50 protein-coding genes and 1 tRNA gene are annotated in these 54,267 nt (G+C 64.1%); 28 read left to right on the top strand and 23 right to left on the bottom strand.

All coding sequences use genetic code 11. The annotated features are described in order from the left end of the window. The first annotated feature begins 188 nt into the window (after positions 1–188). Positions 189–1,118 (top strand): 2-dehydropantoate 2-reductase, encoded by a 930-nt coding sequence (gene panE / locus IVB27_RS15740; RefSeq protein ID WP_247444388.1) that lies wholly within the window; start codon positions 189–191, stop codon positions 1,116–1,118. Here the strand turns inward: panE and recG are convergent. After that, on the bottom strand, positions 1,115–3,223 hold the full coding sequence (gene recG, locus IVB27_RS15735) for an ATP-dependent DNA helicase RecG (protein WP_247444387.1): 2,109 nt from the start codon (positions 3,221–3,223) through the stop codon (positions 1,115–1,117). The two genes, panE and recG, sit on opposite strands and share 4 nt — an antisense overlap. A gap of 183 nt (positions 3,224–3,406) precedes the next feature. Here recG and IVB27_RS15730 point away from each other — a divergent pair, with 183 nt between their 5' ends. The 5 genes from IVB27_RS15730 to IVB27_RS15715 all read left to right on the top strand — a co-directional run bounded on the left by IVB27_RS15730 (position 3,407) and on the right by IVB27_RS15715 (position 8,328). Further along, complete coding sequence (locus tag IVB27_RS15730; protein WP_247346849.1) at positions 3,407–3,697, top strand: FAD assembly factor SdhE; 291 nt, start codon at positions 3,407–3,409, stop codon at positions 3,695–3,697. Beyond that, complete coding sequence (gene mfd / locus IVB27_RS15725; protein WP_247444386.1) at positions 3,694–7,212, top strand: transcription-repair coupling factor; 3,519 nt, start codon at positions 3,694–3,696, stop codon at positions 7,210–7,212. The genes IVB27_RS15730 and mfd overlap by 4 nt, the downstream gene beginning before the upstream one ends. Before the next feature lie 248 nt (positions 7,213–7,460). Next, entirely contained in the window at positions 7,461–7,670 is a 210-nt protein-coding gene (locus IVB27_RS15720) for a cold-shock protein (RefSeq protein WP_247346851.1), read from the top strand. Between the two features lie 216 nt (positions 7,671–7,886). Beyond that, a complete protein-coding gene (locus tag IVB27_RS42980) occupies positions 7,887–8,015 on the top strand; it encodes a hypothetical protein (RefSeq protein ID WP_256467602.1) in 129 nt (42 codons plus the stop codon). Positions 8,016–8,091: 76 nt separating this feature from the next. Next, positions 8,092–8,328 carry a hypothetical protein gene (locus tag IVB27_RS15715; protein WP_247346852.1) on the top strand — a complete coding sequence of 79 codons (237 nt, stop codon included), beginning with the start codon at positions 8,092–8,094 and terminating at the stop codon, positions 8,326–8,328. A gap of 67 nt (positions 8,329–8,395) precedes the next feature. Here IVB27_RS15715 and IVB27_RS15710 read toward each other — a convergent pair whose 3' ends face one another. The 3 genes from IVB27_RS15710 to IVB27_RS15700 all read right to left on the bottom strand — a co-directional run bounded on the left by IVB27_RS15710 (position 8,396) and on the right by IVB27_RS15700 (position 13,080). Then, positions 8,396–9,619, bottom strand: coding sequence for a GGDEF domain-containing protein (locus tag IVB27_RS15710; protein ID WP_247444385.1), 1,224 nt, complete (start codon positions 9,617–9,619; stop codon positions 8,396–8,398). Between the two features lie 85 nt (positions 9,620–9,704). Continuing rightward, complete coding sequence (locus IVB27_RS15705) at positions 9,705–11,207, bottom strand: AMP-binding protein (RefSeq protein WP_247444384.1); 1,503 nt, start codon at positions 11,205–11,207, stop codon at positions 9,705–9,707. A gap of 4 nt (positions 11,208–11,211) precedes the next feature. Next, positions 11,212–13,080 carry an extracellular solute-binding protein gene (locus IVB27_RS15700; RefSeq protein ID WP_247444391.1) on the bottom strand — a complete coding sequence of 623 codons (1,869 nt, stop codon included), beginning with the start codon at positions 13,078–13,080 and terminating at the stop codon, positions 11,212–11,214. A 262-nt stretch (positions 13,081–13,342) separates the two neighbouring features. Here IVB27_RS15700 and IVB27_RS15695 point away from each other — a divergent pair, with 262 nt between their 5' ends. Further along, positions 13,343–14,155 carry an invasion associated locus B family protein gene (locus tag IVB27_RS15695; protein WP_247346856.1) on the top strand — a complete coding sequence of 271 codons (813 nt, stop codon included), beginning with the start codon at positions 13,343–13,345 and terminating at the stop codon, positions 14,153–14,155. A gap of 93 nt (positions 14,156–14,248) precedes the next feature. On the opposite strand, the gene hspQ is transcribed toward IVB27_RS15695, so the two are convergent. After that, complete coding sequence (gene hspQ, locus IVB27_RS15690; protein ID WP_247346858.1) at positions 14,249–14,581, bottom strand: heat shock protein HspQ; 333 nt, start codon at positions 14,579–14,581, stop codon at positions 14,249–14,251. Between the two features lie 106 nt (positions 14,582–14,687). On the opposite strand from hspQ, the gene IVB27_RS15685 reads away from it, so the two are divergent. Then, positions 14,688–15,641: an AEC family transporter gene (locus tag IVB27_RS15685; RefSeq protein WP_247346931.1), complete on the top strand. Its 954-nt coding sequence runs from the start codon at positions 14,688–14,690 to the stop codon at positions 15,639–15,641. Between the two features lie 3 nt (positions 15,642–15,644). Here the strand turns inward: IVB27_RS15685 and IVB27_RS15680 are convergent, their stop codons facing one another. After that, on the bottom strand, positions 15,645–16,829 hold the full coding sequence (locus IVB27_RS15680) for a UbiH/UbiF family hydroxylase (RefSeq protein ID WP_247346859.1): 1,185 nt from the start codon (positions 16,827–16,829) through the stop codon (positions 15,645–15,647). 87 nt (positions 16,830–16,916) lie between these two features. Here IVB27_RS15680 and pcsA point away from each other — a divergent pair, with 87 nt between their 5' ends. From pcsA to IVB27_RS15665, 3 genes are all read left to right on the top strand, one after another. Continuing rightward, on the top strand, positions 16,917–17,684 hold the full coding sequence (gene pcsA, locus IVB27_RS15675; RefSeq protein WP_247444383.1) for a phosphatidylcholine synthase: 768 nt from the start codon (positions 16,917–16,919) through the stop codon (positions 17,682–17,684). Next, positions 17,681–18,415 (top strand): TerC family protein, encoded by a 735-nt coding sequence (locus tag IVB27_RS15670; protein ID WP_247444382.1) that lies wholly within the window; start codon positions 17,681–17,683, stop codon positions 18,413–18,415. Before pcsA ends, IVB27_RS15670 begins: the two co-directional genes overlap by 4 nt. 75 nt (positions 18,416–18,490) lie before the next feature. Next, positions 18,491–19,465: a quinone oxidoreductase family protein gene (locus IVB27_RS15665; protein ID WP_247346867.1), complete on the top strand. Its 975-nt coding sequence runs from the start codon at positions 18,491–18,493 to the stop codon at positions 19,463–19,465. Positions 19,466–19,553: 88 nt separating this feature from the next. On the opposite strand, the gene IVB27_RS15660 is transcribed toward IVB27_RS15665, so the two are convergent. Further along, positions 19,554–20,744, bottom strand: a complete 1,191-nt coding sequence (locus tag IVB27_RS15660; RefSeq protein ID WP_247444381.1) for an acetylornithine transaminase — start codon at positions 20,742–20,744, stop codon at positions 19,554–19,556. Positions 20,745–21,266: 522 nt separating this feature from the next. Here IVB27_RS15660 and IVB27_RS15655 point away from each other — a divergent pair. Further along, positions 21,267–22,208 (top strand): hypothetical protein, encoded by a 942-nt coding sequence (locus tag IVB27_RS15655; protein WP_247444380.1) that lies wholly within the window; start codon positions 21,267–21,269, stop codon positions 22,206–22,208. Between the two features lie 10 nt (positions 22,209–22,218). Here the strand turns inward: IVB27_RS15655 and rimO are convergent, their stop codons facing one another. Continuing rightward, a complete protein-coding gene (gene rimO, locus IVB27_RS15650) occupies positions 22,219–23,544 on the bottom strand; it encodes a 30S ribosomal protein S12 methylthiotransferase RimO (RefSeq protein WP_247444379.1) in 1,326 nt (441 codons plus the stop codon). 111 nt (positions 23,545–23,655) lie between these two features. On the opposite strand from rimO, the gene IVB27_RS15645 reads away from it, so the two are divergent. The 5 genes from IVB27_RS15645 (at position 23,656) to IVB27_RS15625 (ending at position 29,482) form a co-directional block, all read left to right on the top strand. Then, entirely contained in the window at positions 23,656–24,246 is a 591-nt protein-coding gene (locus IVB27_RS15645; protein ID WP_247346876.1) for an ANTAR domain-containing response regulator, read from the top strand. Next, on the top strand, positions 24,243–25,406 hold the full coding sequence (locus tag IVB27_RS15640) for a CmpA/NrtA family ABC transporter substrate-binding protein (RefSeq protein WP_247444378.1): 1,164 nt from the start codon (positions 24,243–24,245) through the stop codon (positions 25,404–25,406). The genes IVB27_RS15645 and IVB27_RS15640 overlap by 4 nt, the downstream gene beginning before the upstream one ends. A gap of 329 nt (positions 25,407–25,735) precedes the next feature. Continuing rightward, entirely contained in the window at positions 25,736–27,514 is a 1,779-nt protein-coding gene (locus IVB27_RS15635; protein WP_247444377.1) for a NirA family protein, read from the top strand. Next, positions 27,511–29,124: a sulfite reductase subunit alpha gene (locus IVB27_RS15630; protein WP_247444376.1), complete on the top strand. Its 1,614-nt coding sequence runs from the start codon at positions 27,511–27,513 to the stop codon at positions 29,122–29,124. The genes IVB27_RS15635 and IVB27_RS15630 overlap by 4 nt, the downstream gene beginning before the upstream one ends. 205 nt (positions 29,125–29,329) lie before the next feature. Next, positions 29,330–29,482, top strand: a complete 153-nt coding sequence (locus IVB27_RS15625; protein WP_247346884.1) for a hypothetical protein — start codon at positions 29,330–29,332, stop codon at positions 29,480–29,482. On the opposite strand, the gene IVB27_RS15620 is transcribed toward IVB27_RS15625, so the two are convergent. From IVB27_RS15620 to pxpB, 3 genes are read right to left on the bottom strand one after another with little or no spacing between them, the layout of a single operon-like run. Continuing rightward, entirely contained in the window at positions 29,483–30,253 is a 771-nt protein-coding gene (locus IVB27_RS15620) for a LamB/YcsF family protein (protein ID WP_247444375.1), read from the bottom strand. It lies immediately after the preceding gene. 30 nt (positions 30,254–30,283) lie between these two features. Next, on the bottom strand, positions 30,284–31,321 hold the full coding sequence (locus IVB27_RS15615; RefSeq protein WP_247444374.1) for a 5-oxoprolinase subunit C family protein: 1,038 nt from the start codon (positions 31,319–31,321) through the stop codon (positions 30,284–30,286). Next, entirely contained in the window at positions 31,318–32,049 is a 732-nt protein-coding gene (gene pxpB / locus IVB27_RS15610; RefSeq protein ID WP_247444373.1) for a 5-oxoprolinase subunit PxpB, read from the bottom strand. The genes IVB27_RS15615 and pxpB overlap by 4 nt, the downstream gene beginning before the upstream one ends. Before the next feature lie 247 nt (positions 32,050–32,296). Here pxpB and IVB27_RS15605 point away from each other — a divergent pair, with 247 nt between their 5' ends. Together IVB27_RS15605 and IVB27_RS15600 are read left to right on the top strand one after the other, a co-directional pair. Then, the gene (locus IVB27_RS15605) at positions 32,297–32,995 is read left to right on the top strand and encodes a ribonuclease activity regulator RraA (protein ID WP_247346892.1); all 699 of its coding nucleotides are present in this window, start codon (positions 32,297–32,299) and stop codon (positions 32,993–32,995) included. Between the two features lie 23 nt (positions 32,996–33,018). Further along, positions 33,019–33,423, top strand: coding sequence for a (R)-mandelonitrile lyase (locus IVB27_RS15600; protein WP_247346894.1), 405 nt, complete (start codon positions 33,019–33,021; stop codon positions 33,421–33,423). Between the two features lie 68 nt (positions 33,424–33,491). On the opposite strand, the gene IVB27_RS15595 is transcribed toward IVB27_RS15600, so the two are convergent. The 3 genes from IVB27_RS15595 to IVB27_RS15585 all read right to left on the bottom strand — a co-directional run bounded on the left by IVB27_RS15595 (position 33,492) and on the right by IVB27_RS15585 (position 35,861). Further along, positions 33,492–33,842 carry a hypothetical protein gene (locus IVB27_RS15595; protein ID WP_247444372.1) on the bottom strand — a complete coding sequence of 117 codons (351 nt, stop codon included), beginning with the start codon at positions 33,840–33,842 and terminating at the stop codon, positions 33,492–33,494. Positions 33,843–34,023: 181 nt separating this feature from the next. After that, entirely contained in the window at positions 34,024–34,908 is an 885-nt protein-coding gene (locus IVB27_RS15590; RefSeq protein ID WP_247444371.1) for a DUF2147 domain-containing protein, read from the bottom strand. A 170-nt stretch (positions 34,909–35,078) separates the two neighbouring features. Further along, entirely contained in the window at positions 35,079–35,861 is a 783-nt protein-coding gene (locus IVB27_RS15585) for a transporter substrate-binding domain-containing protein (protein ID WP_247444370.1), read from the bottom strand. 126 nt (positions 35,862–35,987) lie between these two features. Between IVB27_RS15585 and IVB27_RS15580 the strand changes: the two genes are divergently transcribed. Beyond that, positions 35,988–36,485 carry a DUF1993 domain-containing protein gene (locus IVB27_RS15580; protein WP_247444390.1) on the top strand — a complete coding sequence of 166 codons (498 nt, stop codon included), beginning with the start codon at positions 35,988–35,990 and terminating at the stop codon, positions 36,483–36,485. 2 nt (positions 36,486–36,487) lie between these two features. Here IVB27_RS15580 and IVB27_RS15575 read toward each other — a convergent pair whose 3' ends face one another. From IVB27_RS15575 to IVB27_RS15550, 6 genes are all read right to left on the bottom strand, one after another. Then, positions 36,488–36,967 (bottom strand): hypothetical protein, encoded by a 480-nt coding sequence (locus IVB27_RS15575; RefSeq protein WP_247444369.1) that lies wholly within the window; start codon positions 36,965–36,967, stop codon positions 36,488–36,490. A 170-nt stretch (positions 36,968–37,137) separates the two neighbouring features. Then, positions 37,138–38,127, bottom strand: coding sequence for a hydroxyacid dehydrogenase (locus IVB27_RS15570; RefSeq protein WP_247444368.1), 990 nt, complete (start codon positions 38,125–38,127; stop codon positions 37,138–37,140). 34 nt (positions 38,128–38,161) lie between these two features. Continuing rightward, positions 38,162–39,262, bottom strand: coding sequence for an ABC transporter ATP-binding protein (locus IVB27_RS15565; protein WP_247444367.1), 1,101 nt, complete (start codon positions 39,260–39,262; stop codon positions 38,162–38,164). A 20-nt stretch (positions 39,263–39,282) separates the two neighbouring features. Next, on the bottom strand, positions 39,283–40,194 hold the full coding sequence (locus IVB27_RS15560; protein WP_247346911.1) for a carbohydrate ABC transporter permease: 912 nt from the start codon (positions 40,192–40,194) through the stop codon (positions 39,283–39,285). After that, positions 40,194–41,132, bottom strand: coding sequence for a carbohydrate ABC transporter permease (locus IVB27_RS15555; RefSeq protein ID WP_247444366.1), 939 nt, complete (start codon positions 41,130–41,132; stop codon positions 40,194–40,196). Before IVB27_RS15555 ends, IVB27_RS15560 begins: the two co-directional genes overlap by 1 nt. 147 nt (positions 41,133–41,279) lie before the next feature. Then, positions 41,280–42,620 (bottom strand): ABC transporter substrate-binding protein, encoded by a 1,341-nt coding sequence (locus IVB27_RS15550; protein WP_247346913.1) that lies wholly within the window; start codon positions 42,618–42,620, stop codon positions 41,280–41,282. A gap of 465 nt (positions 42,621–43,085) precedes the next feature. Here IVB27_RS15550 and IVB27_RS15545 point away from each other — a divergent pair, with 465 nt between their 5' ends. Both IVB27_RS15545 and IVB27_RS15540 read left to right on the top strand, forming a co-directional pair. Further along, entirely contained in the window at positions 43,086–43,877 is a 792-nt protein-coding gene (locus IVB27_RS15545) for a Spy/CpxP family protein refolding chaperone (protein WP_247444365.1), read from the top strand. Positions 43,878–43,988: 111 nt separating this feature from the next. Then, positions 43,989–44,366 carry a response regulator gene (locus tag IVB27_RS15540; protein WP_247346921.1) on the top strand — a complete coding sequence of 126 codons (378 nt, stop codon included), beginning with the start codon at positions 43,989–43,991 and terminating at the stop codon, positions 44,364–44,366. A gap of 87 nt (positions 44,367–44,453) precedes the next feature. Here IVB27_RS15540 and IVB27_RS15535 read toward each other — a convergent pair whose 3' ends face one another. The 3 genes from IVB27_RS15535 to glk form a co-directional block, all read right to left on the bottom strand. Further along, positions 44,454–44,609: a hypothetical protein gene (locus tag IVB27_RS15535; protein WP_247346923.1), complete on the bottom strand. Its 156-nt coding sequence runs from the start codon at positions 44,607–44,609 to the stop codon at positions 44,454–44,456. A 141-nt stretch (positions 44,610–44,750) separates the two neighbouring features. Continuing rightward, positions 44,751–44,954 carry a hypothetical protein gene (locus IVB27_RS15530; RefSeq protein ID WP_247346925.1) on the bottom strand — a complete coding sequence of 68 codons (204 nt, stop codon included), beginning with the start codon at positions 44,952–44,954 and terminating at the stop codon, positions 44,751–44,753. Positions 44,955–45,087: 133 nt separating this feature from the next. Continuing rightward, positions 45,088–46,059, bottom strand: a complete 972-nt coding sequence (glk, locus tag IVB27_RS15525) for a glucokinase (protein WP_247346927.1) — start codon at positions 46,057–46,059, stop codon at positions 45,088–45,090. A 245-nt stretch (positions 46,060–46,304) separates the two neighbouring features. On the opposite strand from glk, the gene pncA reads away from it, so the two are divergent. The 6 genes from pncA to IVB27_RS15495 all read left to right on the top strand — a co-directional run bounded on the left by pncA (position 46,305) and on the right by IVB27_RS15495 (position 53,553). After that, positions 46,305–46,943 (top strand): bifunctional nicotinamidase/pyrazinamidase, encoded by a 639-nt coding sequence (gene pncA, locus IVB27_RS15520; protein WP_247444364.1) that lies wholly within the window; start codon positions 46,305–46,307, stop codon positions 46,941–46,943. A gap of 16 nt (positions 46,944–46,959) precedes the next feature. Next, entirely contained in the window at positions 46,960–48,075 is a 1,116-nt protein-coding gene (locus IVB27_RS15515) for an alpha/beta fold hydrolase (protein WP_247444363.1), read from the top strand. Positions 48,076–48,224: 149 nt separating this feature from the next. Beyond that, a complete protein-coding gene (locus tag IVB27_RS15510) occupies positions 48,225–50,258 on the top strand; it encodes an NAD(+) synthase (RefSeq protein WP_247444389.1) in 2,034 nt (677 codons plus the stop codon). Positions 50,259–50,762: 504 nt separating this feature from the next. Next, entirely contained in the window at positions 50,763–52,613 is a 1,851-nt protein-coding gene (gene ilvD / locus IVB27_RS15505) for a dihydroxy-acid dehydratase (protein WP_247444362.1), read from the top strand. Positions 52,614–52,851: 238 nt separating this feature from the next. Continuing rightward, positions 52,852–53,175: a hypothetical protein gene (locus IVB27_RS15500; RefSeq protein ID WP_247444361.1), complete on the top strand. Its 324-nt coding sequence runs from the start codon at positions 52,852–52,854 to the stop codon at positions 53,173–53,175. Between the two features lie 288 nt (positions 53,176–53,463). Beyond that, a tRNA-Ser gene (locus tag IVB27_RS15495) sits at positions 53,464–53,553 on the top strand. The last annotated feature ends 714 nt before the right edge of the window (positions 53,554–54,267 follow it).

Below are 54,267 nucleotides of genomic sequence, written 5' to 3'. Positions count from 1 at the left end.
GCGCGGATGGAACATGCTCGAAACATTGTCCCGATGCCCCACACAACTCATCCACAAACTCAGCGTCGCCTAACCGAGCAAACGGACCTGGGCAGTTACTAGACAAGGAGCAATGACGAGGAGGAGACGTCGCGAGGTTCATCTGTTATTATTTCTGCGGAAGCGGTCACTCTGCAATGGGAGTTCGAATGAGAGTGCTGGTGATCGGCGCGGGAGCGCTCGGAGGCTATTACGGAGCTTGCCTGGTCCGAGCGGGCGCTGACGTGACCTTCCTGGTTCGGTCCGGGCGGGCGGAGCAATTGCGGCGCGATGGATTGAGGATCGTGAGCCCGCACGGCGACTTTGCCGTACAGCCGAAGCTGGTCCTCGCAAACGATCTCAAGGACCCCTTTGACGTCGTGCTCGTCGGCGTAAAATCCTATTCGCTCGATGACGCGATGAGCCAGTTTTCGCCGGCCGTTGGCGCCAACACGATGATTATGCCGATCCTCAACGGGTTGAAGCATATCGACGCCCTGACTTCGCGGTTCGGCGCCGCGCACGTCCTCGGCGGGCTCGCGAACGTCAGTGCCGGGCTCGATGCGGATGGTCGTGTCGTTCAGTTCATGGCCAATCAGACCATCGTATTCGGTGAGATCGAGGGATCGTTCAGTGAGCGCGTGCTCGCGCTGCAGTCACTGCTCCAGATCCCTGGTATCGACGTGCGCGCCAGCGAATCGATCATACAGGACATGTGGGAGAAATTCGTCCAGCTGAGCACGCTCGCCGGCATCACCTGCCTGATGCGTGCAAGCATCGGAGACATTCTGACGGTGCCGAAGGGCGAGGAGTCCATCTTCCGTCTGTTCGCGGAATGCTGTGCCGTGGCGACGGCCTCAGGTTTTGAGCCACGAGCGCCGTTCATCGAGTTCGATCGGAAGCTTTTCACAACGGCGACCTCTCCGCTCAAGGCGTCGATGCTGCGGGACATCGAGCGCGGCTCCGCGACGGAGGCGGAACATATCCTTGGCGATATGGCCAACCGGGCCCGTGCGCTGGGTATCGATACGCCGCTATTGAATTTAGCGCGCGCGCATGTGGCGGCCTACGAGGTTGGGCGGCAGAGAGCGGCCAGCTAACCCGCCCCGATCAGCGGGATCGCCTCGTCCCGCTCGTAGAGATACAGCAGGCATCGCAGTGCCTCGCCGCGCTTGCCCTTGAGCTTGGGATCGTCCTTCAGGATACGGAGCGCCTCGTCGCGGGCCTGCGTGATGAGCTGGCCGTGCACCTCCGGGCGGGCGATGCGGTAGCCAGGCAGGCCGCTCTGGCGCACGCCAAGCACGTCGCCTTCGCCGCGTAGCTTCAAATCCTCCTCGGCGATCCGAAAACCGTCAGTGGTCTCGCGGATCACCTTCAGCCGCGCCTTCGACATCTCGCCGAGCGGCTCGGAGTAGAGCAGGAGACAGGTCGAGGCCTCCGAGCCGCGGCCGATACGGCCGCGCAATTGATGGAGCTGGGCGAGACCAAAGCGTTCGGCGTTTTCGATGACCATGATCGTCGCCGCCGGCACGTTGACGCCGACCTCGACGACGGTGGTCGCGACCAGCAGGCCGATCTCGTGGGCGGCGAATTGGCCCATCACGCGGTCCTTCTCGGTACCCTTCATCTGGCCGTGGACGAGGCCGACGCGGTCGCCAAACCGCTTTTGCAGGCTTTCGAAACGCTTGGTCGCATTGGTCAGGTGTTCAGTGCCCTCGGCCTCGGACTCCTCGACCAGCGGGCAGATCCAGTAGACCAGTTTGCCTGATAGAAGCGCGCGGCCGATGCTATCGGTGACCTCCTCGATACGGCTCATCGATATGGTGCGGGTTTCGATCGGCTGGCGGCCGGCCGGCTTTTCGCGCAATTCGCTGATGTCCATGTCGCCGAAATAGGTCAGCACCAGCGTGCGCGGGATCGGCGTGGCGCTCAGCACCAGCACGTCGACGGCTGCGCCCTTTGACGTCAGCGCCAGCCGCTCGCGCACGCCAAAACGATGCTGCTCGTCGACGATGGCAAGCGCGAGGTCGTTGAAGATCACATCGTCCTGGATCAACGCGTGGGTGCCGACCAGCAGGTCGATCTCGCCGGCTTCGAGTTGTGCCAGCAGCTCCCGCCGCTCCTTGCCCTTTTCGCGGCCGGTGAGGATCGCGACCCGCATTCCCGCGCGCTCGGCGAGCGGGGCGATGGTCTTGATGTGCTGGCGCGCCAAAATTTCGGTCGGCGCCATTAGCGCCGCCTGCTTGCCGACCTCCGTGACGGCGGCGGCGGCCAGCAGCGCGACCACGGTCTTGCCCGAGCCGACGTCGCCCTGCAGCAGGCGCAGCATGCGCACCGGTTGTTGCAGATCCTCGGCGATGGCCGCCGCGGCATCGCGCTGGGAGATTGTCAGCGCATAGGGCAGGGCGTCGATGATCTTGTTGCGGAGGTGCCCGTCGCCGGCGTTGCGCACGCCGGCCGGGCGGCGCAATTGCGCGCGAATCAGGGCGAGCGCGAGTTGTCCGGCCAGGAGTTCGTCGAAGGCGAGGCGCGACCAGAACGGCTGGTCAGGCAGAATGTCGGTGAGTTCGATCGGCTGATGCACGCGGGTGAGCGCCTCAGCGATCGGCGGGAAGCTGCAGCGGCGCAGCACCTCGGGGCTGATCCATTCCGGCAGCGCCGGCAGCTTCTGCAGGGCCTGCGCGACCGCGCGACGCAGCGAGCCGAGCGCCAGCCCTTCCGTCAGCGGATAGACCGGATCGATGCCCGAGAGTTTTGAAACCGCCTCCTCGTCCAGCACCCGGTCGGGATGCACGATCTGCGGGATGCCGTCATACATCTGCAGCGTGCCCGAGACGTAGCGCTTCTCGCCCACCGGCAGCAGCTTTTCGACAAAGCCTGGCTTGGCTCGGAAGAAGGTCAGCACGACGTCGCCCGTGTCGTCGCTGGCGTGGACGAGGTAGGGCGCGCGCGCATTGCGGGGCGGAGGCGGGCGGTGGCGGTCGACGGTGACCTCCAGCGTCACCATGGTTCCCTGAACGGCGTCGCGAATCTTCGGCCGCGCGCGGCGGTCGATGACCTGGCTCGGCAAATGCAGCAACAGATCGACCAGCCGCGGCGTCTCGTTGCGGCTGAGCAGGTACTGCAGCAGCTTGTCCTGCTTCGGACCGACGCCGGGCAGGCTGGTCACGGGGGCAAACAGCGGATTGAGCAGGCTGGGGCGCATCAGGCGAATCTAGGATCGTTTCGACCCGTCATGCCCGGCTTTATGTAAGGCATCCACGTCTTTTTCGCATCCCCGCGCGGGCAGCGGGCCATGATAAATCGAGGGCTGACATGGACGGTCCGAGTGGCTATACCACCCCCGCCCGGCACGTCCGGGCTTTCGGCGTTTGACTGGAATAAAGACATGACGGGCACGACACGATCGAGCAACGGCCTGGACGACCGCCGCAAGCGGCTTCTGTTCCGCTGCTGGCACCGCGGCACGCGCGAGATGGACCTTATTCTCGGCCGCTTCGCGGATGCCGAGATCGGCAATCTGTCCGATGACGAACTGACGCAGCTCGAGATCCTGCTCGAGGTCAACGATCCCGATCTCTATGCCGCCATTATCGGCGACAAGGTGCTGCCGGCTGATGTCACCGGCGCGCTGTTTGCCCGCATCAAGGCCTACCCGATCGCGGACAGCGACGTATGAAGCAGGGGATGAAATCTCCGGCCGAGCTGCTCACGCCCGGCCGCGCGCTGACGCTTGCCAATGTCGCCGAGGGCGCCGAGGGTCTCGTCGTCTCCGATCTCGCGCGCGCCATCGCGGCGCGGCCGAAGAAGCCGGCCGTCAGTCTCGCGGTGATCTGCCGCGACGGGCCGCGGATGCAGCAGCTCGAACGGGCGCTGCAATTCTTCGCGCCCGATCTGCCGGTGCTGACCTTCCCGGCCTGGGACTGCCAGCCCTATGACCGCGTCTCGCCGCATGGCGGCGTCCTCGCCCAGCGCCTGACCACGCTGGCACGGCTGGCGTCCCTGACCGGCAGCGACAAGCCGCTGATTGTGCTGACTACGGTGAATGCCGCCGTGCAGCGCGTGCCCTCGCGCGATCTCGTCGCGGCGCAGGCGCTGTCGGTCGCGCCCGGCAACGTCGTGCCGATGAACACCATCATCGCCTGGCTCGAGCACAACGGCTACAACCGCTCCTCGACCGTGCGCGAGCCCGGCGAATACGCCGTGCGCGGCGGCATTTTGGACCTGTTTCCGGCCGGTCTCGACCAGCCCGTGCGTTTCGACTTCTTCGGCGACAGCCTGGAATCGATCCGCACCTTCGACGCCGAGACCCAGCGCACGCTGCTGGACATGCGCGCACTCGACCTCGTTCCGATCTCCGAATTCCAGTTGGTCACCGACACCATCCGCCGCTTCCGCATGGGCTATGTCGCCGAATTCGGCGCGCCCGAGCGCGACGATGCGCTGTACGAGGCCGTCAGCGAGGGCCGCCGCCATCCCGGCATGGAGCACTGGCTGCCGCTGTTCCAGGACCGGATGGACACGCTGTTCGACTATCTGCAAGGCGCGGCCGTCGCGATCGAGCCGCAGGCCGAGGACGCCGTCCGCGAGCGCTTCAAGCAGATCCTCGACTATTACCAGGCCCGCCGCGATGCGATGGAGCATCCGGGCGGCGGCGCCATCTACAAGCCGCTGCCGCCTGACAGGCTCTATTTGACCGACGAGGAATGGACCAGGCGCGAAGGCGACATGCCGCTGGTGCGGCTGACGCAGTTTTCGGTTCCGGCTGATGGTACGAGTGTCGTCGATGCCGGTGCGCGTAAGGGCCGAGACTTCGCGCCCGAACGCAACGACACCACCGTCAATGTGTTCGAATCCGTCGTCAGTCACGTGATGGCGCTGCACGCCCAGCGCAAGAAGGTCGTGATCGCGCTGTGGAGCGAAGGCTCGCGCGACCGCATGATTTCGATGCTGCGCGACCACAAGCTGACCCACACCACCAGCGTCAACAGTTGGCGCACGGTGCAGGCGACCCCGCGCAACGAGACCATGCTCGCTGTGCTCGGCCTCGAAAGCGGTTTCGAGACCGACGAGATCGCGCTCATCAGCGAGCAGGACATCCTTGGCGACCGTCTGGTGCGGCCGCGCAAGGCGAGCCGCAAGCTCGACAATTTCATCTCGGAGGTGACGAGCCTTGCCGCCGGCGACATCGTCGTCCACGTCGATCACGGTATCGGCCGCTTCATCGGCCTGCAGACGCTCGACGTCGCCGGGGCGCCGCATGACTGCCTCGAGCTGCATTATGCCGCCGAGACAAAGCTGTTCCTGCCGGTCGAGAACATCGAGCTGCTGTCGCGCTACGGCTCCGACCAGACCACGGTCGAACTCGACCGCCTCGGCGGCTCGGGCTGGCAGACGCGCAAGGCCAAGCTGAAGAACCGCATCCGCGAGATCGCAGGCGAGCTGATCAAGATCGCCGCGGAGCGGCATCTGCACGAAGCGCCAAAGCTGCCGGTGCAACCCGGCCTCTATGACGAGTTCTGCGCGCGCTTCCCCTATGACGAGACCGAGGACCAGCTTGGCGCGATCGAATCCACCCTAAAAGACCTCGAACTCGGCCGTCCCATGGACCGGCTGATCTGCGGCGACGTCGGCTTCGGCAAGACGGAAGTCGCGCTCCGTGCCGCCTTTGCCGTCGCGCTCGAAGGCAAGCAGGTCGCGGTCGTGGTGCCGACCACGCTGCTCGCTCGCCAGCACCACAAGACGTTCACCGAGCGTTTCAAGGGGTTTCCGGTGCAGGTCGCGCAGGCCTCGCGGCTGGTACCGACCAAGCAGCTCAACCTGGTCAAGAACGGTCTCACCGACGGCTCGGTCGACATCGTCGTCGGCACCCATGCGCTGCTCAGCAAATCGATCAAGTTCCGCGACCTCGGCCTGCTTATTGTCGACGAAGAGCAACACTTCGGCGTCACCCACAAGGAACGGCTGAAGCAGCTCCGCGCCGAGGTGCACGTGCTGACGCTGTCGGCGACACCAATCCCGCGTACGCTCCAATTGGCGCTGACTGGCGTGCGCGAGCTCTCGATCATCGCTTCGCCCCCAGTCGACCGCCTTGCGGTCCGCACCTTCGTCGCCCCGCACGATCCCTTGATGATCCGCGAGGCGTTGCTGCGCGAACGCTATCGCGGCGGCCAGGCGTTCTACGTGGCGCCGCGCATCGACGACCTCGCCGAGGTCAAGGATTTCCTCGACAAGAACGTGCCGGAGATGAAGGTCGCGGTCGCGCACGGGCAGATGCCGCCCGCCGTGATCGAGGACATCATGACCGCGTTCTACGACGGCAAGTTCGACATCCTGCTGTCGACCACGATCGTGGAATCCGGCCTCGACATCCCCAATGCCAACACGCTGATCGTGCATCGCGCCGACATGTTCGGCCTGGCCCAACTCTATCAGCTCCGCGGCCGGGTCGGACGCTCCAAGCTGCGGGCGTATGCGCTGTTCACGCTGCCGGCGCAGCAGAAGATCACCGCGCAGGCCGAGCGTCGCCTCACCGTGCTGCAATCGCTGGAGACGCTAGGCGCGGGCTTCCAGCTCGCCTCGCACGACCTCGATATCCGCGGCGCCGGCAATATCCTGGGCGAGCAGCAGTCCGGCCACATCAAGGAAGTCGGCTTCGAACTCTACCAGTCGATGCTCGAAGAGGCGATCGTCAACCTCAAGGCCGGCGTCTCCGAGCCCGCGGCCGACCGCTGGTCGCCCTCGATCACGATCGGCATGCCCGTGCTCATTCCAGAGGATTATGTCGGCGATCTCTCGGTGCGGTTGTCGCTCTACCGGCGCCTCGCCGATCTCGACAGCGAGGAGGAGATCGAGAACTTTGGCGCCGAGATGCGCGATCGTTTCGGCGTGCTGCCGGACGAGGTGCGCTATCTGTTCAAGGTCGCCGCGATCAAGGCATTCTGCCGCCAGGCCAATGTCGGGAAGATCGATGCCGGCCCGAAGGGCGCCGTCATCGCCTTCCGCGACAATTCCTTTGCCCATCCCGATCGCCTGGTGACGTTCATCCGCAGCCACGGCCAGGCCGCGAAGGTGCGGCCCGACATGAAGGTGGTGTTCCTGCAGGATTGGGAAACGCCGGAAGAGCGTCTCGCCGGCACCACGGAGATCATGCGGCAGCTGGCGCAGCTCGCGCACAGCAAGAAGGCGGCGTAGGGCCTGTGGCGTTTCCGGAGGCGGCGTAGCGCGAAACGATGCTCCGCACCCTGATCAAAACAGCGACGTGTGCCCACTTGCGGAATGACCGAACCGTAGTTACGTTCATTTTATCGAGTTTCGGCCGAACGACTTGGCCTCGCCGCTGAAAAGCGCGCCTGACTGACGACTCTCCCTCCAGATCTCGACGACACAGACCGCGCTTCTGAGCGCGGCCAAACGCTTATCTATCTTAAAGGACGACCCCCATGACGACGGGAACTGTGAAGTGGTTTAACAGCCAAAAGGGCTTCGGATTTATTCAGCCGGACGAGGGCAGCCAGGATGTCTTCGTTCACATCAGCGCCGTTGAACGCGCCGGCATGAACACCCTCAACGAGGGGCAGAAGGTTTCTTTTGAAGTCGTTGCAGACCGCCGGACCGGCAAGTCTGCTGCTGAGGATCTGCGCGCTGTGTAAGCTGCGCGATTAGTGCTATGTCGCTTTGACCACGGATGTACTGGCAGAGCCTCTGGTTCTTACGACCCGCGACCGGTTCACCGGCCGCGGGTTTTTTATGACCCCGTATGCAGAGGGGCCCGATCATACTCCGGGGAGAATAGTGGCGTTTAGCGCGAGCATCCCCATATAAGGGGCATGGCAAACTGGCAGAAGTCGAGCGCGCGGCAAGCTCCCATGACGAAGGCTGAGCTCCGCCAGATGCTGACCGAGGCCGTCCGCAACACGCAGCCCCGCCTCGAGCATAGGCCGAAGCGCCTGGCGAAGGCCAAGACGATCGCCACTGGGACCGCCTGCGTCGACTAGATGTGGTCATTCCGCCGGTTCGCTGAACCCGCAGATATCAAGCGAATTCATTCGAAAAATTCTACGCAGGAGCAGTATGCGCAAGCTTCCCGAACCCACCGAACAAGAGACCATTGAAGGCCCCCAAGCCGTATCCTTTCAGATCGCGAATGGGAACGCTCGACAGAGCTGCATTTTGCAAACCACCTTCCCGACGAAATTGCAGGCACAGAGATATCTTCTCGCGAATTGGCCAGCCATCGACAAGATGGCTCGCGACGCTCTCGCGATGGGAAGCTTTGAAGACGGTCAGATCAAGCTCATGATGGCCTGAACAGCCCGAGCTCTACGGCGAACGTTCAAAAAGGGCATGAGATCAGCGAACCGAGGCTGCTCGTGCTCTACGACGCGGCGCGGGACGCGTCGGCGGACAGCCGCCCGAGCAGCGACCTTGCCGTATCCGACGGCGACAGCGAGTCCACCGAGACCACGGGATCGCTGCGCATCTCGTGCTTGCCGTTCGACGTGTGCCGCATCACCGCGGAGAGGCGGCGGGCGATCATGTGGGCGGTGCGGAAGTCGGTTTCCGCGAACGCGACGATGACCGAACCGTCCTTCTGTGCCGCGCCAAAATCCATCTGCCTCATCAGGCGGCTGAGAATGCGGGCGGCATCGAGCTGGGCGCGGGAATTGCCGGGGTCGAAGGCGAAGCGCGCGACCGAGAGGCCGCCGCCGCGGGCCAGCGTCTGCTCGACCGCTTTGGCGAAATCGCGGGCAAAAGCTTCCACCGTGAGCAGGCCGCTGCGCGGGTCGAGCCAGCCGCCGGCATCTATCGAGCGCAGCGTGCGGCTCAGTTGCGCTTCCATCGCGTGCTGGCGGATCAAGGGCAGCGCGTTGGCGGCGACTTTCGCCGGGTCGCCCGGGATCAGCTCGAGATTGGGCAGATCGTAAGTCTGCGTCAGCTGGTGCGCAGTCAGGATCACGGGCAGGCTGCGGAACCGAGTATCCTCGGCGAGCACCGTGAGGAAGGCATCCGTCACGCGGGCTGTGAAACCCTCGGCCAGCACGACGCCGTCGAGGTCGCGGGTGTTGAGATGTTTGGCCGCGGCCTCGATCGAGAGCGCGCCGACGACCCCGACGCGCTCGCCGAGCGCGACAGAGAGCGCAGGGTAAGCCGCGCCGCGGCCGATCAGGAGCACCGTGGCATCACGTGCGGGGTCGGCCTCCGGCAGCGCGACTTTCACTTCCGGCAGCCGGCGCAACACCGTGGCATGAAGTGTGCGAATGCGTAGCGCGGCGCGAAGCCGCGCGATCAGGCGGTCGGAATGGCCGCCGCGCGATGAGAAGGGCAGGGCGTTGTGCGGGAGCGCGCCCGCCGCGTCCAGGGCCACGAAGGGAAGGTAAGGCGATTGCTCCGCGATCTTCCTGGCGAGCGGCGCCAGATGCGGCTCGTGCCCGGCATGCATCGCGGCGAGAACCATGGCCGGCTGCAGCTCTTCGACCGCGCGCGCCGCGCCGGCCCAGCCGGTGTCGACCACAGGGAAGAATCGCGCCTCGTCCAGCGTCGCAATGAAGGCCGGCCGCTCGACGTTGGACACAAACAGGATCGGGCCAGCCTGGGACATCGAGCAACTCTGATCATGCAATCAATGCTGCGCAATCTAGTCCGCCCGCCTTAATGCAGCGTCAATGGATTAGTCGAAACTGCGCCTAGACCGGCCCGGAACGGTCGCGAAAAGCTTCGACCATCAGGGGGTTAAGCCCGAGTTCGTTGAGCGCTTCGCGGGCGCGGGCATTGTCCTGGGCCCGGCCCGCCAGCCGGTGACCGGAGAGCCGGTCGGGCAGCGCGGTGAGGAGGGCGCCCTGGCCGAGCCGGCGCGCCCATTCCTGTAGGTCGTTGGAGAGGAAGCGGTAGCCGCCGACGGCCATGATGCCGGAGGGCGGCGCGGTGATGCAGATCGCCCCGCTGGGGCGGTCGAGCCGCGCGGCATAGCCGGTGTCGACATAGTCGCGTGGGGGCTGCGCGATCAGGGTGTCGCCGACCGGCGGCGGCGGGGCGTACGCCGCGATCGGCACCATTGGGCCGCGCAGGCCGAGCGTGCCTTTCGGCGTCAGCAGAATCTCGCCGGCGATCGACGAGCCCGACTGCTCGCGCGGCGCACCGTGCGGTCCCGGCATCACCGGCACTGGCATGCCGTCCTCGCCACGCCGAGCGCCGAACAATCCGGCCTCGCCGAACAGATAGACGTCCGTGAACGGTGCATGCGCCGCGATCCAGGCCTCGCTCGCCGCCACTTGCTCGGGGGCGCGCCACAGGCCGATGACATTGCGCAAGGTGGGCATCCGCGCCGCCATATCGGAATCGCCGAGCCGCTGGGCAAACTGCGCCGGCGCGATCAGCACGTCGCATTCGTGCTCGTTGATCTGCTGCTCCAGCACGTCATTCTCGAACGGATGATGCAGCGCCAGCGCGCCGCCGCACAGCAGCCACACCGCAAGCGAGGAGGCGAGGCCGGCAAACGACATCGGCGTGAATGCCGCCATCACGGTCGCGCCCTGCTTGATGTCGGCTTCCAGCGACATCGCGAGCCCGGCGGCGATCAGGCTGAAATGCGGACGCGGCACCGGACGAAAGCCTTCCGCGGTAACGTCGAAGGAGATCATCGCCGCCTTGCGGCCATCCTGGATCACGGTACGCGCGGTGCCGGGCGTCCGGGCCAGTACATCGTCGAGCGAGGCCATGCCTTCGGGCAGGTCGGTGCCGAAACCGCAGACATGGCGGATCGAGAAGGCTTCGGCGGCCGCATGCATTGCGAGATCGGCATAGCTGACGCCGTCGACCGTGCTCATGGTGACGATGGCGCGCGCCGCGGTGCGGTTCAGGGCGGCGGTCAGTTCGGCATGGCGCCAGAGCAGCGGCAGCACGGCGACGACCAGGCCGGCGCGATGGGCGGCAAGCACCGTGAGCACGAACTCGACCGTATTCGGCAACTGGATCGCGACGACGGAATTGGCCGGCAGGCCCGATTCGACGAAATAGGCCGACAGCGCCTCGATGGCCGTGTCAGCCTCGGCATAGCTCATACGCCGCGGCTGGTGCCCGGTCACCCGGAACTTGTTCAGGGGGTCGAGCAGAGCGAGCGCATGCGGCTGCCGCGTCAGCGTGCGCTGAAACAGCGTGTCGAGCGTCGGCGATACGGTTGGCTGGTTCACTGCGTCACTTTGCTTGATCAGCTTGCGGCTGCCCCTTCGACCACCACGTCTCCGGCAGGTAGCCGGACAGCGATGTGGCCTTTGGCCGTTCTATCCGATTCCAGCGCGCGATCCATTGCTCGGATACGTTAAACAGGGGGATTGTATAGAAACCGGACATCAAAGCGCGATCGAGCGCTCGCACCGCGGATGCGAAATCCGTATGTTCACGGGCCTCCAGCAGCGCCGCGATCATGGCATCGACCGCGGGATCCCTGGCACCCATGTAGTTGCGGGTGCCCGGATGGTCGGCGGCAGCGCTCCCCCAGTAGAAATATTGCTCGTTGCCGGGCGACAACGACTGGTCCCAGCGATTCTGGATCATGTCGAATTCGTAAGAGAGCCGGCGCTGGTCGAACTGGACGGGATCGACCGAGCGCACGCTCGGCTCGATGCCGGCGCGCTTGAGGTCCCGTTGGAAGGCAAGCGCGATGCGCTCCTGGTCGCGGGTCGTGACCAAAATCTCGAAGGTGAAGGGCGCCTTGGTCGCGCGATTGCGAAGCAGCGTGCCGTGGAGATCGTAGCCGGCCTCCGACAACAGCTTCAGGGCCGCGCGCAGCGTCGTCCGGTCGCGCCCGGAGCCGTCGGTCACCGGCAGGCGGTAGCTGCCGTCCAGGACGTCTGGCGGGATCTGCGCGGCGAACGGCTCGAGCAACTCCCGCTCGCGCGCATCCGCAGGCTTGCCATACGCCGAGAGGTCCGAGCCGGCAAAATAGCCGGCGACGCGCGAGTAGAGGTTGAAGAAGTAGTTGCGGTTGACCAGCTCGAAATCGAACAGCAGCGTCAGCGCCTGGCGCACCCGTATGTCGGCGAAGACGGGACGCCTCGTGTTGAACACCAGAAATTCGGAAGGTTGCGGCACGCCCGGCTTGATGGTGTCGCGGATCACTTCGCCGCTTTTCGCCGCGGGAAAATCGTAGCCGTTGTGCCAGCGCAACGGCTCGTGCTCAATGCGGAAATCATAGAGGCCGCGTTTGAACGCTTCGAACTGGCCGTTGGCCTCGCGAAAATAGTCGAGCCTGATCTCGTCGAAATTATAGAGCCCGCGATTGATGGCGAGGTCGCGGCCCCAATAATCGGGATTGCGGGTGAGCGTCACGCTGGCGCCGGGCTTCACGGCGGTGACGCGATAGGGGCCGGAGCCGACCGGGCCCGTCAGCGTCGTCTCCTCGAATGCCGCGACATCGACCGCATGCTTCGGCAGGATCGGCATCAGGCCGAGGATCAGCGGCAGTTCGCGGTCGTTGGCCCCCGCGAGATCGAAGCGCACGGTGAGAGGATCTGGTGCCTCGGCACTTGCGATCTTGCTGTAATATTGCCGGTGGTTGGGGCGGCCGTGGTCGCGCAGCAGCTGCCAAGAGAACAGCACGTCCTCGGCGCGCAGCGGCTTGCCGTCGGAGAAGCGGGCCCGGGGATCGATGTGGAACGTGACAAAGCTCCGCTCGTCGTCGGTCTCGACCGATCTGGCGAGCAGGCCGTAGAGCGTGAACGGCTCGTCATTGCCGCGCGCGAGCAGGCTCTCGACCACGTAGTTCCGCATCTGCTGCACGGCCAGTCCCTTGACGATGAAGGGATTGAGGCTGTCGAAGGTGCCGAGAACGCCCCAGGTCAGCCGGCCACCCTTGGGGGCATCAGGATTGACGTAGGGCATGTGGGTGAAATCGGCAGGCATCGCCGGCTCGCCGTGCATGGCAATGGCGTGGGCTTCCTCGGCCCCTGCGCCGCTTGCCGGGAATCCCAAGGCGAACGGCAGCCCCAAGGCGAAAGCCAGGACGCAGAGGCGGACGCACAGACCTTCAAGACGGCCCTCCATAAGGCGCTGGAACATGAACATCTGCACACGTTGATTCGAGGACCGGCGGGGCCTGAATCCTATCACAGGGAATTTCCCGGGGACGCACGTCAGGGCGCGGTCAAAGACGCTTGTCGGCATTGATCTTTTCGTCGGCCACGTTAAGAAGGCACGCAATCGCGCAAGAGCGCCGAGCCCGTCACGTGTCCGCCTCATTTGACGGGGACAGAGCCGCGCCCAAGGCGGCCATGTTCGGTGCGTCGAAGCGGTTCGGGCACTTCCCGTTCAGAAAGGGTTTTCCGCAATGAATTTCCGTTACTTGGCCGCGTCCGTCCGGCCGCGCGGGCGACTTCTCGCCTTGTTGACGGCGACGGCGTTGGCCGTCCCGTTTGCCGCCGAGGCTCAGGCCCCGGCTCCGGGCGCACCCGCGCCCAAGGCAGCCCCGAAAGCCGCTCCGAAGGCTGCCCCAAAGGCCCCGGCGCCGGCCGCTCAGGCACCTGCCCAGCAGCCGCCCGCTCAGGGCGCTCCGGCGCAGCAGGGCGCGGCCCAGCCGGCGGATCAGCAGATCCAGCTGATCTACGCCCCCTGGACCAAGTTCTGCCTCAAGGGCCAGGACGCCAATGCCAAGCAAGTTTGCTTCACCGGCAAGGACGGCCGTATCGAGTCGGGCCAGCCGGTCATCGCGGCCGTCATCATCGAGCCGGAAGGCGAGCCGAAGAAGATCCTGCGCGTGACGCTGCCGCTCGGCATGCAGCTGGTGCACGGCACCCGCATCATCGTGGACAACAATCCGCCGTTGCAGAGCCCGTATGTGATCTGCTTCCAGAACGGCTGCATGTCCGACTACGAGGCCACGCCCGAGTTCATCAACAACATGAAGAAGGGCCAGAACCTCGTTGTTCAGGCGATCAATGCCAACGGCGCGCCGCTGACCCTGCCGCTGCCGCTCGCCGGCGAATTCCAGAAGGCCTATGACGGTCCGCCGACCGATCCGAAGGTCTTCGAGGAAACTCAGAAGAAGCTTCAGGAAGAGCTTCAGAAGAAGGCTGACGAGCAGCGCAAGAAGCTCGAGCAGCAAGGTGGCGCGCCCGGCGCACCTCCGACCGCCCAGAAGTAATCGGGACCCAATCCCGGACATGAAAAAGGCGCTCGGTTCGAGCGCCTTTTTTCTGACCCATATTGTCTGAGCGAAGATGTGTCCGAGCGAAGATCAGTTCAGCGACGGGTTCCGCGGACGATAGCCGCCGGCCTTGTCCTTGATGAAGATCTCGGTGACCTGGGAATGCCGGACCGGCTCGCCGGAATCGTCCGGCACCAGGTTCTGTTCGGAGACGTAGGCGACGTATTCCGATTCCGCGTTTTCGGCGAGCAAGTGATAGAACGGCTGGTCCTTGTGGGGCCGCACCTCCTCGGGAATCGACAGCCACCACTCCTCGGTGTTGTTGAATTCCGGATCGATGTCGAAGATCACGCCCCGGAACGAGAAGATCCGGTGGCGCACGACCTGTCCGATCTGGAATTTGGCGGTCCGCGCTTTAATCATTCCCCGTCGATAGACCAGGATTGTGGCCGATGCTAGTGCCCTGATCTGGAATTAACCCGCGCTTACGGGGCAGATAGCCCCCATGTCCTCAGAAAACACTTCATCAATGGTCGATATCCTCAATCTCGCTCTACCTTATTTCGGCTTGATCTTCGTTGGATTCGCCTGCGGCAAGGTCAAATCCCTGCCGGAATCGGGCCTCGCCTGGATGAACTTCTTCCTGCTCTATGTGTCGCTGCCGGCGCTGCTGTTTGCGATCATGTCGAAGACGCCGTTCTCGGAATTGAACAACCCGCCGTTCCTGATCGCGACCACGCTGTCGACAGTTGCGGCATTCACCCTGGCGCTGGTCGTCGGCAAATTTCTCGGCCGCCTGACGCTGCGCGAGGCGACGCTCGCCGGGCTCTCCGGCGGCTACGGCAATATCGGCTACATGGGGCCGGGGCTGGCGCTCGCCGTGCTCGGAACCAAGGCGTCAGCGCCGACCGCGCTGATTTTCTGCTGCGACAGCATCTTCCTGTTCACGATCGTGCCGTTGCTGATCGAGCTCTCCGACCGCGACCATCCCTCGATCGTGCACGCCTTCGGCGTCGTGTTGAAGCAGATCGTGCTCAACCCGCTGATCATGTCGGCCTGCTTCGGCGCGGCCTTCGCATCGCTCCATATCGAGATGCCGGTCGCGCTCGACCGCACCATCACCTTCCTCCAGAACGCAGCCGCCCCGACCGCGCTGTTCGTGCTCGGCGTGACAGTGGCGCTCCGCCCATTCGACCGCGTGCCCTGGGAAGTGCCGGGCGTGATCGCGGTCAAGCTCCTGATCCATCCGCTCGCAGCTTTCGGCCTGATGTTGGCGTTCGGTCCGTTCGCGCAGCCCTGGGCCGCGACCGCCGTGCTGATGGCGTCGCTGCCGCCGGCGCTGAACGTGTTCGTCATCGCCCGGCAGAACGACGCCTGGATCGAATCTGCCTCCGTGGCGGTGCTGCTCGGAACGTTTGCGTCCGTGGTCACGCTGACCAGCGTGATGTGGGCGATCCAGACCGGCCGGCTGGCGTTTCCTTAAACCTTAGCGCCGCCACGTCGGCGTCAGGCCCTCGCGCATCGCAAAACGCCGGAGTGGGCCGAACGCGCCGAGCAGGTGCATGCCGACCGCGCGGACCGGCTGGAGCGGGAGGAAATCGTTGAGCAGGGAGCGGTTGGCGATGTCGATCGCAAAGGTCCGACTCAGAATGTCCGGACGCCGGGCCCGGTCGTAGCGTTTGAGCACGTCGGCTGCGCCGGGATCCTGACTCGATGCGATGGCGTCGCCTGCGAGCCTGGCAATGTCGGCGGCATCTCGCAGGCCGAGATTGAGACCCTGGGCGCCGATCGGGGGAACCACATGGGCGGCTTCACCGACCAGCGCGATGCGGTCGCGGCCGAAGGATTTGGGGCGTTCGATTGCCAGGGGGAACAGGTTGCGTCCGGGCTCCACCGTCATGCGGCCTAAAATGGAATGCGATTGCTTCTCGATCGCGGCGGACAGCTCCGCGTCGCCCAGGCCGCGAAGCCGTTCGGCGTCCGCAGGCGCCGAGACCCAGACGACGCTGGAGCGGTCGCCGGGCAGGGGCACGAACACGCAAGGGCCTTGCGGCGTGTGGAACTCGGTCGAGACGTTGCGATGCGGGCGCGCGTGGCCGACGTTGAAGGTCAGCGCCGTCTGGGTCAGCTCGCGCCGCGTCACCGTGATGCCGGAGGCTTCGCGGCAGAGCGAATGGCGGCCGTCGGCGCCCACCACGAGACGGGCAGAGAGGAATTGCGCGGCGGCGGTGCGGATCGCGACGTCGTCGGCTTCGATGACAACGGTTTCGGCCTCGTCATCGAAACGGACGAGACCGGGCAACTCGGCCGCGCGCGCTTCCAGCGCCAGCATCAGCGAGTGGTTGTCGATGTTGTAGCCGAAGGCATCGAGGCCGATTTCGTGGCAGGAGAACCGGACCTCCGGCGCGCGGAACAGCCGGCCCGTGTCGTCGACGAGCCGCATGATTTCGAGAGATGCCGCCTTGTCCTTGCAGCGCCACCAGACATCGAGCGTTTCCAGGAGATCGACGGAAGCACCGAGCAGGGCGGTGGTGCGGTTGTCGGCATAGGGCACGCGCCGCGCCACCAGCGCGGTCCGTGCGCCCGCCTGCGCCAGTGCGATGGCCGCGCTAAGTCCCGCCGGTCCGCCGCCGATCACGGCCGCGTCAAAGAGTGTCGATGCATCTGTCATGGAACGACATTTGACACGCCCCACGGCAAATTCAAGCCCGCTCATATTTCCTTGATTTTATGACGAATTGTGCGACCGGGCGCCGCAATGGCTTATGTGCAAACCGGTGTCATTCTGATAGCAGAAGCCATGGACAGCCAAGAGGATTCCGTGAAGCCCAGGCCCGCGATCCGCGCCGCCGCCTTCTCGGTGCACATCTTCACCGCGTTCGGTGCGGCGATCGCGCTGCTGGCAATGCTCGAGGCCGTGCGCGAGCACTGGGCGGCGATGTTTCAATGGCTGGGCGTCGCCCTCATTATCGACGCGATCGACGGGCCGATCGCGCGCCGGCTCAACGTCAAGGATGTGCAGCCGAACTGGTCGGGCGACGTGCTCGATCTCGTGGTCGATTTCGTCACCTACGTGTTCGTGCCGGCCTATGCGATCGTGGCCAGCGGCTTGCTGCTGCCGGTCGCTGCACCCTTGCTAGGTGTCGCCATCATCGTCACCAGCGCACTCTATTTCGCCGATCTGCGCATGAAGGCCGACGACAATCATTTTCGCGGTTTTCCGGCGCTGTGGAATGCGGCGGCGTTTTATCTGTTCCTGCTGCACTGGCCGCCGCTGCTGTCGACGCTGCTGGTAGCAAGCCTGGTGGTGCTGACCTTCGTGCCGTTCCACGTGCTGCATCCGGTGCGTGTCGTGCGGCTGCGCTGGCTGACGATGTCGCTGATCGCAATCTGGGCTCTGCTCTCCCTCTACACGCTGCAGATGGACTTTCGCGTTGGCACCGGCGTGACTGTCGCGCTCTGCGCGATCGCGCTCTGGATCAGCTTCAGCGACGCATTGATACGGCTGACAAGATCCTTCGCATGATGCACCTGTTGACAAGCCCCGAAGCCTGGGCCGCGCTCCTCACCTTGACGTCACTCGAGATCGTGCTCGGCATCGACAACGTCATCTTCCTGTCGGTAATCGTCTCGCGCATCCCCGAGAATCAGGCGCATCGCGCCCGCCAGATCGGGCTCGCGCTGGCGCTGATCTTCCGCATCATCCTGCTCAGCCTGCTGGTCTGGCTGATCGGCCTGACCGCGCCGGTGTTTTCGTTTTCGGGTTACGGCTCCTCCTGGCGCGACCTCATCCTGATCGGCGGCGGCTTGTTCCTGATCGCGAAGGCAACGCACGAGATTCATGGTGAGGTCGAAGCCGATGACGGCGAGGGCGACGAGAACTCCCCTCGTAACGCCTTCTTCTGGGTGATCGTCCAGATCGTGATCATCGATATCGTGTTCTCGCTGGACTCGATCATCACGGCGATCGGCATGGCGCAGGACATCGAGATCATGATCGCGGCCGTCGTGATCGCCTGCCTGATCATGTACATTTCATCCGGGCCGGTGTCGCGATTCGTCGCGGAGCATCCGACCACGAAAATGCTGGCGCTGGCGTTCCTGGTGCTGATCGGTGTGGCGCTGGTGGCGGACGGATTCCAGTTCCACATCCCGCGCGGCTACATCTATTTCGCAATCGCGTTCTCGGCGGCGGTCGAATTCTTCAACGTGCTGGCGAAGCGCAACCGCAGGAAAACCGGCAAGCCGTCGGTCTAGCCATTCCAGCCGGTGTCGAGTTGACAAGGCGGGCGCGATGCCTTTCGCTGGCCTGCGAGAAGAGGAGGTCAGGCGATGACCAAAGCCGTCCGTGTCCACAAGGTCGGAGGCCCCGAGGTCCTGGTCTATGAGAGCGTCGATGTTCCGGCGCCCGGCCCGGGCGAGGTGCGCATCCGCCAGCATGCGGTCGGCCTCAACTTCATCGACGTCTATTACCGCACCGGCCTGTACAAGGCGCCCGGGCTGCCTTTCATCGCCGGCAACGAGGCCTCGGGCGAAGTCGTTGCTGTCGGGTCGGGCGTGACCAATTTTCATCCCGGCGACCGCGTCGCCTACTACTACAACCTTGGCGCCTATACCGGCGAGCGCAATATCCCTTGGGAGAAACTGGTCAAGCTACCCGACCACATCACCCACGAGCAGGGCGCCGTGCTGATGCTGAAGGGGCTGACCGTCTGGTATCTCCTGCACAAGACCTTCAAGGTCGAGCCGCATCATCGCGTGCTGATCCATGCCGCGGCCGGCGGCATCGGCCTGCTCGCCTGCCAATGGGCGAGGGCAATGGGCGCCCACGTCATCGGCACCGTCGGCTCGCGCGAAAAGGCCGAGCTTGCCGAGGCCAATGGCTGCGACCACGTCATCCTCTACAACGAGGAAGACTTCGTCGCGCGCGTCAAACAAATCAGCCGCAACGAGGGCTGCGACGTCGTCTATGACGGCGTCGGCAAAGCGACCTTCCCGGGCTCGCTATCCTGCCTCAAGCCGCGCGGCATGTTCGTCTCCTTCGGCAATGCCTCAGGCCCGGTGCCGCCGTTTTCGATCGCCGAACTCAACGCACATGGCTCGCTGTTTGCGACGAGACCGAAGCTCAACGACTATGTCGGCACCCGCAAGGAGTTGCTGGAAGGCGCCGACACGCTGTTCGCTGCTGTCATCAATGGCAAGCTGCACGTGCCGATCAACCACGCCTACGCGCTCAAGGACGCCGCCAAGGCGCATATCGATCTCGAAAGCCGCAAGACCACGGGCGCGTCGATCTTGAAGCCGTAGTTCTTCCGTCGTCATCTGCTCCCGTGTCCCGGCTTTGCAGCGCACCGCGAAGGGGCGCTGCGCTGCGTTCGGGGGTACGAGGCAGGCCTTACGCCACCCGCCGTGCCGCGCCGGCCCTGATCAAAATCCCGTCGAGGCAGCCGATCATCTCGGCGATCTCGGCCCGCGTGACGTTCAGCGCCGGCATGAAGCGCAGCGTGTCGACCTGCGGCGCGTTGAGGAGCACGCCGGCCTCGAACGCCTGCGCGACGATGCCGGGTGCGATCGGCAGCTTGAGGTCGAGCGCGAGCAACAGGCCGCGGCCGCGCACCTCGCCGAGGCCGTGCCGGGCGGAGACCTTTTGCAATTCGCTTTCGAGCAGCAAGCCTGTCTCGGTGACCGCCTTGAGGAAGTCCGGCTTGCTGACCTCGTTGAGCACCGCAAGTCCTGCCGCGCACATGATCGGGTTGCCGTTGAATGTGCCGCCCTGATCACCGTGCTCGAAGCAGGCCCCGCGTTCGGTCGCGAGCAGGGCTGCGAGCGGCACGCCACCGCCGATGCCCTTGCCGAGAGTCATGATGTCGGGCGCGATGCCCGTATGCTCGTAGTGGAAGAGCTTGCCGGTCCGGCCCATGCCGGTCTGGATCTCGTCGAAGATCAGCAGGAGATCGTGCGCGTCGGTGAGCGCGCGCAACTCCTGCAAGAACTGATCGGTTGCAGGCCACACGCCGGACTCGCCCTGTATCGGCTCGAGCATCACAGCGACGGTGTTGTCGTTGATCAGCCTTTCGACCGAAGCGATGTCGTTGAGCTTCGCCTTCTTGAAGCCGGCGACCTTCGGCTCGAACAGTGGCTCAAAGGCCTTCTTGCCCGAGGCCGACATCGTCGCCAGCGTCCGGCCGTGGAAGCCACCCTCGAAGCTGATGATCTCGAACGCGCCGCCTCTGTGCAGGCTGCCATATTTGCGCGCGAGCTTGATCGCGCCCTCGTTGGCTTCCGCGCCGGAATTGGCGAAGAACACCTGGTCGAACGCACTGTTTGCGACCAACGCCTGCGCGAGCTTCAGGCTGGGCTCGTTGTAGAAGGCCGGGCTCGGCGTCAACAGCCGCTTGGCTTGCGCGGCGAGCGCGTCGGCGATCGCGGGTGGGGAGTGGCCTAGGCAGTTGACGGCCCAGCCCTGCACAAAATCGAGATAGCGCTTGCGGCTGTCGTCCCAGAGGTAGGAGCCGGCGCCGCGGACGAACACGGCCTTGGGCCGAGCGGTGATGTCCATCAGCGCGTCATACGGGTGCGTGGTCATGTCGAACTCCTCTGGAGGCGGATCAAAAATGCGCGCGAAATGCAAAAAGGCCGCACCTTGCGGGTGCGGCCTTCTCGAAAACTGGGCTGAATTCAGTGGTTCAGCGGCGTCGTCGGACATGGCGCACCCTCTCATCGTCGCGGAAGCGACGGCGGAGCATTTCGATGCGCTGATGGGTCCGAGCGTTGATCATGGGGCGCGGCAATACAGGCGAATGGCGGGGCTTGTCAAGCGCGCGTTTTACAGATCACCCGGCCAGCGTGCATGGGGCAGGTCAGATCCGTGGCTTGCTCGGCGTGTAGCGGTTGTGACGTCGCGGGTGACGAAGAGGCGCAACTCGTATGCGGTTGCGCGCGGCACGATGCGCCGGATGTCACTCGCACGATTGAATTTTATCGATCGTGCGCCTAGAAACTATCACGTCTCTAGCGCGTTTGTGATCGACCAACGCGAATTGGTTCGAACCGAACGCATGACGGTTCAGACCAAGAGGGGCGGGACCAACCAGATAGTTTTAAAGCCTTGTCCGACACGCCTTACCCGATCGACCTCGACAGCATTCGCGGCGCGTTTCCGCCGGGCATCGAGGCACCATCCCTTTTGGTCGACTTCGCCGGCTGGCTGAAGGGGCGCCCCTGGGGCAGCGTCGGCTGCTTCTCGCTGCAAGGCCAGTTTTCCGATCAGGCGCCGATCTTCGACGGCAGTCCCTTGCGCGACAGGTTTTCGCTGTTCATGCGGCTGCCGGATGGCTCGGCCGTCGGCGGCTGGTATGGCGCGGGTCTTGACCGCGACAATCCGCCGATCGTGGGGCTTGGCTCCGAGGGCAACCACGAGCTGCTGGCGCCGAGCCTCGATGGCCTGCTCGCAAAACTGACATCGCAACAATTCGACAAGGCGTGGCACGATCTGCGGCCGCATGACGACGTCGAATGCCAGACGGTCGAACTCGCGCAATGGCTCGCCGGACGGCCGACCGGGGAGGCGGCGCCGCCCGATGACAATTCGTCGGAGCTGCCCGATTTTCGCGGCTTCGTGGAAAAATGGAGCCGGGATCGCGAAGACTACTGGGCCAATCATCGCTTGATGGCCGAGCTCGGCTGGCGCCTCGCCGCGCATCTGCCTAGGGACAAGAAACCTTGGGACAAGACGAACTTCGAGATCGCGATCGTCGGCAAGCAATACGAGGCGCGCGTCCTGACGCGCGGGCCGCAGCCGTTCGAGGAAGCCGGCTCGATCGAATCCCTGCTGCGCGATCTGCGTGAGGAGATGCACCGCGCGCAGCCCGAGCTCGGGCTGTGGCACGCCATAAAGTTCGGACTCTATGCCGACGGCCGGGTCATGCCGAAGTTCGAATACGATGCGCGACCGAGCATCGCGGGCGAGCCTGCGAAGCTGTCCGAGGCGCAAGCTGATCTTGTCCGTGCGCCGCGACCGGAGCGCTGGGTGCCGAAATGGCTGGTGTGACGAAGCGCCGTCAGAATCCCGCGACGCTGCCGTGCAGGTCGTATTGGTCGGCGCGCTCGATCTTCGCGGTGACGATCTCGCCAACGCGCAAGGGGCGGCGGCTCGACAGGTAAACCGCGCCGTCGATCTCGGGCGCATCGGCCTTGGAGCGGCCTTTCGAAACAGTCGGACCGACCTCATCGATGATGATCTGCTGGCGCGTGCCGACCTTGCGCTTCAGCCTGCGCGCTGAGATCTTCTGCTGGCGGGCCATCAGCGCGTTGTAGCGCTCCTGCTTGATCTCTTCCGCAACAGGATTCCCGATCGCGTTCGACGTTGCGCCTGCGACCGGCTCGTATTTGAAGCAGCCGAGCCGATCAATCTCGGCTTCGTCCAGCCAGTCGAGCAGATAGGCGAAATCGGCATCGGTCTCGCCGGGGAAGCCGACGATGAAGGTCGAGCGCAAGGCGAGATCGGGGCACTCTTCGCGCCAGCGCTTGATCCGCGCCAGCGTCTTGTCCTGCGCGGCCGGGCGCTTCATCGCCTTCAGCACCTCGGGGCTTGCATGCTGGAACGGGATGTCGAGATAGGGCAGCACCTTGCCCTCATTCATCAAGGCGATGACCTCGTCGACATGCGGATAGGGGTAGACATATTGCAGCCGAACCCAGGCGCCGAATTCGCCGAGCTCGCGCGCGAGATCGAGGAATCTGGCGCGGACCTGGCGATCCTTCCACGGGCTCTCGGCGTATTTCAGATCGACGCCATAGGCCGAGGTGTCCTGCGAGATCACCAGCAGCTCTTTCACGCCGGCATCGACGAGGCGCTCGGCCTCGCGCAGCACATCATTGGCCGGTCGCGAGACGAGGTCGCCGCGCAGTTTTGGAATGATGCAAAAAGTGCAGCGGTTGTTGCAGCCTTCGGAGATTTTCAAATAGGCGTAGTGACGCGGCGTCAGCTTGATGCCCTGCGGCGGCACCAGATCGAGATGCGCATTGTGCGCCGGTGGCAGTGCGCGGTGCACGGCGTCGAGCACGCTCTCATATTGCTGCGGGCCGGTAATCGAGAGCACACCGGGATAGGCCTGCTCGATCTGCTCGGGTTCGGCGCCCATGCAACCTGTCACGATTACCTTGCCGTTCTCGGCCATGGCCTCGCCGATCGCCGAGAGCGATTCCTGCTTGGCGCTATCGAGGAAACCACAGGTGTTAACGATGACGATGTCGGCCCCGTCATGCTTGCGGGCGAGCTCGTAGCCCTCGGCGCGCAGGCGCGTGATGATACGCTCGGAATCCACCAATGCCTTGGGACACCCGAGCGACACGAAGCTGACCTTGGGCGCAGCCGTCTGATCCATATCCAAATCTGCCTGATTGACGGGCCTGAGCTAGTCCCAATTGCCCATAATTACAACCCTTTGCAGGGCCCTCCGGCGTGCTATGGGTGAATCACCTGCCGTGAGTGAGCTATGAGCGCCGAACAGTCACCCAAAATCGTGATCGTCGACGAAAGCCCGATCCGGGCTGCGATCCTCGAAGAAGGGTTGCGGGAGGCCGGATTCACGCAGATCGTCCATATCCGTGAAATGCAGAGCCTGCTCGCCCGTATTTATGCGGTCGACCCCGACATCATCGTGATTGATCTCGAAAATCCCAGCCGCGACGTGCTGGAGGCGATGTTCCAGGTCAGCCGCGCCGTGAAGCGGCCGATCGCGATGTTCGTGGATCAGAGCGATTCATCCTCGATCCAGGCGTCCGTGGAAGCGGGGGTCTCCGCCTACATCGTCGACGGGTTGAAGAAGGAACGCATCAAGCCGATCCTCGATCTTTGCGTGTCCCGCTTCAATGCCTTCGCAAAACTCCAGGAGGAGCTGGAGCGCACCAAGTCGCAGCTCGAGGATCGTAAGATCATCGAAAAGGCCAAGGGCATCCTGATGAAGGTGAAGGGCCTCACCGAGGACGAGGCCTATGTGCTGCTGCGCTCCACTGCGATGCGCGAGAAGAAGAAAATCGGCGAGATCGCGCAGTCGATCATCACCGCGTCGGAGATGCTGAAATGACCGCTCCTCTCCGCATCGGGTTCATTCCGCTGGTCGATGCCGCAGCGCTGATCGTTGCCGTCGACAAGGGCTTCGCCGCGGCCGAAGGGCTTGAGGTCGAGCTGGTGCGCGAGGTCTCCTGGTCCAACGTCCGCGACAAACTCAATATCGGCCTGTTCGATGCCGCGCATCTCTTGGCGCCGGTCGCAATCGCGTCCTCGCTCGGGCTCGGTCACGTCAAGGTGCCGATCGCGGCGCCCTTCAATCTCGGCGTCAACGGCAACGCGATCACGGTGTCGCCGGCGCTTCATGCGGCGCTGATGGAGGAGATCGACGGCGATCGCTTCGATCCGCTCGCTACGGCAAAAGCGTTGGCACGCGTTGTCGCCAAACGGCGCAAGGCGGGAGCCGATTCGTTGACCTTCGGCATGACCTTCCCGTTCTCCACCCACAATTACCAATTGCGGTTCTGGATGGCGGCGGCCGGCGTCGATCCCGACGAGGATGTGCGCCTCGTGGTGCTGCCGCCGCCCTACATGGTCGACAGTCTTGCCAACGGCCACGTCGATGCGTTCTGCGTCGGCGCGCCCTGGAATTCGATCGCGGTCGATCTCGGCATCGGCCATATCCTGCATTTCGTCTCCGACATCCTCGCCCACGCGGCGGAGAAGGTGCTGGCAGTTCGCCAGGTCTGGGCCGACAAGCATCCCGACGTGGTCGCTAGCCTCGTGCGCGCCGCGGTGAAGGCGGCCGAGTTCATCGAGCATCCGGAAAACCGAACCGAAGCGGCGCGGATCCTGGCGCAGCCCGAACGGATCGGAGTCGACGCCGAAGTCATCCAGCGCACCCTCACGGGACGCCTCAAGATTTCGCCGGACGGCACCTTTCGCGAGAGTGGCAGCTACCTTCTGGTGGGACGCGAAGAGGCAGGGCGCCCCGATCCGGTCCAGGCCGCCTGGCTCTATGCGCAGATGGTGCGCTGGGGGCAGACGGCGTTGAGTTCGGACGGCGTCAAGACAGCGATGGCGGTGTTCAGGCCCGACCTCTACGACGGCGCTCTCGGCCGACGGCCGCCCACGCAAGCCCCCGCGGCATTCGGCGCATTTGCCGGCCCCGCTTTTGATCCCGCGAATATTCGGGGGCATCTTGCGGCCTTCGAGGTGGGCCGCTGGAAGGCCTGATTCGCGTTTGCATTGTTTTTGGGCGCTGGAGATCAGCGTCTAAATTTTAGGCCGACTGCTCGAATTTCATAAGAATTCCAGAGACGCGAGTTCCCTAGGGCGCGCCTAATCATCTGATATTGCACCAAGTTTCATTTCATCAAAGCTGGCACGCAACTTGAATGTTGCAGTGCGGCCAGCCTGTCACAGGTGCCTGCTGAGCCAGTCCCGCAGCAACGAAGCTGATCGGACCGTTGGGTGCAGAGCCGGCTATCAAGCCAGCCGAGTTCCTCGCGGGTCGTGCACTTTCCGTCGACACCCAGGTGGCCGCAGGAGCTTCGTTACTGACCATGAAAATCGACACCGTCTCAGTCGACTTTACCGACGACCAGAAACGCTATCTCGAAGGCTTCACGAGCGGTTTGCAGATCAGCCGGGTCGGCCGCGGTCTCGGCGGCGCCGGCAAGGCGAGCCCCGAACCGACCGGCCCCGATGCCGTGCACATCAAGGCGCAGGACAAGGTCATCGCCGCGGGCAAGAAGCTCGCCGACCAGGAGAAGATCAAGCGCGACGAGCATCCCTTCGATGCTTATCCGCGTCTCCGCCAGCAGGCGCTCGACAATACGCCGCCAAGCCCGGCGGACAATTTCCGCTGGCGCTATTACGGCATCTTCTACGTCGCGCCGACGCAGGACTCCTACATGTGCCGTCTGCGGATTCCGAACGGCATCATGAAGCACTGGCAGCTGTCCGGCCTTGCCGATCTCGCCGATGAAACGTGCGGGCCCTACAGCCACGTCACGACGCGCGCCAATCTGCAGCTTCGCGAGATCCCGCCAAAGAACGCCGTGAAGCTGATCGAGGGCGTTCAGGACCTCGGCCTGTGCTCGCGCGGCTCAGGCGCCGACAACATCCGCAATGTGACGGGGACACCGACGGCGGGCATCGATCCGCAGGAGCTGATCGACACGCGGCCCTATGCGCGCGAGTGGCACTACCACATCCTGAACGATCGCTCGCTGTACGGATTGCCGCGCAAGTTCAACGTCGCCTTCGACGGTGCCGGCAGGATCGCCGTGCTTGAGGAGACCAACGACATCGCATTCACGGCCTTTGAAGTGAAGGACGGTTTCGGCGTCGAGCCCGGGGTCTGGTTCCGCCTCGGCCTTGGCGGCATCACCGGGCATAAGGATTTCGCCAAATATTCCGGCATCGTCGTCAAGCCTGAAGAAGCCACGGTCGTTGCCGACGCCATCGTGCGCGTGTTCATCGAGCACGGCGACCGCACCAACCGCAACAAGGCGCGGCTGAAATACGTGCTTGATGCCATGGGCCATGACGGCTTTCTCAAGCTCGTCGAGGAGCGGCTGAAGAAGCCGTTTACGCGCGTGCCGGAAGAGGCGTGTGCGCCGCGGCCGGCCGCGGACCGCATGGCGCATATCGGCGTACACAAGCAGAAGCAGGACGGTTTGAACTGGATCGGCGTGTCGGTGCCGCTCGGCAAGATCAGCTGCGATCAGATGCGGAGCCTCGCCAAGGTGGCGCAGGACCTCGGTGACGGCGATATCCGCCTGACGGTTTGGCAGAACCTGCTGATATCAGGGGTGCGCGACGAGAATGTCGAGCTTGCCGTCGCAGCGATCAAGCAGATCGGGCTCGCGGCCGAGGCCTCGCACATCCGCGCCGGCCTGATCGCCTGCACCGGCAATGCCGGCTGCCGCTTTGCCGCGGCGAATACCAAGCGCCACGCCGCCGAGATCGGCGACTGGTGCGAGCCGCGCGTCGAGATGGACAAGCCGGTCAACATCCACGTCACCGGCTGCCACCATTCCTGCGCGCAGCATTACATCAGCGACATCGGCCTGATCGGAGCACGCGTGCCGGTGAACGAGGAGGACACGGTCGAGGGCTATCATCTCTTCACCGGCGGCGGGTTTGGCCCCGATGCCGATGTCGGGCAGGAGATCTATCACGACCTCAAGGCCGAAGACGCGCCGAAGACGGTCGAAGGGCTGCTCAAGGCCTATATCGCCCATCGCTCGTCTCCCGACGAAACGTTCCTGTCCTTTGCGCGCCGCCACGACGGCGAGACGCTGCGCAAGCTTGCCGATGCCGAGGTGTCTTCATGAACCAGATCAGCCCTCCGCCGAAACTCGACATCATTCCCACGAGCGCTCCGTTCTCCGACGCGCAACGCTCCTGGCTGAACGGCTTCTTTGCCGGGCTTCTGTCGCCCGATGCAGCAGCGCCGCTGTCGGCCGAGCAGGGCGCCGCCGTGTTGCAAGGCGCAGCCGGTGACGGCGACGACGGCGAATCTCCGTGGCACGACCAGACCATGCCGATCGCGGATCGGATGAAACTCGCCGAGGGCCGTCCCGTGCGCCGCAAGATGATGGCGGCGATGGCGCAGCAGGATTGCGGCCAGTGCGGCTACAATTGCCACGACTATTCGGAGGCGATCGCGGGCCGCAGTGAAGCGCGGCTCAACCTTTGCGTCCCCGGCGGCAAGGAAACCGCGCGGATGCTGAAGTCGCTGTACGAAGAGCTGGACAAGACGCCGATGGCCAAGGCGTCCGACAAGCAAGACGCGGTGGCAGCCCCTGCCGTGACCGTGACGATCGCCGAGCCCGGCCGCTCACGCGACAACCCTGTTGCGGCGACCTTCCTGTCGCGTCGTCTTCTCAACAAGGGAAAGTCGGAGAAGGAAACCTATCACGTCGAGTTCGATCTCTCCGAGAGCAAGCTCGACTATACCGTCGGCGACAGCTTTGGCGTGTTTGCGCGCAACGAGGTCGGCCTCGTCGACCAGATCATCGCGTTGCTCGGCGCCTCTCACACCACGAAGGTCAATGGCAAGACGTTGCGCGAGGTGCTGATCGACGACGTCTCGTTGTCGCCGGCGCCCGACACGCTGTTCGAGCTGCTTTCCTTCATCACCGGCGGCGCGCAACGCGAGAAGGCGCGGGCGCTGGCGCAGGGCGAGGATCCCGATGGCGATGCCGCTACGCTCGACGTCATGGCGGCGCTGCAGAAGTTTTCGGGCACGCGTCCGCACCCCGAGGCCTTCGTCGAGGCGCTGGAGCCACTCCAGCCGCGGCTCTATTCGATCTCCTCGTCGCACAACGCGACACCCGGAAAACTGTCGCTGACGGTGGACTCCGTGCGTTACATCATCGGCAAACGCAAGCGCATCGGTGTCGCCTCGACCTTCCTCGGCGAGCGCATCGGCGAGGGCGAGAAGCTCAAGGTCTATGTGCAAAAGGCGCACGGCTTCGGCTTGCCGCAGGATCCGAAGACGCCGGTCATCATGATCGGTCCCGGCACCGGCATAGCGCCGTTCCGCGCCTTCCTGTTCGATCGCAAGGCGACCGGTGCGCCCGGCAAGAACTGGTTGTTCTTCGGCCATCAGCGCAGCGATTGCGACTTCTTCTACCAGGAGGAGCTCAACGCGATGAAGACCTCCGGTCTGCTCACGCGCATGTCGCTGGCCTGGTCGCGCGACGGCGAGAAGAAGTTCTACGTGCAGGACCGCATGCGCGAGGTCGGCCGCGAGTTGTGGACGTGGCTTGCCGAGGGCGCGCATCTCTACATCTGCGGCGATGCCAAGCGCATGGCCAAGGACGTCGAGCGTGCACTGGTCGACATCGTCGCCCAGTTCGGAGCACGTTCGACCGACGAAGCCGTCAGTTTTGTCGCCGAGCTCAAGAAGACCGGCCGCTTCCAGGCTGACGTGTATTAAGGCGCGGCAACGAGCACAGGCGGGCCAGTCGGTTCCGATCGCCTCGGACTTTAACGAATAAGATGCTCGGAACCCGCCCGCGAGGAGAATTTGCATCTTCGATTGGGCTTCTTAGGAGAACCCGCATAGCTATTTCCGCGGGTGTCTTGCCCACCACCCGGATTGATCCTTCATAATCCCGGAAATGGGGCGTTGGAGATCGACCATGCGCGAACTATCGGCGGAAGCCAGGCTGCACTTCTACGCGCGCTCGCTCTCGCGGCGGACCGCGGCGAGCATGCATCATGCCGCGATGTACAGCGCCTTCGCCGTCATCGCGGCCATCGTGTTCGGCACGCTCTCGGTACACCCGTTCTGATCACGCCCCGCGCTTGAACGGCGCCACTTCGATTCCCGCATTCTTCAAGGCCTGACGCAGGCCGCGCGCGATGTCGACTGCGCCCGGCGTATCGCCGTGGATGCAGACCGTGTCGGTGCGCATCTTGATGACCTTGCCTGTCACCGAGACCACCGCGCCATCCTGCACCATGCGCACTACGCGGTCGGCAATGGCCTTGGCGTCGTGCAGCACCGCGCCAGGCTTCTTGCGCGAGACGAGGTTGCCGTCATCCTCATAGGCGCGATCGGCGAACACCTCGTGCACCATCGGCAGATTGGCGTCTTCGCCAGCCTTCACCAACTTCGAGTTGGCGAGCACGACGAAAATCAGGCCGGGATCGACCGCCTTGATGCCGGCTGCGATCGCCTTCGCGGTCATGTCGTCCTCGCAGGCGACGTTGGACAGCGCGCCATGCGCCTTCACATGCGTCACCTTGTGGCCGGCGGCCGTCGCGATCGCCTGCAACGCGCCGATCTGGTAGGCGACGAGGTTCTCGATCTCGGAGGCTTTTAGCCCCGCGATCGGATGCCGGCCAAAACCGTGCAGGTCGCGATAGCCGGGATGTGCGCCGACCGAGACGCCGCGCGCCTTCGCAAGCTCGACTGTCCGGCGCATGATGTCGGGGTCGCCGGCATGAAACCCGCAGGCGACGTTGACCGAGCTCGCCAGCTCGATCATCGCAGCGTCGTTGCCCATCTCCCACGCGCCAAAACCTTCACCGAGATCGCAATTGAGATCGATCGTCTTCATGGTGTCCTCCGGCTTTGGTCTTCTTGTCGTTTACGGCTCGGCCGCAACCTGCCAGGTCCCGGCATCGACGGCACTCACAGCATAGCCCGCGACGTTGGCATCGCTGAGCGCTTCGATGTTGAGCGCGGCGGTGTCGGCAGAGCGCAGGCGATCGGGCAGGCTGCGGATGGTTTGCGCGAATTTCTTCGCCTCGTCCTGCGCCTCGGCCATGCTGACCGCCTTGAAGCGGAATGCCGTTCCTGCCGAGGTCTGCGCGAGGCGGCCCACATCGGCCGTGATCACGGTTGCGATCTTCGGGTAGCCGCCGGAGGTGCCGCGGTCCATCATCAGCGCGATCGGCGCGCCGTTGCCGGGCACCTGGATGCTGCCGTTGACCGTGCCGTCGGAGACGATGTTGTGGCCGTGCAGATGCTTGATCGCGGGGCCTTCGAGCCGGTAGCCCATGCGATCGGAGGTCGCCGAGATCTTCCATTCGCTGTCGAGGAACAGCGCCTTGTTGGCGTCGTCGAACTCGTCGTCCTGCGGTCCCAGCAGGACGCGGATCGGACCGCTCGATAGCTTCGGCAGTTCGATGCGCAACTCCGGCGCACCGCTTGCGGCGCTGACAGATAATTCGTCACCGGCCTGGAGCGGGCGCGGATAGGGGCTGCCGAGGCCGGCACGGGCGTTGACCGCGAGACTACCGAACACCGGCTCGCCCTTGATCCCGCCTTCGATCGCCAGATAGGTGAACGCACCGCCGCGAGCAAAACCCAGCGTCAGCGTCTCGCCATCCTTCAGCGTCACTGATGTGTCCATGCCGACCGGACTGCCGGCGACGTCCGCATTGCGCGGCGCGCCTGAAATTGCGACGCGCACGGCGCCGTCGCGGGCGGTGAACGAGGCGCCGAACGGGCCTACCTCGACAACGGCGGCGAACGGTTCGTTGCCGACAAGCGTGTTCGCTGCCGCGAGCGACAGGCGGTCCATCGCTCCGCTGACTGTCAGGCCATAGCGTTGCGCTCCGTGGCGTCCGCCATCCTGGACGGAGCTTGCAGGCCCGATGCTGGCGATCACAAGCTGGCTCATGCGACCACCTGCTCGGCAATGATCTCGCCGGCCTCGGCGGCGCGATCCTGTTCCTCGAACGTCTTATGGTCGATTGCGAAAAACGTCACGCGATCGCCGGGTTCGGTGAGGAAGGTCGGATTGCGGTGGAGCTGATAGGTCCGCACCGGCGTGCGGCCAAGCAGGTGCCAGCCGCTGGGCGCAGCCAGGCACTGGATTCCGGCCTGGATGCCGCCGATCGAGATCGTGCCGGCAGGCGTCAGCAGCCGCGGATTCTGTCGCCGCGACATCTGCAGGGACTTGTCGAGGCCGCTGAGATAGGACCAGCCCGGCGTGAAGCCGATCATGGCAACCTTATAGTCGCCGGCGACGTGGCGGGCGACGATGTCGTCGGGCGTGGTGTTCAGCGCCTTCGCGACATCCTCGAGGTCAATGCCGTGCTCGCCGCCATAGGCGACGGGAATGCGCCAGCGGCGCGCATTGGTGGCCGGCGGCAACGGTTGGCTGGCGAGCGCGAGCAGTTTGTCGCCGAGTGCGTCAAAGCCGATCTTGACGGGGTCGTAGTGCACCAGCAGCGAGCGATAGGTCGGCACGGACTCGGTGACGCCGTCGATGGGGCTTGCTGCGAGCGCCTTGTCGAGTGCCAGCACGCGCTGGTTGGCGGCGTCGTCGATGGTACGGCTGAATTCAACCGTGACGGCGCTGTCGCCACTGGGCAGAAGGCGGGGCGGGGCAAGCGTCGCGGACATGGGCTGTCGAAATCGGGCTTCTGGAGATACGCGGGCTCGGCCTTGAGTTCCGCTTCTTCCTGCTTCGCGTAAATGCGCCCCCAAGTCCAATAAATTAATGCAGGGGAAGACGATAAAGCCTTGTTATCGCAACGCATAACAGCGCTGCGGCTCTGCATGATTGGTACCTTCTTGGCCCTTGACGGCACGCCCGCACCTCGCAAGATGCGCGCGTTCATTCCCGCCCATCCGGAGCTCGTCTGTTTCCATGTCGCTGTCCCCCGAAGCCCGCAAGACCCTCGCCGGCATCACCACCGCCACCATCACCACGGTCCTGCTGAAGAAGGGCCTGCGCAACATCTGGATGCGCGGCGCGCGTCCGCTGCGCCCGGGTCTGCCGCGCCTGGTGGGACCGGCCTTCACGCTGCGCTTCGTGCCGGCGCGCGAGGATCTGGCGACGCCGGAATCCTGGTCGTCGCCGATCTCGACTCGGACCGCGATCGAAGCAATGCCGGAGGGCTGCATCGCCGTGGTCGATGCCATGGGGATCACCGATGCCGGAATCTTCGGCGACATCCTGTGCGCGCGCATGATGAAGCGCGGCGTCACAGCACTCGTCACCGACGGCGTCGTGCGTGACGTCGAGGGCGTGCTCGGCACCAACCTGCCGGTCTGGTGCGACGGCTATGCCGCGCCGCCGTCGGTTGCCGGCCTGACCTTCGTCGGCTGGGGCGAACCGATCGGCTGCGGCGGCGTTGCGGTATTCCCGAACGACATCGTGGTCGCCGACCAGGACGGCTGCGTGCTGATCCCGCAGGCGATGCTCGAACACGTGCTCAATGAGAGTGTCGAGCAGGAGCGGATGGAAGCCTGGATCGTCAACGAGGTGAACAACGGCGCGGTGCTCCCGGGCCTCTATCCCATGAACGCCGAGACCAAGGCGCGCTACGCCGCAAGCAAAAAGTAACAGACAGCAAGCGAGGTTACCCCATGGAGATCACTGTCGCAGGCACGCGGCCGACCCGCCGTGCGCCCAAGGAACACTTCACCGGCACGGTCCTTCAGGACCCCGTGATCATGGCGCCCGCGCCGGCGCGGCTGAACTGCTCGCGCGTGTCGTTCGAGCCGGGTGCGCGCACCAACTGGCATCACCATCCGCTCGGGCAGACGCTCTACGTGATTTCGGGAGTCGGCCGGGTCCAGTCCAAGGGCGGCCCCGTCAGGGAGATCCGCCCCGGCGACACCGTCTGGATTCCGCCGGGCGAGCTGCACTGGCACGGCGCCACGCCGACCAACGGCATGACCCACATCGCCATGCAGGAAGCGCTCGACGGCGTGTTCTCGACCTGGCTGGAGCCGGTGACCGACGCGGAATATGGGGCGGCGGTCGGCTAACTCTCGTGCCCCGGGACCAGCCGCATCGCGTACCGCGATGTGTCGCTGCTCGTCCGGGACACGGCACTTTACATCCTTTCCGCCGTCCACGTGCCCGTGCACATAGTGCCGCGCCAGGTGCCGGAGCCTGAGGTGCCGCTGAGCCGGCCGAAGCCGACGGCGCGCTTGATGCCGGTGCTCAAGGTGACATTGATGCGGCCGGCATCCGCGACGCGGCCGGACGCCGTCACTGCGGCGCTGCTCGACGCGATCTGACCATTGTTGATGCCGATCGAGACGGTCGAGCCGTTACCGCAGGTCTCGCTCGACGATGAGATACGGACATTCCATGCGCCGTCGAAAGTGCTAGCGCGGGCCTGAGCGGCCGGCAACGCGATGACGACGATCGTGGCGAAAAGACATTTGCGAAAACCGTTCATGACACGCCCCTGTGGTTGAGCCTGCGGGGATCCTGGCATGGGCGCCGTACCGGCGATGTGAGGGCTGTCACGCGCGCGACGGGCTCTGTGACGTCGCGCACGTCGCAAACGACTTGGCGGACAAAAGCAAAGGGGCCCGCGTTGCAAGCCCCTTTGTCTCCGTCAGAATGTCGCCTCGACGTCAGTTCGCACGCGTCCAGGTCTGGCCGCCGCAGAACATGCCGCCGAAGGCGCAGCCCTGCACGCGCAGCCGATCGGTGCCCTTCAGCGCGATGGTTGAATCGTAGGTCGAGCCGGAGTTCGGATCGAGGACGCGGCCGGACCATTTCTGGTCCTTGTTCTGATCCTTGCCGGGCTTCATGTTGATCAGGACCTGCTCGCCGTTCTGGTTCGATTTCGAATCTACCGAATAGCCGCAGAGATTGTTGCCGCATTGCTCGATCCGGATCTTGCCTTCCTTCTCCTCGGTGAGCCAGACGCCGAGCGGTGAATTGAGATCGCGCGCGGCCGCGGGAGCCGGCGGCGCGACGGCAGCCGACTGAACGGGGGCAGGCGCAGGCGCCGGGACGGGAGGCGGAGCCGGGGGCGCGGCTGCGACCGTCGGGGCTGGCGGTGGAGGCGGTGCGGGCGGTACTGCGGCCATCGTCGGAGCAGCACTCGGGGCCGGCTGAGGCGGCGGCACAAGCGCGTCTTCGGCCGGAGCATTGTTAGCTGTGGTGGCCGGAGGCGCCGGCGGGGCAGGAGGCGCCACGGGAGCCTGGACAGGGGCCTGCTCGGCCGCCGGAGGTGCTACGACAGGCGCGGGTACCGGCGCCGGATTGGCCGGCGGCTGCGGATCGGCCTTAGCTTGTTGCGGTGCCTGCGGGTCCGCTTTAGGAGCCCCCTTGGCGTCGGTCTTGGTCTTCTTTGCCTTGCCCTGCCCGGTGTTGTCATAGACGCCGGGAATTTGCACCGTGCCGCGGTCGGGATCGATGCGGATGGTGCGCCCGCCATAGTCGAAGGTGTACTGCGCCTGCGCAGCGGTGCTCGCCAAAAGGAATGCGGCCGTGGCCAACAGCTTCCTCATTTCCGTCTCCTGAAACAGGTGGTCCCCGCACCGACGCTTACGCCCCGGTGCGATCGCAAAAAGTGATCTAGATCACTGTCACCGTATGAGTCGTGCTCCGGCTGTTCCGGGTTCAATAACACCGGAGCCGGTCCAAAGTTTGGCCGGGGCAAGCGACAGGAGGACGCGCCCTAGTCGAACCAGGCGGCGTAGATCTTCTTGTAGCTGCCGTCCTCTATGGCGATGTGCAGCCATTGGTCGACAAACGCCTTCAGCGCCATGTCGCGCTGGAGCCAATAGGCCTTCTCGGAGAAATCGAACGGCTTTTCGGGATGCACCGCGCAGAGCACGCCAGAATGCTGCTTCTGCTGGTAGCGCGTCTCGGAGGCGTCCGTCATCATCAGGTCGGCATTGCCCTTGGCGATCTCATCGAAGATCACGGTATTGTCGGGGAAGACGGTGATGTCGGCGTCCTTGATGTTGGCACGCGCGAAGCGCTCGTTGGTGCCGCCGGGATTGACGATCACACGGGTGCCCTTTTTGTCGATGTCGGTGATGCTCTGGTATTTGCCGACATCGGCACAGCGCGCGATCGGCGTCTTGCCCTCGCGCATGATGGCCGTGGAGAAGAAGCCCTTCTTCTGCCGGTCGAGCGTGACCGAGATGCCGCCCATGGCGATGTCGAATTGGTCAGCCTCGAAATCCTTCATCAGCTTTGGCCAGGCTGTCGGCACGAATTCAACCTTGACGCCGAGCGCCTTGCCTAGCGCCTCGGCCATATCGACGTCGAAGCCGCTGAACTGCTGCGTTGTCTTGTCGAGATAGGTGAAGGGCTTGTAATCGCCGGTCATGCCGACGCGCAAAGTGCCGCGCTTGACGATCTCGTCGAGGCGGGAGGGCGTCGCCTGCTGTGCGTGGGCCGAAATGTTTGCCAGCAGGACCACGGCCAAAGCCACCAAAATTCGAATGGTCATCCGAACGATCATCTCTTTTCCACCCATGCCCGAGCTGTCATTGTGCAGCTCTTGAGGCTTGGATTTAGACCAGATGCCCGTCGCTGGCGAGGCGGAATTGAAGGGAATTTTGAAGTGACGATCTCGATGTATGACGCCTCGGTCGGCATCTTCGTGCCTTACTTGCGCAACCTGTCCGCACTGCTCGACAAGGGCGTTGCCTATGCCGAAGCCCGGAAGTTCAATCCGGCGGTCCTGCTCGGCATGCGCATGGCGCCCAACATGTACGATCTGGCGCAGCAGATCGGCGAGGCCTGCCGCCATGCCACGGTCGCTTCGGCCTTGCTGGCCGAGCGCGAGCGGGTGACGCTGCCGGTGCTGGAGCACGACATGGCCGGTCTTCAGGCTCGCATTGCGACGTCAATCGAGTTCATCGAAAGCCTGCCGCGCGCGGAGATCGACGCCGCGGCGGAACGGAATGTCTTCTTCAGGCTGAAAAACGGGACCGAGCTGCCGTTCACCGGACGGACGCTGCTACTGACCTTCAGCGTCCCGCAGTTCTTCTTTCACGTGACGACGACCTACGACCTCTTGCGGCACGCAGGTGTCGAGCTCGTAAAGAAGGATTATCTCGGACGACGATAAGCCTAGGCTTCGCCCTTGCGCTCGTAGTCGGCGAGCGAGCTGCGGCCGGCGATCTCGCTGCGCAGCTCTTCGAAGCGCCGATGTGCCTCGTCCTCGTGCGCGTCGACGAAATGCACGGCAGCCTCGCTGGTCATCGGGCCGCTGATCACGGACACGGACTGCTCGCCGATGGTCTCGTGGACGTAGAACTGGCTGTCGTCGCCGCGATGGACCGTCCATTTCAGACGGATCGCCACCATCGGCCCCGGACCGACCTTGCTGTAGCCGTCGGCATCGGTGTGCTCCGGCACCAGCGGCTGCTCCTCGACCACCGGATGCTCATCGACCATCGGGTGCTCGTCGGCGACCACATGCTCACCAGCAACCACCATTTCTGTTACGGTCACGGTCTCGGTCTCGCGCACGACGAGGACGGGCTCGGGGTGCTCCAAAATGCTGGCGATGGTCGCCAGCGTGTGGTCGGTCGGGTCGATCTCTGACAAGGGTTCATCCTCCAGCTCGACGCGGCCGGCAAGTCTGTCCCACTGCCGCCGCGGCCGGAGCTATTACGCGGGTTTGATTAAGGCTGAGTGAGGGCTCGATCTGCACCAAAATGGGACGCATTCTGGCGTTCCGAAGGCGGACGGGTTGGCCGCCCGCCCCGGAGGTCGGCTCAGCCCAGGACGTCCTGGTTGATGATGTTCTGCCTGATGGGATCGCCGTCCAGCACACTCAGAATATTGCGCGCGGTCTGCTCGCTCATGCGACTCACCGCCTCGACCGTGACACCGGCGACATGCGGGGCCATGATCACGTTAGGCAGCGCAAACAGCGCATTGCTCACCGGCGGCGGTTCGACCTCGAACACGTCGATGCCAGCGCCGGCGATCTTGCCCGAGACCAGGGCGTCGTACAGCGCGGCTTCCTTCACGATGCCGCCACGTGCGGTGTTGATGAGATAGGATTTCGGCTTCATCCGGCCGATCCGCGCCGCGTCGAACAGGCCGACGGTTTCCGGCGTCTTCGGGCAGTGGATGGTGACGAAATCGGCGTGAGGCAGCGCCGCGTCGAGATCGGCGACGGGCTCGCAGCCGGCCGCTTTGATATCTGCAGCAGGTTTGTAGGGATCGTAGACCTGCACGTTCATGTCCATCGCCAGGCAGCGCTTGGCGGTGCGGGTGCCGATCCGGCCGAAGCCGATGACGAGGACGGTCTTGCCGTAGAGATCGAACGGCAACATGCCGAGCCGGTCGGCCCATTTGCCGTCCTTGACGCAGGCGTGCATCTCCTGCGCGCGTTTTGCCAGCGTCAGCATCATGAACAACGCCTGCTCTGCGACCGAGGGCGAGTTCGCGCTGCCCGCGACCATCAGCGGCACCTTGCGGCGGGAGAGGGCGGGGACGTCGACGGCATCGTAGCCAACGCCGATCCGCGTCACCACTTTCATATCCTTCGACGCTTCGAGTTCGGTCTCGCCGAAGGCGGTGGCACCAAGCGCCACGCCATGGACCGGCGCATGGTTCTTCAGCAAGGCCTCGAAGTCCTTGGCGGAGATCAGGTTCGGAAACTCGATGAGTTCGATGTCATCTCGCTGGGAGAGGAGGGCGCGCGCACCTTGCGACAAAGTTTGTGTAACGAAAATCTTCTTTTTGTTGGTCGCCATTGCTCCCCGCCTGCTCGCGTTTCCAAAACCGGCGTCACAACACGACGCCGGTCTCTTCGTTTAGCAGGTGCATATTGTTGAGGTCCATCGCCAAACGCATGGGAGCCCCGTCCGCAGCGCCGGCATTGGGATCGACACGGCCGCAGACCGGCGTGCCCTCGAGCCCGAAATAGACCAGGGTCTCCATGCCCATCGGCTCGGTGACGTCGAGCACGGTGTCGAAGGTTTCGACACCCGGCCCCAGATGCGCGTGCGACTCGGTGAGATGCTCGGGCCGGATGCCGAGCAGGAGCTTGTCGGTGCGCGGCAGTGCGTTGTAGCGCGTGGCGCGGGCCGGCGGCAGCGCGAAGGCGATGCGGTCGGTCAGGCGGATCTGGAGTGTGCCGCCGGCGTCCTCCAGCCGGCACGGGAGGAAGTTCATCGCGGGCGAGCCGATGAAGCCCGCGACGAAGCGCGTCGCCGGCTTGTGGTAGAGCTCGTTCGGCGTGCCGATCTGCTCGATGCGGCCCTTGTTCATCACCACCACGCGATCGGCCAGCGTCATCGCCTCGACCTGGTCGTGGGTGACGTAGACCGTGGTGGTTCGTACCTTCTGGTGCACCTTCTTGATCTCGATCCGCATCTGCACGCGCAGCTTGGCATCGAGATTGGACAGCGGCTCGTCGAACAGGAAGACCTTTGGATTACGCACGATGGCCCGCCCCATGGCGACGCGCTGGCGCTGGCCGCCGGAGAGCTGCTTCGGTTTGCGGTCGATCAGGTCGGTGATGTCGAGGAGGCGGGCGGCTTCCGTCACCCGCGCCTTGATCTCGGCCTTGGGATAGTGCTTCAGGCGCAGCCCGAACGACATGTTCTCCGCGACAGTCATGTGCGGGTAGAGCGCGTAGTTCTGGAACACCATCGCAATGTCGCGGTCCTTCGGCGGCACGTCGTTGACGACGTCGCCGCCGATCATGATGTCGCCGTCGGTGATGTCCTCCAGGCCTGCGATCATGCGCAGCGTCGTCGACTTGCCGCAGCCGGAGGGGCCGACGAGCACGATGAACTCATGGTCGGAGATGTCGAGATCGATGCCGCGCACGGCTTCGACGTCGTCGTAACGCTTGATCACCTTGCGCAGGGAAACGTCGGCCATTGCAGTTCAACCCCTCGTTCTCAACCCTTCGTCGCGCCGGCGGTCAGGCCGGCAATGTAATAGTCCATCAGGAAGGCGTAGATGACCAGCGGCGGGGCTGCGCCAAGCAGCGCGCCGGTCATGATCTGTCCCCAGTTGAAGACGTCGCCCTTGATCAGTGTGGTGGTGATACCGACCGGCAGCACGAGCTGGTCGATGGATGTCGTGAACACCAGGGGATAGAGGAACTGCGCCCAGGACACGGTGAAGGCGAAGATGGTCGCGGCGATCAGGCCGGGCAGGGCTACCGGGATGAAAATCCGCGTCAGGGTCTGGAGCCAGGAGGCGCCGTCGATGAGGGCAGCCTCGTCCAACTCCTTCGGGATCGAGGCGAAATAACCGATCATGATCCAGGTGCAGAACGGCACGGTCAGGGTCGGATAGATGAACACAAGCACGTACCAGCGGTTGAGCAGAGTGATGCCGGTGAAGTCCTGGACCACCGCGAGCATCTTGAACAAGGGAATGAACAGGAGGCTGTCCGGGATCAAATAGGTGAGAAAGACGCCGGTCGCGAGCGTCGCCGAGCCCCAGAACTTCATCCGCGCCAATGCAAACGCCGCCGGAATGCTGATCAGCATCGTCACGATCACGACCACGATCGAGATCATCGACGAATTCCAGAAGAACCGCAGGAACTGGTTCGAGGTCAACAGCTCGACATAGTTCGACAGAGTCGGATGAAAGACCCACCACGGATTGGTGGCGGCCGAGATCTCCGCGCTGCTCTTGAGCGAGGTGATCAGCATGTAGACCGGCGGGATCAGGAAGAAGATCGCAAACAGCACCAGGAAGAAGTAGGACCAGCGCAGCGCCCAGGTGCGGTCGCGGCTCATGCTTCGAAGCTTGACCTTGCGCGTCGGTCCGGTCTTGTCGATCGCGAGCGTGCTCATCAGGCTTCGTTCCCACGTTTGTTGACATCGCGCAGGATGAAGACCGCTGCGACGGCGAGGATCGGCACCATGAACAGCGAGACGCAGGCGCCGAGCGGAATGTCGCTGCTCTGGATGCCGACCTGGAATGCCCAGGTGGCGAACAGATGCGTCCGGTCCAGCGGACCGCCGGAGGTGAGGATACGCACGATGTCGAAATTGGCGAAAGTGACGATCAGCGAGAACAGCGTGGTGATGGCGATGATGTTGCGCATCATCGGCAAGGTGATGTGCCAGATCTTCTGCCACCAATTGGCGCCGTCGATCGCTGCGGCTTCATAGAGCTGGTCAGGCACGGATTTCAGCGCGGCCAGGTACATGATCAGGAAGAATGGCGCGCCGTACCAGACGTTGACGAGGATGACGGAGAAACGTGCCCAGAAGGTGTCACCGAGCCACGGGATCGGACCGATGCCGAAGAACGAGAGCGTATAGTTGAAGGCGCTGTAGGAGGGGTCGAACAGCCACAGCCATGCCAGCGTGCTCATCGCCGGCGGGATCACCCAGGGCACCAGCAGCATGCCGCGCCATTTACGTTGCTTCTTGCCGGGAATGTTGTGGACGAAATGCGCGACGATGAAACCGATCAGAGCCTTGAAGACCACGGCGGTAATCGCAAAAATGCAAGACTGTCTCACCACCATCCAGAACGTTTCGCGCTTGAACAGGAAGGTGAAATTGCTGAGGCCGACGAACTTCGTCATCGCCTTGTTCAGCGTCGCCAGGTAGACCGAATAGAAGGCGGGATAGAGCACGAGCAGGGCGATCAGGAGGATCAGCGGCAGCGTGAGGAAGAACGCTACGGTCGATTTCCGTCCCATTGCATTGCGCAGGCTCGTCCGTTTGCGCGGCCTCCCAGCACGAGCGAGACGGCCTTGCTCAACGACGACATCGGCCATGACGTTAGCCTCTTTGCAGGACATGTAGCAGGACATGTTGAATGGCGAAGCCGGCGCAGCCGTCGGCTTCATTCGGCAAGCGGATCGAGCGAGGGGTGCCCCGGCGGCTCACGCGCGAAGCGTGAACCGCCATGGCACATACCCGTCTCAGGTCCGCATGAAGCCCTCGCACTCACCCTCCGCCCAGGCGAGCGCCGTTTCCAACTTCTCTCCTTGCGCAAAGCGCAGCGCCATCTTGGTCAGCGTCGCCTGGAAGTAGATCTGCTGGGCGATCTTCGGCGGCGCTGGAGACGCTGCGATCGACATCGTCTGCTGCTTGTAGGGATCCGGATAGTGGAACAGCGTGCCCTTCGGCGGCCCTTCCTCGGCCCAGGTCTTGAACTTCGTCATGTTCGCGTAGGCCGGGAGGTCGTACCCGCCGCTCGCCGCGACGAACTTCTCGATCGCCGCTGGCGAGGACAGGTGAACGAGCAAGCTCTTGGCCGCTTCCTTGTTCTTGCCAAAGGCCCAGACGCCCCAGAAGTAGGGCAGGAAGGGCGCAAAACGTCCCTTCGGACCGGACGGGAAGCCGTGCGTCCAGCACTGTTCGGCGACTTGCGGTGCGTCGCGCTTGGCGACCGCCCAGGCACTCGGCGGATTCAGGATCATCGCCCCGCGGCCCGAGATCAGCCATTTGTTGTTGGACGCATCATCCCAAGACGGTGCGTCGGTGGGCAGGACGGCGATCAGCTTCTTGTAGAATTCGAGCGCCTGCCGCACCGCGTCGGTCTTGACGGTGATATCGCCCTTGGCGTTGACCAACTCGGCGCCGAATGACTGGAAGATCGCGCCCGCGGTGTCGACGCTATCGGTGGTCTCGCCGAGACCGATGCCGAAGGGGAAGCCGGCCTTGTGGCAGGCCTCGGCCGCCTTCAGGAACGTCTCCATGGTCCAGTTGTCCGCTTTTGGCGGACTGCCGGCCGGATACATCTCTTGCACGTCGATGCCCGCGTGCTTCTTCATCAGGTCTATGCGGGAGCAGGGGCCCTTGATCTGGCTTCCCGGTGTCGCGGGCACTGCCAGCCATTTTCCGCCCGACTGCCCGAGATATTTGACGGTGCCGTTCACCTCGCCGTTCTGCTTGATGAGCGGCTCCATGACGTCGTTGAGCGGCTCGAGATTCTCCGAATAGGCGTGTGGCCACCAGCTCGGCATCTGGAGAATGTCGTGACCGGACTTGGCCTGGGCTTCGGCCGCCGCGGTCAACTCGATCTTCTTGTTGTTGCTGGTGATGTAGTCGATCGAGACTTCGACCTTCTCCTTCTCGCCCCATTCCTTGACGAGGGCGGTGGAGGCATCGTTGGCGCCGGGCACCCAGTGGTCCCAGAAGCCGATCGAGAGCTTGCCGGCGGCGTAAGCGCCTCGGACATAGGGCGCGGTGATCAGCGCCGCAGAGGACATTGCAGTGGCAGCCACAAATTGACGTCGCGTCAGTGTCTTGCGTGACATCTCGTTTCCTCGCTTGGGTGTTTTATTGTTCTGGTGTTTCCTCTGAACTCTTCTTCCGAGTTTTGCTTTTGATTTTCTTGTTGGGAGTTTCTTGTTGAACGTTCTTGCAAATTGGTAGCGCGATCAGATCATGATTGATCGCGTCTGTCGAGAAAACCGAACGGCTCGCGCCTAGAACTAACGTTGTGTCCCGGGAAGGCGGGATTACCTCCGGTGTCGCGCGCCGGCCATGAACCGCGGTCGGTCGTTTTGCGACGCACACTTTGCGCCGCCCCGCCGCAGCGACATGTGCGCAATTACGCCGCAGTTTCCAACGAGCCTGCATAAGCGCCTCGCGCCAAACACTTTTCGGGCGTGGATAGCATTTGTCGGCGCCTAGACCTCGAAGCGGTGAAAACGATAGAGTTGCAACTGGCGGGTGGCTTCCACCCCGACAGGCCAATCAGATCGACCATGGAGACCAGAATGAAAAACCCGGCGCCGCCCGCGCGGCTTTACCTGCGACGATGGTTCGCGCTGGGGGCCGTTTTCGTGTTGCTGCTCGGCGCAGCCGCGGTCGCGAATGCACAAGGCCTGGTCAAAGGCGTTCAGGATGGGGCCGCGGCCGGCAACAAGGCAGCGGGCCCCGTCGGGGGCGTGCTGGGCGGTGCGATCGGCGGCGTGGTCGGCGTCTTCACCGGCGTGCTCGGCGTCAACAACAATAACGGCAATCAGGCGCCGCCGGCCGCCAAGGATTCTAACAAGGACGCCAGCAAGGACTCTAAGCAGCCCGGCGCCGGCAAGGACAAGGATGCCAAGAGCGGCAAGGCGGGCAAGGGCGCCAAGGCGAGCAAGGAAGCCAAGAATGCGCCGCAGGACAATAAGGACGTCCCCGTCCTCACCCAGACCGGCGCGCCGCAACAGACCGCCGAGCAAATCGTTGCCAACAGTGATTCCTATATCGAGCGGATCAAGACGGAACTGAACCTCACGCCCGATCAGGAGAAGCACTGGTTCGGCTTCTCGAGCGCCATGCACTACCTGGGGCACAATGGTGCGGAGCGGCTCAACCTGCGGGTTACCCGGGCCAAGCGGGATCCGCCGGACGACATCATCGAGCAGATGCGCAACGAGTCGCAGTTCCTGATCGATCGCGCTGCCGACCAGCGCAACGTCGCCGACGCTGCCGAGCCACTCTACTCGAGCCTCGATGACAAGCAGAAGCAGGTCTTCATACAGGAGATGGTGCACCTTAGCCACGAACGAGGATTGGATTGATCAAGTTGAATCGGATCGGGCGCGCCTGAATTAACGGCGCCCGCCACGAATTCGTGAATCCTCTCCGCAATTCGGTTATGCTTAGCTTCGTAAGCTGATTGCGGGGTTTAAATGGCGGACGCACTCTCCGTTTTCCTGGTCGAAGACGAGGCGTTGATCCGGATGATGATGGCGGACATGGTGGAGGAACTCGGCCACCACGTCGTCGCGGAAGCCGACAATGTCCGGGATGCCAGCGCTTACGCCATGACCGCGCAGTACGATCTGGCGATTCTCGACATCAACCTCAAGGGCGTCTACGTCGATCCCGTGGCCGACCTGATCGAGCGCCGCGGGAAGCCGTTTCTGTTTGCCACGGGCTACGGGCCGGAACTGCTGCCGTCCTTGCTCCGGCGTCGGCCGATCCTGCGCAAGCCGATTGGGATCGATCAGCTCAAGGCGATGATCGATTCGATGTTTCCGGAAGCGGGAGCGAAGACGCCGCGCTGAGCGACGGCGAAAACGCCGCGCTGAGATCGCCAACGAAAATAGCCGCCCATCAGGGGCGGCCATTTTGCGACGGAATTCGTCGCGGTCTCACATCAGGCCGGCGCCAAGATCGATGCCGCGCGCCATCAGGCCGAACGAGGCGACGAGGCCTGTGCAGCAGAACAGCAAGATGGTCGTGAAAGAAGAATCGGTCAAACGCGTTTCGATGGTGGCCGGCATCGCGGCGATCGAAATCATGCTCATGTTCATTCCCCCCTTTGTTGCCCCTGAATTGCATCAGGTGAGGGAAGCCTTAGAGCAAAAAGTTTGACGCGAGCTTTCGATGCATCGTTAACGGAATCGCAATCGGTCCCGTGTTTGCGCGCGCCGTAACGAGATCACGCCTCAGTGGCGCCCGTTCTTCAGCACCGTGGCGATGGTGTGGGCTGTCATGGCCGCGCGATCGGAAGCCCGCTGGGCAGCAAGCCGATCCCGCGCCTTTTCCTCGATCAAAAGCTCGATCAGGGCCAGCCGCTTGCCGTCGTCGTCCGCCTCGATCAGCAGGCGGTGATAGCGGTGATAGTCGAAACCAAAATCCTGCTTACGCATGTCACGCCCCCGCAACTACGCCACACACAACGCCGAATTGTTTCTGATCCGAAACATGCACGCAAGCACCATCCCGCATGGAACCGCGCGTTCGGTGCAATGAGCTGTGAATTACTGGAACTCGTATGAGATCTTAAGGCTGGTTGTGCTCGGCAAACATCTTCAGGCCGACGAAACTCGCGTCAGGCTTCGTGACCAGCCTGGTCGGGATGTTGCGTAGATAGTCCTGGAAGCGCCCCTTGGCTTCGAAGCGCGCCCGGAACGCGGAAGCTGCAAGGAAATCCGGAAAACGCGGCACGATTCCGCCGGCGATATAGACACCGCCACGGGCGCCGAAGGTCACTGCGAGATTGCCGGCGACTGAGCCGAGAATGGCGCAAAACATCCCCAGGGTCGCGCGGCTGAGTTCGCAACTGCCTTCCAGGGCCGCCTTGGTAATGGCGGCAGCATCGCGATGCGGCACCTGAGCGCCTTCAACTTCGGACAGCGCTTCGTAGAGGCTTTGCAGGCCGGAGCCGGACAGTGCGCCGCGCTCGATGGAGACATGGCCGAGGCGTCGGCGCATGGACGCGATCACGCGTTCCTCGTGCTCGTTCTCCGCCGGCAGGGTCGCGTGGCCGGCTTCGGTGACGACGGCCAGCCGTGCGCCATGGCGCTCGACCAGGCAGGAGACGCCAAAGCCGGTTCCAGGTCCGACCACCAGCAACGGCTCTCCGGGAAGGCCATCCTGTCCGCCGAGCGGGATCAGGTCGGCGGGCTGCAGGGCAGGCAGAGACCAGGCCACCACCTCGAAATCGTTGAGAACGTGAACGCTGCCGAAGCCAAGGGCCGGCTGGAGCTCGTTGCCGTCGATGACCCACGGGCTGTTGGTCATGACGCAGCGATTGTTGGTCACCGGACCCGCCACGGCCAACACGGCCCTTTGGGGCGGTTCGCCGCCGGACCGGCGCCCGAGGACATCGACAATGGCTTCCCTGACGGTCGGGAAGTCTGCCACCTTCACATAGTCGATCGGTCCGGTCTGATTGCCCTGACTGAGCGCGAAGCGCGCATTGGTGCCGCCGATATCGGCGAGAAGAATCGGTCCTGTCTTGCCGATGCTCATGTGCATATGGCTGCCGCGCCCTTGCCGGCTGCGGGAACCTCTTCCTCCGTTCTATCGGATCGCAAGATGCGAACGGCTTTCAGAATCCGTCCTCGGGTGGATCTAGTCAACACGCACGAGGCCAAACCGTTGCATCTCTTGGGAATGACGGCGGCCATTCGCGCAGATCGCCGCACCTTGCGGTGGTTGCCGGGAAGATCGACATTGGAGGAGCGTTCGGCGCCGGTCGCGCGGGACGGCTTGAAATGGACCTTGCGATGAAGCTTTCCGACCGCGACGTGCTGCTGGTGATCGACGTGCAGAACGATTTCTGCACCGGCGGGGCGCTCGCCGTTCCCAGCGGCGAGAAGGTGGTGCCCGCCATCAATCGAATCGCCCAAAAATTCGCCAATGTGGTGCTGACCCAGGACTGGCATCCCCGGGATCATGTCTCCTTTGCCTCGAACCATGCGGGCAGGCAGCCGTTTCAGAGTATCGAGCTTGACTACGGCGCGCAGGTGCTCTGGCCGAGCCATTGCGTGCAGGGCACCGCGGGCGCCGAATTTCATCGCGATCTCGACGTCACCCGCGCGAGTCTGGTGGTGCGGAAGGGGTTTCGGCGCGGCATCGATTCCTATTCGGCGCTGTTCGAGAACGACAAGAAAACACCGACCGGCCTGCTCGGATATTTGCGCGAACGCGAGTTGAACACCGTCTTCGTCTCCGGCCTTGCGCTCGACTTCTGCGTCCGCTTTTCGGCGGAGGATGCCCGCGAGGCGGGGTTCGATGTCGCCGTCATCGAGGATGCCTGCTGTGGCATCGATCTCGACGGCTCGATGGGCGCGACCCATCAGAGTTTTCGGGAGCGCGGCATTCCGGTCATCGGCCTCGAGGCATTCCTGTGAAAACGGTGACGTAGCCATGGCGGAGAAGACCGGCAAACAGCTGCGCGCACCGGGGCAGGTCCCGGGTGACCCGGTGCTGTGGCCGTTCGCAGCGGCTCAGCTCGCCATGAACGCCTGGTTCGGATGGCTTGAGCGCGATCCGCCGGAGCAGGCCGACAGCAGCCTGCCGTGGACCACGGCCAACTCCGTCGCGCTGGAGCTCGCGACCATGCGCTTGCGCGATTGCACGCGGACGCGATCCGGCCAGCCGGCGCTGGTTTGCGCGCCCTACGCGCTGCACCGGGCCCTGATTGCCGACTTCGCACCCGGCCACAGCGTGGTACAGTCCCTGCAAAACGGCGGCATCGACCGGATCTATCTCACCGACTGGCGCTCGTCCGCACCTCATATGCGCTATCTCTCGATAGACAGCTATCTCGGTGATCTCAACGTCGCCATCGACGAGATCGGCGCGCCGGTCGATCTCGTCGGCCTGTGCCAGGGCGGCTGGCTCTCGCTGCTCTACGCGGCGCGCTTTCCCGCCAAGGTGCGGCGGCTGGTCCTGGTCGGCGCGCCGGTCGACCTCTCGATCGAGTCCAGGCTGTCGCAGCTCGCCCGCGACGCTCCCGAAATGCTCTATGACCAGCTCGTCGCACGCGGCGGCGGTAATGTCAGCGGCGAGGAGATGCGACGTGTCTGGTCCAAGGCGCCGAGCCGCGACGACATCGCCGCGGCGTTGCAGGTGGACCTTGCGCCTGAGGGGAGCGCAACGTTGCTCGCGCGGTTCGAACGCTGGAACACGGAAACGCTCAATCTGCCCGGCGCTTATTATCTCGAGATCGTCAACTGGATTTTCCGGGAGAACCGGATCGCGAACGGCCAATTCACGGCACTCGGCCGCGTGATTGATCTGAAGGACGTCAAGGCGCCGGTCTTCCTGCTGGCCGGGCTCGATGACGACGTCGTGCCGGCCGCGCAGGCGCTCGCCACCGCCGGTTTGCTCGGCACGCCACCGGCCTTCATTGCGGCGGCCTCCGAACCCAGCAACCATCTCGGCCTGTTCATGGGCGCGCGAACCCACGTCCATGCCTGGCCCGCGATCGCCGAGTGGCTGCGCGGCGATCTGTCCAACGTGCTGGCGCGCAGCGCCTGACTTCGCCAGACACCGGGCGGACGAGCCTGCAAGTCCGTTATGCATGAAGGCGGATGGCCTGCACGGGACCGGCTCGATGGGTTACATATGGTCCGGTGCTGACGGCTGCGGCCGGCCGCAGAGAGATTGAATTGAAGGTGCTGAGCTCGATGAGTTTCCACTCGATCTATGCCCACGGATTTGCGCGCGTGGCGGCCTGCGTCACCACCTCGCATGTGGCGGATCCCTCGGCCAACGCAAAGGCCATCATGGCGGCCGCGCAGGACTGCCACGAGCAGTCGGTGGCGGTTGCCGTGTTTCCCGAGCTGTGCCTGTCCGGCTATGCGATCGAGGATCTGGTCATGCAGGATCCGCTGCTCGATGCGGTCGAGCGCGGACTTGCCGCGATCGTCGAAGCCTCCTCGGCGCTAATGACCGCGCTGATCGTCGGCGCGCCGCTGCGCCATGGTCATCGCATCTACAATTGCGCCGTCGTCGTTCATCGCGGCAACGTGCTTGGCGTCGTACCCAAGACTTACCTGCCGACCTATCGCGAGTTTTACGAGGGGCGGCATTTCGCCTCCGGCGCCGGCATCGTCGGCGAGACGATCGCGTTTGGCGGGCTGCATGCCCCGTTCGGCGTCGATCTCCTGTTCGCGGCCGAGGACGTCCCGGGCCTGACGATCGGTGTCGAGATCTGCGAGGACATGTGGATCCCGGTGACGCCGGCCTCCGAGCTCGCGCTTGCTGGCGCAAGCGTTCTTATCAATCTCTCCGGCAGTCCGATCACGATTGGCCGTGCCCGTTCGCGCGCGTTGCTGTGCCAATCCACCTCGACGCGCTGCCTCGCGGCCTACGTTTATTCCGCCGCGGGGGCAGGGGAATCGACCACGGATCTCGCCTGGGACGGCCAGACCTCGATCTACGAGAACGGCGTGCTGCTGGCTGAGGGCGAGCGGTTCCGCCAGGGCGGCCAGATCACGCTGGCCGACGTCGATCTCGACCTGCTCAGGCAGGAGCGCGCCTCGATGGGGACGTTCGACGACAATCGCCGCCAGCGCGAAGGTTTCTACCGAAGGATCACCTTTGCCCTGAAGCCGCCGGCCGCCGACATCGGCTTCCTGCGCAAGATCGAGCGCTTTCCGTTCGTGCCGAGCGACGAGAGCCTGCTCGAGCAGGACTGCTATGAGGCCTATAACATTCAGGTCGCGGGCCTCGTCCAGCGCATGCGCGCCACCGGCACCAAGCGCGTCGTCATCGGCGTATCGGGCGGGCTCGATTCCACCCATGCGCTGATCGTCGCCGCCAAGGCCGTCGATCTCCTTGGCCTGCCGCGCGAGAACATCCTCGCCTACACCATGCCGGGTTTTGCCACGGGCAGCGAGAGCAAGACCAATGCGCTTGCGCTGATGAAGGCGTTGCAGACGAGTTGGCAGGAACTCGACATCCGCACCACGGCGACGCAGATGCTGAAGGACATCGGCCATCCCTTCGGCAAGGGCGAGAAGGTCTACGACATCACCTTCGAGAACGTGCAGGCGGGCCTGCGTACGGACTACCTGTTCCGGCTCGCCAACCATCACGGCGGCATCGTGATCGGCACCGGCGATCTCTCGGAGCTCGCACTGGGCTGGTGCACCTACGGCGTCGGCGACCAGATGGCGCATTATAACGTCAACGCCGGGGTGCCGAAGACGCTGATCCAGCACCTGATCCGCTGGGTGATCGCCTCAAAACAGTTCAGCGATGACGTCAACCGGACGCTTGCCTCGATCCTGTCGGGCGAGATCTCGCCCGAGCTGGTTCCGGTCCAGCCCGGCGAGAAGGCACAGAGCACGGAAGCCTCCGTCGGTCCCTACGAGCTCCAGGATTTCAACCTGTTCTACACGCTGCGCTTTGGCATGCGGCCGTCCAAGATCGCCTTCATGGCGCTGCAGGCATGGAAGGACGTCGCTGAGGGCGAATGGCCGCCGGCATTTCCGACCGATAAGCGCAAGGCCTATGATCTCAAGGAGATCCGCCGCTGGCTGGAGGTGTTCCTGCGCCGCTTCTTTGCCTTCAGCCAGTTCAAGCGATCGGCGATGCCGAACGGGCCGAAGGTCTCGGCAGGCGGCTCGTTGTCGCCGCGCGGCGACTGGCGCGCGCCGTCGGATTCCAGCGCGGCGGCGTGGCTTGAAGATCTCGAACGGAATGTGCCGAACTGATCGGTAAGGGCTGATCGTGCAGCTGCCCAAAACGAAATCGCGCCGCGCGGCTCATGAGGCCGGCGGCGCGAAATCGCGTTCAATCCAGAAAGTCCCGAGGTCCGGAGTGCCTAGGAGTCCGGACCTCGTAACCTTGCCCCAGCCCTTGATCCCCCGCCCCATGCGGTCCCCCAACCCCATGTAGCGCGATCAGAGGGTGATGCCCTTGTAAGGCCGCCGATCGATGTCACGCGATGTACGGGACATCTGAATAGGACTCCATTCCGGATCACTACGGAGACGAACGTGTTCTGCCGTGAACACTCGCGCTTCATCGCCGTGCGGCCTTGCGGTGGGCAAGAATAGACCGCGCCGGGAGCAGGGGAGGCCTGCGAAAGGCCGATCCGGCCCTGTCAGGCCCAAGTTACCGTTGCGCCGGCCCATTCCGTGCGCTATCCGGCCGGAAAGGCCTGAGGCGGCTTCCATTTTCTCGCCCGGCCAGCCAAACCGAGGACGGAAACCGCCATGCCAGCCTATCGCTCCCGTACCACCACCCACGGCCGCAACATGGCGGGCGCTCGCGGCCTCTGGCGCGCGACGGGCATGAAGGACGGCGATTTCGGCAAGCCGATCATCGCGGTCGTCAACTCGTTCACCCAGTTCGTGCCCGGCCACGTCCACCTCAAGGACCTCGGCCAGCTGGTCGCTCGCGAGATCGAGCAGGCCGGCGGCGTCGCCAAGGAGTTCAACACCATCGCGGTCGATGACGGCATCGCCATGGGCCATGACGGCATGCTCTACAGCCTGCCGTCGCGCGAGCTGATCGCCGACAGCGTCGAGTACATGGTCAACGCCCATTGCGCCGACGGCATGGTCTGCATCTCGAATTGCGACAAGATCACGCCCGGCATGCTGATGGCGGCGCTGCGGCTCAACATTCCCGCCGTGTTCGTCTCGGGCGGACCGATGGAGGCCGGCAAGGTCACGCTGCAGGGCAAGACCAAGGCCGTCGACCTGATCGACGCCATGGTCGCGGCCGCCGACTCCAAGGTCAGCGACGAGGACGTCAAGGTGATCGAGCGCTCGGCGTGCCCGACCTGCGGCTCGTGCTCGGGCATGTTCACGGCCAATTCGATGAACTGCCTCACTGAAGCACTTGGTCTTGCGCTGCCCGGCAACGGCACGGTGGTGGCGACCCATGCCGATCGCAAGCGGCTGTTCGTCGAGGCGGGCCACACCATCGTCGATATCGTGCGTCGCCACTATGAGCAGGACGATGCCTCGGTGCTGCCGCGCAACGTCGCCAACTTCAAGGCGTTCGAGAACGCGATGACGCTCGATATCGCCATGGGCGGCTCGACCAACACGGTGCTGCATCTGCTCGCCACCGCCCATGAAGGGCAAGTCGAGTTCACCATGCAGGACATCGATCGGCTGTCGCGCCGCGTGCCTGTGCTCTGCAAGGTCGCGCCGTCGGTCGCTGACGTGCATGTCGAGGACGTGCATCGCGCCGGCGGCATCATGGCCATCCTGGGCGAGCTCGACCGCGCCGGCCTGATCGACACGTCGGTCTCGACCGTGCACGCGCCGACCATGAAAGACGCGCTGGAGCGCTGGGACATCAAGCGCTCGAAGAGCGAGTCGGTCCGCACCTTCTTCCGCGCCTCGCCCGGCGGCATCCCGACCCAGGTCGCCTTCAGCCAGGAGCGCCGTTACGACGAGCTCGATGCCGACCGCGAGAAGGGTGTCGTGCGCAACCTCGAGCACGCCTTCAGCAAGGATGGCGGCCTCGCCGTGCTCTACGGCAATCTCGCGCAGGACGGCTGCATCGTGAAGACCGCGGGCGTCGACGCCTCGATCCTGAAATTCTCCGGGCCCGCGCGCGTGTTCGAGAGCCAGGACGCGTCCGTCGAGGCGATTTTGGGCGGCAAGGTCGTTGCCGGCGAGATCGTCGTCATCATCTACGAAGGCCCGCGCGGCGGCCCCGGCATGCAGGAGATGCTGTATCCGACCAGCTACCTGAAATCGATGGGTCTCGGCAAAGCCTGTGCGCTCGTCACCGACGGACGCTTCTCGGGCGGCTCGTCGGGCCTGTCGATCGGACATCTGTCACCGGAAGCCGCCGAAGGCGGCAATATCGGTCTGGTGCGGACTGGCGACCGCATCGCCATCGACATCCCGAACCGCAGCATCAGCCTCGAGGTCTCCGACGAGGAGCTGGCCAAGCGCCGCGCCGCGGAAGAGGCGAAGGGCGATGCCGCCTGGCAGGCGACGGGCCGCAAGCGCAACGTCTCGACCGCGCTTCAGGCCTACGCTGCACTCACCACCAGCGCCGCGCGTGGCGCGGTGCGCGAAGTGAAGCGGCGCTCGAAGTAGGAGCGTCTTGCGCGGGCGTGATCGCAAGCGTCGCGCATCGCGCATGGTCAACAAGTTCTGAACGGCCGGCGAAAGCCGGCCGTTTGTATTAAGGATGCCCCGACGAACTTCGGCAAAGCAAGGTTTTGCGGCGTATACTGCCATCGACCTTCGCAAATCCATTTTGGGCAACTGGGGCACCACAATAATGTCTCGTACTCTTGCTGTCGTTTTCTCGACGGTCGTCGCTGCGATTTCCATGACGGGCACAGCTTCCGCCGGCTGCTACAATTGCTACACGCCGCCGCCGTGCACGACCTGCTACCAGCAGCAATACGTGCAGCCGCAATACCGCACCGTCGATGAGACCGTGATGGTTTCGCCCGGTGCCACGGTCGCGCACCGCGCGCCGGCGCAATACCGCACCGTGATGGTGCCGCAGACCGTGATGGTGGCGCCGCCGAGCGTCCAGTACGAACGCATCCCGCCGCAATACGCCACGCGCCAGCGCGTCGAGATGGTCCAGCCGGGCTATTCCTATTACGCCCCGGTCGCGACCGGCTGCGCGTCCTGCGGCTACTGAGCCGATCCTAGCTACGGACAATTCCATGCGGCGCTCCTCACGGGGCGCCGTTTTTCTTGTGCCGGCAGCAAACGAGGCCCGGAAACGGAGGCGAATCCAAACCGGGCCTCGCAACCAGCGACGCCCTGGGAGATGTCGCCGGTGTCCGGAATTGCCGAGATGCCAAGCTATGGGAATAGGCTGACGCTCGCCTGACAGATCGGGTGCGGCGAAGGGGTTTCGGATCCGGCGCCAACTTCGCGTTGCCTTGGGCCGTCGACTGCGTTAAGCGACAGCAATTCCGTACCTGGAAGGGTGGCCGAGTGGTTTAAGGCACCGGTCTTGAAAACCGGCGTGCCCGCAAGGGTACCGTGGGTTCGAATCCCACCCCTTCCGCCATATCTGCGTATCCACGTGAGCGGAATCAGTTCCGTGGGGATTTTGTGATCAGCATATACCGGCGTGCAGACGGCGCATGCCGCGCGAATCCAACGAAAAACAGTCTGTTACGTGAGTTTTCAACACGAATATCGAAGGTAATCGTTGGCGCTTAACGCCCTAGGGTTTAACGTCATGTCTTATGGCAGCCAAGACTGACGGTTACGTGCCTTGCCCCAAATGCGGAGAGCAAGCCCTCTTACCTAGGGTTTGGCGCCGCAATGCCAACCTGACAATGACCTGCGGTGTATGCGGCCATGTACATTTGGCTCTGAACGCCGTTCGTCTTCAAGTTCACAATACCCTCGTCCAGCGAGGCATCCGCGCGACCGACAATCCACCAGCGCCGCTTCCAATCGCGCCCGCGCAGGTAGTTCCGTTGGCAGGCAGGATCAGCGAACTAGTGATCAGACGCAACAAAAAAGGCGGCGAGCGGATCTACTATCGCAAAACCAAGGCCAAGCCGATCAGTGGAAATTCTCCATGAGCGAGCCTGAGCGAGACTTCGAGAAGTTTCTTCGATCCTGGTGCGATGACAGCCTAGGGTCTGTTGGGATTCATCTGGAGTTTATCGCGGCCGCGGCCAGATAGATCATTGAAGTGAAGCTCTGGTCGGTCTTGTCGGCGCGCATTGCGATGCGCTTGAATTCCTTGAGCTTGCCGAAGAAGTTCTCG

Origin of the sequence: Bradyrhizobium sp. 197 (assembly GCF_023073375.1) — a bacterium.
Taxonomy (GTDB): Bacteria; Pseudomonadota; Alphaproteobacteria; order Rhizobiales; family Xanthobacteraceae; genus Bradyrhizobium.
This window is presented reverse-complemented; position numbering and strand designations above follow the sequence as displayed.

Bases quoted from the DNA above. Each gene is read 5' to 3' on its own strand.
- IVB27_RS15590 (WP_247444371.1), bottom strand. From the start codon at position 34,908: ATGAGGAAGCTGTTGGCCACGGCCGCATTCCTTTTGGCGAGCACCGCT.
- IVB27_RS15720 (WP_247346851.1), top strand. From the start codon at position 7,461: ATGACGACGGGAACTGTGAAGTGGTTTAACAGCCAAAAGGGCTTCGGA.
- hspQ (WP_247346858.1), bottom strand. From the start codon at position 14,581: ATGATTAAAGCGCGGACCGCCAAATTCCAGATCGGACAGGTCGTGCGC.
- IVB27_RS15510 (WP_247444389.1), top strand. From the start codon at position 48,225: ATGAGTTTCCACTCGATCTATGCCCACGGATTTGCGCGCGTGGCGGCC.
- IVB27_RS15580 (WP_247444390.1), top strand. From the start codon at position 35,988: ATGTATGACGCCTCGGTCGGCATCTTCGTGCCTTACTTGCGCAACCTG.
- IVB27_RS15560 (WP_247346911.1), bottom strand. From the start codon at position 40,194: ATGAGCACGCTCGCGATCGACAAGACCGGACCGACGCGCAAGGTCAAG.
- IVB27_RS15685 (WP_247346931.1), top strand. From the start codon at position 14,688: ATGGTCGATATCCTCAATCTCGCTCTACCTTATTTCGGCTTGATCTTC.
- IVB27_RS15665 (WP_247346867.1), top strand. From the start codon at position 18,491: ATGACCAAAGCCGTCCGTGTCCACAAGGTCGGAGGCCCCGAGGTCCTG.
- pxpB (WP_247444373.1), bottom strand. From the start codon at position 32,049: ATGTCCGCGACGCTTGCCCCGCCCCGCCTTCTGCCCAGTGGCGACAGC.
- rimO (WP_247444379.1), bottom strand. From the start codon at position 23,544: ATGGATCAGACGGCTGCGCCCAAGGTCAGCTTCGTGTCGCTCGGGTGT.
- IVB27_RS15605 (WP_247346892.1), top strand. From the start codon at position 32,297: ATGTCGCTGTCCCCCGAAGCCCGCAAGACCCTCGCCGGCATCACCACC.
- IVB27_RS15695 (WP_247346856.1), top strand. From the start codon at position 13,343: ATGAATTTCCGTTACTTGGCCGCGTCCGTCCGGCCGCGCGGGCGACTT.
- IVB27_RS15635 (WP_247444377.1), top strand. From the start codon at position 25,736: ATGAAAATCGACACCGTCTCAGTCGACTTTACCGACGACCAGAAACGC.
- recG (WP_247444387.1), bottom strand. From the start codon at position 3,223: ATGCGCCCCAGCCTGCTCAATCCGCTGTTTGCCCCCGTGACCAGCCTG.
- IVB27_RS15570 (WP_247444368.1), bottom strand. From the start codon at position 38,127: ATGGCGACCAACAAAAAGAAGATTTTCGTTACACAAACTTTGTCGCAA.
- IVB27_RS15565 (WP_247444367.1), bottom strand. From the start codon at position 39,262: ATGGCCGACGTTTCCCTGCGCAAGGTGATCAAGCGTTACGACGACGTC.
- IVB27_RS15500 (WP_247444361.1), top strand. From the start codon at position 52,852: ATGACGGGCACAGCTTCCGCCGGCTGCTACAATTGCTACACGCCGCCG.
- IVB27_RS15730 (WP_247346849.1), top strand. From the start codon at position 3,407: ATGACGGGCACGACACGATCGAGCAACGGCCTGGACGACCGCCGCAAG.
- pncA (WP_247444364.1), top strand. From the start codon at position 46,305: ATGGACCTTGCGATGAAGCTTTCCGACCGCGACGTGCTGCTGGTGATC.
- pcsA (WP_247444383.1), top strand. From the start codon at position 16,917: ATGGCTTATGTGCAAACCGGTGTCATTCTGATAGCAGAAGCCATGGAC.
- IVB27_RS15710 (WP_247444385.1), bottom strand. From the start codon at position 9,619: ATGTCCCAGGCTGGCCCGATCCTGTTTGTGTCCAACGTCGAGCGGCCG.
- IVB27_RS15530 (WP_247346925.1), bottom strand. From the start codon at position 44,954: ATGCGTAAGCAGGATTTTGGTTTCGACTATCACCGCTATCACCGCCTG.
- IVB27_RS15620 (WP_247444375.1), bottom strand. From the start codon at position 30,253: ATGAAGACGATCGATCTCAATTGCGATCTCGGTGAAGGTTTTGGCGCG.
- IVB27_RS42980 (WP_256467602.1), top strand. From the start codon at position 7,887: ATGACGAAGGCTGAGCTCCGCCAGATGCTGACCGAGGCCGTCCGCAAC.
- IVB27_RS15535 (WP_247346923.1), bottom strand. From the start codon at position 44,609: ATGAGCATGATTTCGATCGCCGCGATGCCGGCCACCATCGAAACGCGT.
- IVB27_RS15555 (WP_247444366.1), bottom strand. From the start codon at position 41,132: ATGGCCGATGTCGTCGTTGAGCAAGGCCGTCTCGCTCGTGCTGGGAGG.
- IVB27_RS15595 (WP_247444372.1), bottom strand. From the start codon at position 33,842: ATGAACGGTTTTCGCAAATGTCTTTTCGCCACGATCGTCGTCATCGCG.
- IVB27_RS15540 (WP_247346921.1), top strand. From the start codon at position 43,989: ATGGCGGACGCACTCTCCGTTTTCCTGGTCGAAGACGAGGCGTTGATC.
- IVB27_RS15600 (WP_247346894.1), top strand. From the start codon at position 33,019: ATGGAGATCACTGTCGCAGGCACGCGGCCGACCCGCCGTGCGCCCAAG.
- IVB27_RS15515 (WP_247444363.1), top strand. From the start codon at position 46,960: ATGGCGGAGAAGACCGGCAAACAGCTGCGCGCACCGGGGCAGGTCCCG.
- IVB27_RS15645 (WP_247346876.1), top strand. From the start codon at position 23,656: ATGAGCGCCGAACAGTCACCCAAAATCGTGATCGTCGACGAAAGCCCG.
- IVB27_RS15625 (WP_247346884.1), top strand. From the start codon at position 29,330: ATGCGCGAACTATCGGCGGAAGCCAGGCTGCACTTCTACGCGCGCTCG.
- ilvD (WP_247444362.1), top strand. From the start codon at position 50,763: ATGCCAGCCTATCGCTCCCGTACCACCACCCACGGCCGCAACATGGCG.
- panE (WP_247444388.1), top strand. From the start codon at position 189: ATGAGAGTGCTGGTGATCGGCGCGGGAGCGCTCGGAGGCTATTACGGA.
- IVB27_RS15615 (WP_247444374.1), bottom strand. From the start codon at position 31,321: ATGAGCCAGCTTGTGATCGCCAGCATCGGGCCTGCAAGCTCCGTCCAG.
- mfd (WP_247444386.1), top strand. From the start codon at position 3,694: ATGAAGCAGGGGATGAAATCTCCGGCCGAGCTGCTCACGCCCGGCCGC.
- IVB27_RS15715 (WP_247346852.1), top strand. From the start codon at position 8,092: ATGCGCAAGCTTCCCGAACCCACCGAACAAGAGACCATTGAAGGCCCC.
- IVB27_RS15660 (WP_247444381.1), bottom strand. From the start codon at position 20,744: ATGACCACGCACCCGTATGACGCGCTGATGGACATCACCGCTCGGCCC.
- IVB27_RS15550 (WP_247346913.1), bottom strand. From the start codon at position 42,620: ATGTCACGCAAGACACTGACGCGACGTCAATTTGTGGCTGCCACTGCA.
- IVB27_RS15585 (WP_247444370.1), bottom strand. From the start codon at position 35,861: ATGACCATTCGAATTTTGGTGGCTTTGGCCGTGGTCCTGCTGGCAAAC.
- glk (WP_247346927.1), bottom strand. From the start codon at position 46,059: ATGAGCATCGGCAAGACAGGACCGATTCTTCTCGCCGATATCGGCGGC.
- IVB27_RS15680 (WP_247346859.1), bottom strand. From the start codon at position 16,829: ATGACAGATGCATCGACACTCTTTGACGCGGCCGTGATCGGCGGCGGA.
- IVB27_RS15640 (WP_247444378.1), top strand. From the start codon at position 24,243: ATGACCGCTCCTCTCCGCATCGGGTTCATTCCGCTGGTCGATGCCGCA.
- IVB27_RS15630 (WP_247444376.1), top strand. From the start codon at position 27,511: ATGAACCAGATCAGCCCTCCGCCGAAACTCGACATCATTCCCACGAGC.
- IVB27_RS15670 (WP_247444382.1), top strand. From the start codon at position 17,681: ATGATGCACCTGTTGACAAGCCCCGAAGCCTGGGCCGCGCTCCTCACC.
- IVB27_RS15545 (WP_247444365.1), top strand. From the start codon at position 43,086: ATGAAAAACCCGGCGCCGCCCGCGCGGCTTTACCTGCGACGATGGTTC.
- IVB27_RS15700 (WP_247444391.1), bottom strand. From the start codon at position 13,080: ATGTTCATGTTCCAGCGCCTTATGGAGGGCCGTCTTGAAGGTCTGTGC.